Source organism: Frankia sp. R43 (assembly GCF_001306465.1).
GTDB classification, from domain to species: Bacteria; Actinomycetota; Actinomycetes; order Frankiales; family Frankiaceae; genus Parafrankia; species Parafrankia irregularis.
Window position 1 is genome coordinate 865,072 of record NZ_LFCW01000004.1, and the last position, 53,973, is coordinate 919,044.

Genomic DNA, 53,973 nt, shown 5'->3' on the forward strand with positions numbered 1-53,973 from the left:
ACGGGACGAGACAGTGCACCGCGACATGGTTGATCACCGCGCCGCCGGCGGGGACCTGATCGACGACCCGCCGGGCCAGCGCCCGCGACCGGCTGAACACGTACACCGCGAGTGGCTTGTCGCCGCGGTTGACGTACCGCACCGCCTCCTCGACCGAGTCGACGCCGAGGACGGGCAGGATCGGCCCGAAGATCTCCTCCCGCATCAGCGGCTCGTCGGTCCCGGGATCGACGACGACGGTCGGTTCGATCGTCAGCGCCGCCTCGTCGACCCCACCGCCACTCACGATGGTGCCCTTGGTGGACAGCAGATAGCCCGCCAGCCGGTCGAACTGCCGTGCGTTGACGATGCGCAGCCCGCCGGCCGCACCCGCGCGGAACTCCGCGATCGTGGCTGTGATCCGCTCGAGAAGCCGGTCCTTGACCTGCTCGTCGACAAGGATGTAATCCGGCGCGATACAGGTCTGCCCGGAGTTCATCAGCTTCACCCAGACGACCCGGCGTGCGACGACGTCCAGGTCGGCGTCCGGTGCCACGATCACCGGGCTCTTGCCGCCGAGCTCCAGGGTGACCGGGGTGAGGGTGCCCGCCGCCCCGGCCATGATCTTTCGGCCGATCTCCGTTCCGCCGGTGAACAGCGCATGGTCGAAGCCGGCCGCGAGCAGCCCCTGGGTCAGCTGCCCGCCGCCTTCCACGACCTTGACGGCGTCGACGTCGAGGTACTCGGGGATGAGCCGGGCCAGCAGCGCGGACGTCGCCGGGGCCAGCTCGGACGGTTTGACGACGACACAGTTGCCCGCCGCGACCGCGGCGACCAGCGGCGCGAGGCACAGGTAGACGGGGTAGTTCCACGGCCCCACGACGAGCACGACGCCGAGCGGCTCGTACTGGACCCAGCCGGCCCCGGGCCACTGGTGCAGCGGAAGACGCTGGCGGCGCCGGCGCATCCACGACCGCAGGTGCCTGCGGGCGTACACGGCCTCGGCGCGGGAGGACCCGATGTCGGCGAGCCAGGCCTCCATCTCACTGCGGCCCAGATCCTGCTCGAGCGCGCCCGCGAGGTCGCTCTCCCGCTCGTCGAGCAGCCGGATCACGGCATCGAGCTGGGCCAGCCGCCAGGCCACCAGCCTCGTGTGGCCGGTCGCGTGCAGGGCGCGCAGCGAGGTCACGAGCCCGGCGGGGTCCGGGGTCCCGGTGACGTCGTCGCCGAGGTGTCGGGTCGTCATGAAGCACTCCGGGACGAGGACGAGAAGGTCGCGTGGTCGGGCGTCATGCCCTCGACGCCCATCATCCGGCACGGACGTCCAGATGCCTCCGGGTGCGGGCGCACAGGGTGTTGATCAACCATTCCACAAATCGGAATCCGGGCCGTGGGTTCGTCCGACCTGAGGACAGGACCTGACCTCAGCGGAGGCCACGCTGGGTCTCGATCCCACCGAGGCGCACATCCACAGGAGAAACAGCCCATGACCATCCTCGTCACCGGTGCCACCGGCGCCGTCGGCAGCCACCTTGTCAGCGCCCTGCTCGATCAGGGCGAGACCGTGCGCGCACTCAGCCGCGATCCCGGGAAGGTGTCGCTGCCCGCCGCCGTCGATGCCGTCGCCGGTGATCTCGGCGACGCCTCCACCCTCGGCGACGCGGTGTTCGGCGGGGTGCGGCAGGCCTTCGTGTTCCCCGCCGAAAGCGGAGTGGAAGCGTTCATGACCGCGGCGATCGCCGCCGGCGTGGAACGTTTCGTCGTGCTCTCCTCACTCGCCGCGGCGAAGGAGCACGCCCGCGACGCGGGCTCGGCGAGCCAGTTCCACCACACGGCGATCGAGGCGGCCGTGACCTCGCGCACCGATGCCTGGACGATCCTGCGCCCAGGCACCTTCGCCAACAACCTGCTCGCCTGGGCGTGGCCGATCAGGAACGGCTGGCCGATCCGCGCACCGTACCTGCGGTCCGCCCAGGCGCCGATCCACGAGGCGGACATCGCGGACGCGGCCGCGGCGGCACTGCTGCGCGACGACCTGATCGGCCGGGCGATCCCGCTCACCGGCCCACGGTCGCTGACCCGTGCCGAGCAGATCGCCGCCATCGGTGCGGGCATCGGCCGCGCGCTGCGGTCCGTCGAGATCACCCCCGAGGAGTTCCGTGCCGACGTCGGCGAGTTCATGCCGGAGCCGATCGTCGCGATGCTGCTCGCCTACTGGCACGACACCCTCACCGAACCGGACCGCGTGCGGCCGGGCGTCACCGAGCTGACCGGCCGACCCGGCCGCACGCTCGAACAGTGGGCGCACGATCACCGCACCGATTTCGCCCCCGTCACGGAGCGGTGACGTCCTCAGCCAGGCACATACTCGGCCACCGATCGGGGTGGTCACAGGAGCACACGAACGCGCGATGTCAAGGCCCCGACGCGATCTCTGGATCGGCGCTTGATCCTCTGGTGGCCTGGCGTAGCGTCGGACGCCCCCGCGAGCGTGTAGAGTCATCCTCGGTTCGGGCGAGCAGCCCAGAACCACCACTCGTCCGGGTGGCGGAATGGCAGACGCGCTAGCTTGAGGTGCTAGTGCCCTTTAACGGGCGTGGGGGTTCAAGTCCCCCCTCGGACACGTACAGTACGCCCACCGATGATCTCGGTGAGGCCTCGGCGGAGACCATGCTGGTCTCGTGGTCGTAACTGAGCTTTAGCCCCATTTGCCGATAGATCTCCGCTTTGTCGGCGGGATCGGCCCTGCCGAGGACCACGAGGATCCCGCCGAGCGATTCGACGAGATCGTTTATTTCCTTGCGTGTGAGGCGGAGACCGGTCGTCGTCTCTCCTTCGGCGTGTCTAAGTGTGGCCTCGGCGGTGGCGCGTTCGGCCTGTGTCTCGCGGATCCAGGCGGTCACGACCGCTGGATCCGCGCCGGCTTCGAGTGCCATGCGGTGCCGGGCGAGTTTCCGGTCGCAGGCAGCGATCTTCTTCTTGATCGGATCGATGACGGCTCCTCTGGAGTCCGCCTGGCTCGCCTCGAGTGTGTCCAGGGTGGCTGCAAGGCGGTTCGGGTCGAAGGCTGTGGCGAGCCAGGCGTCGAGATCCGGCAGGATGGCGTCCTCGCGCAGGTAGACCGAGAGCGGGTGATCAATGACATTCGCGATGGCGTATTCCTGCGGGTAGCGGCAGCGGTAGTGGGAGTGGCCGTGGTTCCAGGCGCCCTGCCGGCGCCCGCACTGTTGGTGGATCAGCAGGCTGCGTAGTGCGTGGGGGTGCTGGGCACGGACGCGAGGCCGGTCAGAGCTGGGGGTGCGGCGGGCTCGTCGCTCCTGCGCCGCGACGAACGTCGCCTCGTCGATGATCGCCGGGTGGGCGGGGCGATCGGACCAGACCCATTGGTCGCGTTCATTCCATTTGAGCTTGGTCTCGTAACCGAGAGCGACGTCTTCGACATCGAGGAGAGTTTCGGCCTTGCGTTGCTTGTTCCAGACCTGTCGGCCGGTGTAGCGCGGGTTGGCGAGGATAGCTTGGACCGCGCTCTTCGACCAGGCGATGCCGGTGCGGTGCTTGTTGCGGGTTCGGTCGTAGGTCGAGGGAGAGGGAATACCATCGCCGGTCAGGGTCTGGGCGATGAGGAAGATTCCCATCCCGTTCAGATACCACCCGAAGATGCGTTCGACGACGGGTGCGGTGACTGGGTCCTTTTCGAGCGCGTGGAGTCGTCTGCCATCGGCCGCCTTCGCCGGGTTGGGGTGGGGGCCGGCGTCGGCGAGCCGGTAGCCGTAAGGGGGCCGACCGCCGAGATAGCGCCCTTCAACCTTGGCCTGAGCCTGCATCGCCGACCGTACCCGGACCTTGATCCGGTTCCGCTCCCCCTTTGACATGCCCCCGAACACGGACATGATCAAGTCGTGGGCTTCGGAGCTGGGGTCGATGGGTCCACCGATCTCGGGAACCCACATGGCGACCCTGTAGTGCTCGAAGACGGGCATGGTCAGGCCGTACTGGTTGCCGTAGAAGGCCCGATGGGGCTCGCCGATCACCACTGCGTCGAAGCCACGGTCGGGGCGTGCGAGGTCCTGGAGTAGAAGCGCGGCCTGGGGGCGGCGTTTCCAGGGCAGGGAGCGGGACTGGCCGACGTCAAAGTAGTCCGTGGTGATCTGTCCGTGCCCCTCAATGAGGGCACGAGCGCGGGCGAGTTGCCAGCCGCGGGAGGCTTCCGGGTCTTGCTGGTCCTCGGTGGACACGCGGCCGTAGAAGGCGAATCGGATCATGAAAGCTGCCTCTCGGCTATGGTCGATCGCAAACTGATCAGGTCGATGAGCTGCCGGGTGGCATGCCCCGTGACCGGGCGGTCTCCGCAGAGTGTCCGTCCGCCTGCGCTGCATAAATGATGCGAAGCAGGACCCACGCGATGTCTGGTGTGATGACAGGCGGGGTGTCCGGAAGAATCACCCGGACGGGACTTTCTGTCAAGGCGCTCAACGTCGCGGGCGCGGACTGCTTAGTGGTCACAGCGAGCCCTACGCCGTTCCCGGGCTGGGATTTCGTTCGGTCGCATTCTCCGGGTCCCGGCGCGCCAGGACCCGGCGGCGGCGCGGGCGAAGCTTGAGGCCCAATCGCTGTCATAACGGACAGATTCGGAGTCATGACATCACCCCGGCCCTCGCTGCAGCCACCGTGGCAGCCATCAGGGAAACGCCGGCCATCGCACAGAGCATCGCTGTGCTACCGGTTCGCCGGCGATCGACGCTCTCGCCTCCACGAGACGGGAGCTGGCCACGACGTGCCGGTTTCGCCGCCACTCCGACACCCGACCATCACCCCACCAAGGAGACCACAGACGAGGCACCCGACCCGCCGGCCCTCACAACGCACAGCTGCACTCTGCCCGCGCCATCAACGTGAGGCCTGCGGCGAAGCGGTCACCTCACTATAGATCGCGCGGGTCTTGAGACAGCCGCGCAGGCTTCGACAACCCAATTGATGACCCGTCGCGGCATAGTGGCCGGCGTCGTGGGCGCCGCCACCGATCAACTATCGACAGGGTTCAACTGTTTCGGAACTGGCTGCGATTCGACAGAACGGACGAGGGTAAAGCTGTTTCGAAAAGCCAGATGATTCATCACGCCACGTCGCAGGGTAGTGGACTCGAATCCACGACTACCGGATTATGAGTGCCGCCGCTCCCCTGCTGACCCCTGCCGTCACCTGTCGCGAGATGACGTTTGGCCTGGTCTACGGCCATCACCCTGTCAACTTCTGCCAGCTCAGCCCAGTAAATATCACGCAGTCCGGCATCACGACGTCACCACCACGATCGCCTCAATTATCACGCATTGTAGTCGTCACGGGTAGAGTTCGGCTAGGTGGCCGCCGCTCTGGCAGGCGCGCCCCTCGCCACGAGTGGCCTACGGCACCGCGCCGAGCACGGCATGCTCGCGTCTGCCGCGGTGCAGCGTTGCAGTCCTCGCCTTAAGGCGGATCTCCGGCACCGCCTCGATTGGGCTCGACCGCGAGTGGCAAACTGAGACACCGGCGATGTCGAGTCCGCCCTGCCCGCCGCCATCCCCCTACGCCGCCTGGTCCGGCTCGCGAAACTGCGCTGGCGGATCGAGCACGACTACCGCAAGCTCCAAGACGGCCTCGGATTCGACCACTACGACGGGCGTTCCTTCGACGGCCGGCACCGCCACGCCCTTTCGCCTGCCTCGCCCAAGCCATGTGCACCCAGCTCCGCCGTACCCCAAAAGCCCCTGCGCCGGCCTGACCCTCTACGGAGTCCTCCGCACGCTCCAGACCCTGCTCAACGTTTGGACCGGCGCCTGCCACACCTGCCACCGACCCTACGAACCGTTATCGGCCAAACTGGCCAGAGTCTCCTATCAGAGTCCTACTCTGACGATCGCGTCCTTCTCGCGACAATGCTTCCGCGGAGGGTGAGGCTCGCCATGGCCGTGACGAGCAGAAGAGCTGCAGTGGGCAGAAGGCTGAGGCGTAGGCCATGAGAGAAACTGCGCTCACCAGCGATGGTAGCGCCGAACACGGCGACGCCAAGAGAGCCGCCCAACTGCCGGCAGGCGTTGAGCACTCCGCTGGCCGTGCCGGCTCGGTGAGCGGGAATGCTGTCGATGATCAGAGAAGCCCCCGGCGGTACGGTGAAGGAACCGCCAACGCCGACTGGGACCATCAACATGGCCACGGTAAGAACGGGTGTGCCTGCGGGTACAAGGCTTAGCGCGACCAGCCCGACCGCCATCAGGACCAGGCCGCCAACGATGGGCACCACAGGCCCCCACCGCAGCGCGGTGCGCGCCGCGACTGGATTTAGCACGGCCACGAGGGCGGTCATAGGAAGGAAAAGCAGCCCGGTCTGCAACGGAGACAGACCACGCTGCTGCTGGAAGTACAGGCTCTGCAGGAACACGACCCCATAGAAGGCAACCATGCCTACGAAGCCGACGGCCAGCGCGACCGTGACGGGACGCGCGCGGAACAGGTCGAGGGGCACCATCGGGTTCCTGGCGCGCACCTGGTCGACGAAGAAAACAACGGCCGCGGCAAGCGCGACCACGACCGCGATGATGATCCGCGTGCTCCGGTAGCCGTGGTCGCCGCCCTCGATGACCGCGTAGGTCAACGCGCCGAGGCCCAGCACGGCGCACACCTGTCCGAGCCAGTCAAACGGAGCCATGCGCCGCGGCGACGCGCCGACCCGGACGAGCAGGACGAGAGCGAGAACGCCGACCGGGAGATTGAGGACGAAGATCAGCCGCCAGTCGACCTCAGTCAGTGCGCCGCCGAGGACAGGACCGGCAGCTGCCGCCACCGCTCCCCCCAGAGCCCAGTACGAGATCGCGCGAGCACGCCGGGCGGCGTCGTCGTAGGCCGTCCGGATCAATGCCAGCGACGTGGGGGTGACAAGGGCAGCGCCCATCCCCTGGACAACACGTGCGACGACCAGTAGACCGAGACTGTTCGCGAGCCCGCAGGCGATCGACGCCACGACGAAGAGGACCATGCCGAGCCCATAAGCACTTCGAGCTCCGACACGGTCGGACAGTGTGCCCCCGAACAGCAGCAGGGCGGAGAACATGAGTGTGTAACCGGTAACCACCCACTGCGATCCGGACAACCCCCCACCCAGGTCACCACGGATGTCGGACAGCGCGACGTTGACGACTTGGGCGTCCAGCGCGACCACGAAGAAGCCGAGCATGGCCACGGCCAGCGAAAGGCCCGGGCGGGAGGTCCGCTCGCGATCCCTTCCAGGCGCTGGCAGGCTTTCCCCCGCGACGGCGGTGACTGGTCGGGTAGGCATTGCCGGGACACGCTCAGTCATGCGAGCCTGCCTTCCTGAATCGCGGGCCGTGCTTCCTTCCGAAAGCACACCACTCTGTCAGGGGCGACTGGGAGTCCTGGTGGTAAGGAGTACCAGCACTATCCCCCAGCAGATCGGCACCACGGCCGGCCGAAACAGCGGCGGCCTTCCACCCACGAGCAGCCGCTCGTAAGCCTGCTCGCTTGCTCCCGTTTCCCGAATCCGGCCACCAAGGCGATGCGCAACCCGCATGATCCACACGTCTGGTTGCCGCTCAGGGGGTCAGCGGACCTTGTACTCCTTGAGCAGCGCGCGGCTGATGATCCGCTTCTGCACCTCCGAGGTGCCCTCACCGATCAGCATGAACGGCGCCTCCCGGTACAGACGCTCGATCTCGTACTCCTTCGAATAGCCGTACCCGCCATGAATCCGGAACGACTCCGTCGTCACCTCATGGCAGTACTCACTCGCCAGGAACTTCGCCATCCCCGCCTCGACGTCGTTCCGCTGCCCGCTGTCCTTCTTCCGGGCCGCGTTGACCATCATCAGATGACCGGCCTCGACCTTGGTCGCCATCTCCGCGAGCTTGAACGCGATCGCCTGGTGGTCGGCGATCTGATGACCGAACGTCCGCCGCTGCTGGGCGTAGGCGATCCCCAGCTCGAACGCGCGGATCATGATCCCGCAGGCCCGCGCCGCGACGTTGACCCGCCCGACCTCGACCCCGTCCATCATCTGGTAGAAGCCACTGCCGGCCGCCTCGGGCCCGCCCAGGATCGAGCTCGCCGGGGTGCGATGCCCGTCGAGGATCATCTCGGTCGTCTCGACGCCCTTGTACCCGAGCTTGTCGAGCTTCCCGGGGATCGTGATCCCCCCATGCGTCCCGAAACCGGGCTCCTTCTCCAACAGGAACGTCGTCATGTTCCGGTACACCGACTCCGCACCCTCGTCGGTCTTCACCAGCGTCGCGACCAGCCCGGCGCGGGCGCCGTTCGTCAGCCACATCTTCTGACCGTTCACGACGTAGTCGTCGCCGTCGCGGTCGGCGCGGGTGGTGATCGCCGAGACGTCCGAACCACAGCCCGGCTCGCTCATCGAGAAGGCGCCGCGCACCTCACCGGTCGCCATCCTCGGCAGCAGCCGCGCCCGCTGGTCCTCGGTGCCGTGCTGCAACACCAGATACGCCACGATGAAATGGGTGTTGATCACACCGGAAACGCTCATCCAGCCGCGCGCGATCTCCTCGACCACCAGCGCGTAGGTCAGCAGCGACTCGCCGAGGCCGCCGTACTGCTCGGGAATCGTGATCCCGAACAGCCCCATCTCCTTCATCGCCTCGACGATCGCGTCGGGGAACTCGTCCTTGCGCTCCAGCTCGTTCGCGTACGGAAGGATCTCCTTGTCGACGAACGACCGCACCGCGGCGAGGATGTCCGCCTGGACATCCGTCAACCCGTCGGTCTGCGCAACCCTGCCCATCACGGCTCCCGTGTCGTGTGAATTCTCGGCGGAACGGTCCCAGCGGACGGGCGGCGAGCAGTCAGGACGCTGGCGGGGTGAAGGCCGCGGTGCGCGCCATCCCGGCGGCCCGGCCCTTGCCCGCGATGACCTCGGCCATCTTGCGGCTGGCCTCGTCGATCATCTCGTCGCCGAGCATCACCGCTCCGCGCAGACCACCGGCAGCCGACGTGTACCAGGCGTACGCGTCCAGGATCAGCTCGGCGTGGTCGTAGTCCTCCTGCCGCGGGGCGTAGATCTCGTTCGCCGCCTCGATCTGCCCCGGGTGCAGCACCCACTTGCCGTCATAACCCAACGCCGCGGACTTCTTCGCCACCCCGCGGAACGCGTCCACGTCCCGGATCTGCAGGAACGGGCCGTCGATCGCCTGCACGCCCCGCGCCCGCGCCGCCTCGAGAATCTTGAACAGCACGTAGTGGAACGGGTCACCGGGATAGTCCGGCGTGAGGGCACCGACGACGAGCGACGGCATGTTGATCGACGCCATGAAGTCCGCCGGCCCGAAGATGATCGTCTCGATCCGCGGGCTCGCGAACGCGATCTCCTTCACGTTCGACAGACCCAGCGCGTTCTCGATCTGAGCCTCGATCCCGATCCGACCGACCTCGAAACCCATCACCTCCTCGATCTGCGTGAGCAGCAGATCCAGCCACTGCACCTGCGCCGCGGTCTGCACCTTCGGCAACATCACGCAGTCCAGGTTCGCGCCGGCGCCCTCGACCACCGTGACCACGTCGCGGTACGTCCACTTGGTGGTCAGGTCGTTGACCCGCACCACCCGGGTCTTGCCCGCCCAGTCACCCTCGTTCAGAGCGGCCACGACGTTGCCGCGCGCCGACTCCTTCGCGTCCGGAGCGACGGAATCCTCAAGATCGCAGAAGATCTGGTCAGCGGGAAGGCCCTGCGCCTTGCCCAGCATCTTCGGGTTCGAACCAGGAACAGCCAGACAAGACCGGCGAGCACGAGCGGATCGTATTTCGACAGACAAGAATTACCCCCAGTTCGACCGGATGCCAGACGACAGGCGCCAACAACCACATTATTACCTGGGCCAGAGACTGCGTCGTGATGCCGCGGAAAAACTCAGCGCTTCAGGCTTTCGGGCACTATTTTCCAGATTTCCTGGACCGCGTCAGGCCGGAGCCTTGTCCGGACGTTCCGCGAGTCAGCGGAGAGCGCCTCTGCCACGAGTCGACATGTTCGAGAAGAAGCTTCGCCAGTTCCTCCTCCCGCGGCAGAATCTCGGCACTGGGCCCGACGAGCGTGACCTCGGCAACGGGCTCGCCGGACGATCCCGTCACGACGGTGGCGAGCGCGGACCGGGTACCGCCGTGCAGCGTGTTCCAGGCGATCCGTGTCCTTCGAATATCCTCGTACTCCACGAGAAACTGATCCACGGCAGCGGCCTCCTCTGGTCGCCTCCGCCGCAGGAAAGCGTCTCTCTGTATCGCCGGAAGCGCCGCAAGAATAGCTTTTCCGCCTGCGGTTCCCAGCATGGTGCGGCGAATATTGCTACGCGCCGCGAACCCTGCGAGCCGGTCCGCACCGAACTCGGACACATAGATCAGATGGTCACCGGCCTGGACACCGAGGAAGACCGTTACACCAGCCGCACCGTACAGCGTGGCGACATCGGAGTCGGTAACCATTCCGGCTCGGAAGCTTCCGCTGGCGAGCGTCATACCGTAGAGCGCGGGACCAAGGAAAAAGCGGTTCTCTTCCTGATACAGCCACCCCGCAGCAAGGAGACCCTGGATGAAGCCGTGGACGGAACTCTTCGGCGCATCCAGTGCCCGCACCAACTCGACGAACGTCATTCCCGGGTTGTACACGACCTCTTCGAGGATGCGGGTGACCCGGTCGATCGTCCGGTGATTTTGTGGGGCACCGTCAAGCTTTGTGGGCGGGACATCGGTCATGGCGCCATCTAACCTCACTGGCAGGGCCGTTCTACTCAGGCGCCCACGAAGGAGGGCGGCCGCTTGCCGATGGATGCGCTGATCCCCTCCCGGAAGTCGTTGGTCGCGAGCAGGGTGGCCTGGGCGGCTGCCTCCTGGTCAAGCGCAGCGGACACCTGGGCCACAAGATCCCGCCGCAGCGTCGACCTGATCGACAGGAGCGACAGCGGGGCTGACGATGCGATGTCCTGCGCCCAGGTCAGCGCCTCCTCTCTGGGGTCGACCTCGGCGACCCGGTCGCACAGCCCCATGGCAAGAGCTTCGGGGCCGCTCACGGAGCGGCCGCTATAGAGAAGATCGCGGGCCTTCTGTTGCCCCACGGTGAGCGGCAGGGTCACCGAGAGGCCGAAGCCGTGGTGAAATCCCAGTCGGGCGAAGTTCGCGCTGAAACGCGCTCTGGTGGCTGCGATCCGGAAGTCGGCGGCCAGCGCCAGTCCGAGTCCACCGCCAATCGCGGCGCCCTGGACCGCGGCGATGATCGGCTTGCGCGCCGTAAAGATGGCAAACGCCTCGCGGTAGACCCGACGCAACCCGTCGGCGTCGATGTCACGCAGGTCGGCACCGGCGCAGAAGTGCCGCCCCTCAGAGCAGAGCACCACGCACCGTATCTCGGACATGGCATCCACCCGCTGCAGCGCCTGGGCCAGTTCCTGAAGGCTGGCCTCATCGAAGAAGTTGTTGGGCGGACGGCGCATTTCGACCACCGCCACATGCCCACGCAGATCGACGGCGACGAGGCTCATGACAATCCGACCTTTCCGGTTCACATGTGGAAACTGTTGTTCATAACTACGAATCTATTTCACTGGTGTCCGCACGTCAACACGCGCCTTAACAGGAGAACGCGGCCATGGCGATGCCAACCGAGCCTTCACATGGTGCCGTTCGGTCACCAGACGTCATAGAGAAGGGACTCGAGCTCGTGCCGACTCGCCGGTCGTGGGACGTGGGTGATTGCCCAGTCGTCCAGCGCGTGGTCGACGATCTCCGGCACGATCGCATGGTCGATTCCGACATCGCGCAGTCGCACCGGTACACCCGCTTCCCTGAGCACACCCTCGACGGCGGTGATTGCCACTGCGGCCTGGTCACCGGGCTGTCCGTCCCCGAGAATCTCCGCGACCCGGGTGAGGCGCTGCCGGGCCGGCTCCGCGTTGAAACGCATGGTGGACGGCAGGAGCATGGCCTCGACCGTCCCGTTGGCCACGTTGGATCGCGGGCCGACAGCATGGGAGAGCGCCTGGGCCAGACCCGTTCCCGTGTGATCGCTGCCCTGGCCCGCAAGAAGCGCGGCGAGCATGAGGCGCAGGCGCGGCTCGGTGTCCGGAGCGGCATTCAGACGCGGCAGCCACGCTCGCACCAGCCGCAGAGCGTGCGTCAGAAGAGCGTCCGCGAGTGGGTCGTCGCTGTCGGACTGCAGGCCGTCAACGGCCATGGCGAAAGCGTTGAGCGCGGACGACCGCACAAGCTCCACCGGAGCGGTGTTGGCCACCACGGGGTCCATGAACACACCGGTGGCGCGCGTCTTGGGATCGAACAGCGCGATCCGCTCGCCGGTGTCGGGATCACGCACAGCGCTGCCCGCCTTGGCGTAGGCGGTGGTGGGCGTGCTCGCGACGACCCACTGCGGCAGCTTGGGGGCGTTGAGCTTCGGGCTCACCAGTCGACCGTCATTCCCGCGCCGCGTGCAAAGCTCCCGGGCGTCATTGCCCTCTGCCAGCAGGATGCTGGCGGCACGGGCGGTAACGACGGCCGATCCGCCGCCGAGAGCCACCACCGCATCTGCCCTCGCGGCATCGAGGACCTCGACCGCGCACCTGACCGCTGGCAGCGGACTGTGCTCGCACGCCCCGTCGAACCATCCGGCGAGGCGGTCACCGAGCACGGACTCGATCCTCTTGACCACGCTGGTGTGGCGACGCATCGATGCGCCGCTGATTACGACCACGCGTCGGGTAGCGGTCCGGTCGAGCTCGCGCGGCAGGGCGGCCAGCGCGTCCTCCCCGGCGTGGATGCGGACTGCCGGCGTCACGTGTCGGATGGACATCCGGCTCATGGCGTCCTCCCTACTGACGCGGCGTCGCCCGGGGTGACCACCGCGCGGCCGCGGACGCGGCCGTGGTGCAGTGCATCGACGGCGTCATTGATCTGGTCGAGCCGGAAGTGGTCCGTCACCAGGAGTGTGGGGTCGAAACGGCCCTCCTGGGTCCAGGTCACGAAGGTCGCGAAGTCGCGGACCGGATCACAGCCGCCGCCGACGGATCCGGCCAGAGTCTTCTCGCCGTTGAGCAGGTCGAAGCTGTCGATCTTGAAGGGTTCGCGGGGGATGCCGACGAGGACGTCGGTGCCGCCGCGGATACCCGCCCCGCGGATACCGGGGCGGACTGCGGCGAGGCTCACCGGAATGTTGGTCCCGATTCCTGTGCAGTCCAGGCAGTAGTCGGCGCCGGCGGTACCGTCCGCGTGCGGCGTCAACCGACGGATCGCTTCGACCGGGTCGGTCTCGCGGGCGTTGACGCCGTCGGTTGCACCGAACTTCGCGGCCAGGTCGAGCTTGGCGTCGCTCACGTCGACCGCGATGATCCGCCCCGCGCCCAGGATCGCCGCACCGGCGATGGCGCAGAGCCCGACGCCACCCGCGCCCCAGACGGCCACCGACTCGCCGGGCCGCAGGTCGATGCTGTTCATCACGGCTCCGGCACCGGTCATCAGCGCGCAGCCGATGATGCTGCCGAGATCCGGATCGGTGTCGTCAGGCATTCTGACGACGTACTGCTCGTCGATCACGGCATGGGTGCCCCACGTGAAGCAGTTGTGCGAGGTGGCCACCTCGCCGTCGGGGAGGGCCAGCCTCGACGGCCGGGGCGGACGGCCGTCCAGCGGGCTACGGGGGATCCAGGTGATGCACACCTGGTCTCCCGCCCCCACGTAGTTCACCTGGCTACCGACAGCGAGCACGCGCCCGATCGACTCGTGGCCGAGCAGCATGGCGCCGGCCCGTGTGGGGTCGAAGATGCGGTCCAGCTGGCTGTGACATACGCCGAAGGAGGTCTGCTCGACCACGACCTCGTACGGACCGGGCGCGGGAAGGGTCACCTCACGGAGTTCGAGCAGGGAAGTACCGGCAGGGAGGACGGCTATCTGTGCGTTCACCGACATGTCTTTCTCACTCTTCGCTCCGTCGCCACCGAGCCCGGCGTCGCTCCGTGCTCATCCGATCGACTGGTACTCGAGAAACTCCTCGATACCGAAACGACCGTTCTCCCGGCCGATACCGGAGAGCTTGAAGCCGCCGTGCGGTGCACGCGGGTTGACCGCGGAGCCGTTGATCCGGATCCGACCGGTGCGCAGGCGCAGCGCCACCTCACGAGCGCGCTCGGCCGAGGCGGCCCAGACGCCGCCGGCGAGGCCGTAGTCGGAGTCGTTCGCGATCGCGATCGCCTCTTCCTCGGTGTCGTACGGGAGGATCGTCACGACCGGGCCGAAAATCTCCTCGCGGGCGATACGCATGTCGGGCGTGCCGCGTAGAACGGTCGGCTTCACGTAGTAGCCGACGTCGAGACCCTCGGGCTGCTCGGGGCCACCGGTCACCAGCGTGGCGCCCTGGTCGATCCCCGACTGGATCAGTTCGCGGACACGGTCCCGCTGAGCACGGGTGACAACCGGTCCGAGCGTCGTCTCCGCTGCGAACGGATCGCCGAGCAGGTAGGACTCAGCGGCAGTGCGAGCGGCGGCCTCGGCCTCGGCCAGGCGCTCACGGGGCACCAGCACCCGGGTGAGGCCTCCGCACACCTGACCGCTGTTGCGGAACGCGTCGGCGATCCCGGCGGTGACGGCCTTCGCCACGTCGGCGTCCTCGAGGATGACGTTGGCGGACTTGCCCCCGAGCTCGAGCCCGACCCGCTTCACCGCCCGGGAGGCGATCTCCATGACGCGGCTGCCCGCCCGGACCGATCCGGTGATCGAGACCATGTCGACCAGCCGATGACCGGCGATGGCCTCCCCCACCACCGGACCGGTGCCGCTGACCAGGTTGACAACGCCGGCGGGCAGGCCGGCCTTCTGTGTGCCCTCGGCGAAGAAGAAGGAGCTGCGCGGCGCGATCTCGGTGCCTTTGAGAACAACCGTGCAGCCGGCGGCGATGGCAGCGCCGACCTTCATCGCGATCATCAGCAGCGGGACGTTCCACGGAGTGATGGCGCCGACCACCCCTACCGGGGCCCGGTGCACGAGCGTGTCACCGACCCGCACGTCCCAGTCGACCTCGTGCAGCGCCTCGGCGGTGGAGCGCAGGTGACTGATGGTCGACCGGGTCTGGTGGCCTGTGGCGATGCTCAGCGGCTCGCCGATCTCCCGGACGATGGCCTCAGTAATCTCGTCAGCACGCTCCTCCACGAAGCCGGCCAGGTTGCGCAGCACCTCGGCCCGTTCCGTGAGGGTTGACCGAGACCAGCCGTCGAAGGCCCGCGCGGCGGCTGCGACCGCACGGTCGACGTCCTCGGGCGTGCCCTCCGGGATCGTGCCGATGATCTCCTCGGTGACCGGGTTCTCGACCTCGATGACGCCGGTACCGGACGACGGAACCCACGCACCGTCTATCAGGATGAGGTCTTGTCTGATCACATCCACATCTCCCTCCATAGTTCGTTATTACGAACAATGTTTCGTAATCGCAGTCACACTACGATGATCACTTGCGGGTGTCAACGGCTCCCACCGCAGCTGGAGCCCAGCCTCGCCCCCTCGTCATCCCCCAGCCTTGACAGGCCTCGCGACCCACACGTATAAATTTGAGTTCGTATATATAAACTATCGTTCGCATATCAGGCCCCGGTAACGTCCTCCCGTGCACGCGTGACATGCGGGGTGGGCTGTGTGCGGTGGCCACCCCGGAGCCGACGAACCGCGGCGACGATCAGCATCGCCACACCGACCGCGCGGAGAATGGCCCCACCTTCACCTGAAACGGTCCACTTTGCATGACTGGAGGCACAGATGCAGTTCGGGCGCTATTACGAGGAGTTCGAGGTCGGCGCCGTCTACCGACACTGGCCGGGAAAGACGGTCACCGAGTACGACAACCATCTCTTCTGCCAGCTCACAATGAATCATCATCCTCTGCACCTCGACGCCAACTACGCCCAGCGGACAACCCAGTTCAAGCGCAATGTGGTCGTCGGGAACTACGTATACTCCCTACTCCTCGGCATGTCCGTGCCCGATGTCTCGGGCAGGGCCATCGCGAACCTCGAGGTCCAGTCGCTGCGACACCTCGCCCCGGTCTTCCACGGCGACACCATCTACGGCGAGTCGACTCTGTTGGAGAAAAGGGAGTCGAAGAGCCGAGACGACCGCGGAGTGGTGACCGTGGAGACGCGCGGCTACAACCAGCACGGCGCCCTGGTTTGCGTCTATCAGCGCAAGGTCCTGGTGCCCAAGCGGGCCTACGGTGAGGCACGCGGGGGCGACCAGCCCGGCCGGCCGGTACCCCAGAACGCCGACTGACATGGGGGACGCATCCACCAGCCGGGCCCCCGAGACCGACCCGACCAGGACCGAAAAGCACAAGCGGGATCGGCCGTGGATCATCCGGACCTACGCGGGCCATTCGAGCCCGGCCGAGAGCAACGCGCTGTATCGGCGCAATCTCGCGAAGGGGCAGACGGGTCTGTCGGTGGCCTTCGATCTGCCGACCCAGACCGGATACGACCCCGATCATGTGCTGGCGCGGGGTGAGGTCGGGAAGGTCGGCGTCCCGATCGCGCATCTGGGTGACATGAGGGCGCTGTTCGACCAGATCCCGCTCGGCAGGATGAACACGTCCATGACCATCAACGCGACCGCGATGTGGCTGCTCGCGCTCTACCAGGTGGCCGCGGAGGAGCAGGGCGCTGCGCCGGCGGAGCTGACCGGTACGACGCAGAACGACATCATCAAGGAGTACCTGTCGCGCGGGACCTATGTGTTCCCGCCCGGCCCGTCGCTGCGGCTGATCACCGACCTGGTCGCCTACACGGTGACCGAGATCCCGCGCTGGAACCCGATCAACATCTGCAGCTACCACCTGCAGGAGGCCGGCGCGACGCCGGTGCAGGAGCTGGCCTACTCGCTGTGCACCGTCATCGCCGTGCTCGACGCCGTCGTCGCCTCCGGGCAGGTCCCGCAGGAGCGGATGGGTGAGGTGTGCGCCCGGATGTCGTTCTTCGTGAACGCCGGGGTGCGGTTCGTCGAGGAGCTGTGCAAGATGCGCGCGTTCGTCGCGCTGTGGGACGACCTGCTGAAGACCCGCTACGGCGTCACGGACCCGCGGCACCGCCGGTTCCGCTACGGCGTGCAGGTCAACTCGCTGGGGCTGACCGAGGCGCAGCCGGAGAACAACGTGATCCGGATCGTGCTGGAGGCGCTCGGGGTCACCCTGTCGAAGGACGCCCGCTGCCGGGCGTTGCAGCTGCCGGCGTGGAACGAGGCACTGGGCCTGCCGCGGCCGTGGGATCAGCAGTGGTCGCTGCGGATCCAGCAGATCCTGGCGTATGAGACGGACCTGCTGGAGTACCCGGACCTGTTCGAGGGTTCGGTGGTCGTGAACGGCCGGGTGGATGAGCTGGTCGCGGCCGCGACCGAGGAGATCGACCGGGTCCAGGCGATGGGCGGTGCGATCGCGGCGGTGGAGAGCGGCTACATGAAGTCGCAGCTCGTCGCCTCGCAGGCGACCCGGCGGGCGCGCATCGAGTCCGGTGACGACGTCGTCGTCGGGGTGAACCGGTTCACCGAGACCGAGCCGAACCCGCTGCTCGCGGACCTGGACACGGCCGTGCAGGTCATCGACCCGGCTGGTGAGCAGGCCACCCGCGAGCAGGTCGCCGCGTGGCGGGCCGGCCGGGACGCCGGCGTGGTCGACGAGGCGCTGCTGGGGCTGCGGGAGGCGGCGAAAACCGACGTCAACCTGATGCCGGCGACGCTGGCCTGCGCGCGGGCGGGGGTGACGACCGGGGAGTGGGCGGGTGTGCTGCGGGAGGTGTTCGGTGAGTACCGGGCGCCGACCGGCGTTTCGGGGGCGGCGACGTCCGGGGCTGGTGAGGGGCTGGCCGAGGTGCGTGGGCTTGTCACCCGGACCGGTGAGGAGCTGGGGCGGCGGCTGCGGCTGCTGGTCGGCAAGCCGGGGCTGGACGGGCATTCCAACGGTGCGGAGCAGATCGCGGTGCGGGCCCGTGATGTCGGCTTCGAGGTGGTCTACCAGGGGATCCGGCTGACGCCGGCGCAGATCGTGGCCGCGGCGGTGGAGGAGGACGTCCACCTCGTGGGGCTGTCGGTGCTGTCGGGTTCGCACATGAACCTGGTGCCCGAGGTGCTGGACGGGTTGCGGGCCGCGGGGCTCGGGGACGTACCAGTGGTGGTGGGTGGCATCATCCCGCCTGCCGACGCGGACAGGCTGGCCGCGCTCGGTGTCGCGGCGGTGTTCACCCCCAAGGACTACGGCCTGACCGAGATCATGCGAGGGATGGTGAACATCGTGCGCACGGCGAACGGCCTCGCCGGTGCCTGATCGCAGACCGCACCGATCCGCCTGCCCGAAGGACCGCAGGGGTGCACACCAGGTTTAATGATCGACTTTCGGGGCATCACGGAGAACTCCTGAGGGATTCTCATCAGGAGGCGAGAGGGAGATCGGCGCGAGGAGGCGAGTAGGAGATCGGCGCGCCAGGCCCTGACATCTCGAACGCCGGTAGCCCTGGCCATGACAACGCGAGCCGCCAGGGAATCATGGATTGCGTGTTCGCCTCCGGTGGGGAGACCGGCCGCCTGATGATGCGTATGGACTGGTCCGATACCGCGCTCGGTCCGGTCCGCGGCTGGAGCAGATCTCTCTGCGCGGCAGTGAGCATCTGCCTCGAGTCGCGGTTCCCGCTGGAGATCCTCTGGGGGCCGGACCTCATCGAGATCCACAACGACGCGGTGGTACCGATGATCGGCCGGAAGCATCCCGGCTGCATCGGGCGGCCGTTCCGCGAGATCTTTCCCGAGGCCGCCGACCGCCTTCTCCCCATGCTTGAGCAGGTCATGTCCGGTGGCGGCGCGACGTGGGCCAAGAACTGGCCGTCGAAGCTCCATCGCTACGGCTATCTCGAGGATTGTTACTTCACGTTTTCGTACAGTCCAATCCGGCGGCTCCCTGATGGCGATGTGGAGGGCGTACTCGCGACGCTGCAGGAAACCACCGATCAGGTACTGGCTACGCGGCGCCTCGAATGCCTGCACAAGCTGGCCGGCGCCACCTCCGGGCTCTATACCTATACGCGGGAGAAGGTGTTCACGCGGGCCGTCGACGTGCTCAGTCGTTTCACGTCTGACATCCCGTACTGCCTGGTCGTGCTCGGTGCCCCGGGCAGCAGGCCGGCTCTCGGGGTCACGGCGTCGACCGGCGTCGCGGCTCTCCCCGGCACCCCGTGCACACTCGGCTCTGGCGCCGGCCCGCAGACAGAACCGTCGGCGCTGCAGGACTCGATCGCCGCCGTGCGGCCGCAGATCGTTGACGGCCTGCTGCGGTGTCTCGCCCTGACGCAGGTGGGTGACGAGCCTCCGCCATCGACCGCCGCGATGGTCGTGCCGCTGTCGGTGGGAGGCGACCCTGACGCTGCCGGGCTCGTCATCCTGGGCATCAGTGACCGGCTCCCGGTGAACACCGAGTATCGGACATTCCTGAGTCTCGTAGCCAACCAGATCGCCGGTGCGGCACGCTCGGCGCAGGCAGCCGAAAGGGAGCGGATCGAGGCCGCCCACGCGCGTCACCGGGCCCTCCATGACGCGCTCACGGACCTGCCGAACAGGACGGCGCTGTTCGAGCAGCTCGAACACGCGCTCGCAGAGGCCGGGAGCGGGCGGGGTCATGCCGGCTTCCTTTTCGTCGATCTCGACGGCTTCAAGCGGATCAACGACACACTGGGCCATCAGGCTGGCGATGACCTGCTGTGCAAGGTCGCCGAGCGCCTCCGGCGCAGTGTCAGGCCCGGGGACATGGTGGCCCGGCTCTCTGGCGACGAGTTCGGCGTCCTGTGCCGGAACGTGACGTCCAGCGGTGCGGTGGAGGCGATCGCCGACCGCATTGTCAGGAGTCTCGACTTGACGATGGGACGTCGCCGTATCTCGGTCACCGCAAGCGTGGGCATCGCGATGACCGGGGCCGGCATCGCCGACGCCGAGCAGCTAGTCCGCGCCGCGGACACGGCCATGTACACCGCCAAGCGGCAGGGCCGGGGCCGTTGGCAGCACGCCGCGGCCCGGGCATAAGGACCCGCGCCGCTGACACTGCCGGTGTCCCCCCGCGCGGCGTCAGTCGCCGGCCGCCCGGTCAGCGCCGTCAGCCGTCCACCGCTCCGGGCAACCGAGCCGACGGTCAAGGCGGCCCTGCTCCGACAGACGGACCAGGTGGGAGTAGGTCTCGGCGAGAGCAGAGCGGAGCGACCTGGGGGTGAACGAGTCGAACGGCCGTGCCCACCGCACGGAGCGGGATACCTCCCATACGGTCGCGGCCCCGTCGTGCACCACCTGCTCGATCTCGTCCAGCCGCGACCGGTGGTGTGCCTCGAGCACGGCGAGGCGATGGGAGAGGCGGTCGAACGACCACTCGTGTCCGGGCAGCGCCAGCGAGGAATCCGGCAGATCATGAAGGCGCCGCAGCGAAACCAGGAAGTCATGCAACGGATCGTCGGTCGACCCAGGACGTCGACCGACGTTCGGGGTCACCTTGGGCAGCACATGGTCGCCGGTGAACACCAGGCCGCGTTCGCGCTCCTGGAAGCACAGATGCCCGGTGGTGTGTCCGGGGGTGTGGATCGCGACCAGCGCACCGTCGGTGCCTGGCACCGGGGCTCCGTCAACAAGATCCACGTCAGCCTCGACGTCCGGCAGGACGGCCTCGAGCGCAGCCAACTCCGATTCGACTTCCCGCAGCCGCGCGGGTGGAGTGCCACAGTAGGCCAGCCACTCAGTGATCTCCGTAACCCGCCCGCGCCGCTCCGCGTCCCCGACCCGAATCTGCGCCCGTTCACCCGGATGCGCGGCTATCCAGGCCGAGGTGTGCTCACGGATCCGGCGCGCAAGCCCGTAGTGGTCGGGATGTGCATGGGTAACGACCACTCCGATGATCTCGTCAAGACCGTGGCCGGCCCGGGAGAGGCCGGTCTGGAAGGCGCTCCACCCCTCGTCCGAATCCCACCCTAGGTCCACCACGACGACCCCGCCGGCCGTCCGCACCGCGTAGGAGTACGAGTAGGCGAGGGGACTCGGGAACGGGACCGCCGTCGCCCAAACACCGTCCGCTGCGGCGAAGCCCTCGATCCGGCGGGTCGGCGCCTCCTCGACGGCGACGACCCCGCCGGCCGGCTCCAGGCGGGTCCCGGCCGCCGGCGCGGTGAACGAGCCGACCGTGTCCGCCGCGGCGGAAACAGAAGTGTCCACGCATTCTCCTTACGCAGATAGTTGCCCGGCCGAGACGGATGATCGGGATTCGCCGACAGAGCTGTGGGCAGGAGCAGGCAGCGCTGTGGCTTCGAGCAGCAATGCCGTGACCGCCTCGGGATCGGTCACCATCGCGTTATGCGACGTTTCCAGCACCCGGTAGTGGAACCGTGGGTCGGCCGCGCTCCGCTCCCGGGCGCGCGCCAGCGTCTGTGGTGCGAGCGCGGACGGGACGCACTCGACGAACAGGCTCGGGTGATCCCAAGCGCGGTCCGTCGACCCGACCGGATCTCGGTAGGTTTTCAGAGGCTGCGCTGTCATCCGGATCTCGAGCCAGGCCGCGGCCTCGGGATCGGTGACGCCGTAGTAGGCCGCGCCGACAGGGGGGATATACCAGCCCTCGCCGCGGCTGTTCGCCAGGCCGACCAGTTCGGCGGCGCGGGCGGCGCCGATCAGGTCGAGCATCGACTCCCCCGTACGCGGGATATGCGCGTCGAGCAGGACGAGGCAGCGGATGCGGTCGGCCAGATGCTCCATCGCCCCGGCGACGACCATGCCGCCATAGCTGTGCGCGACCAGCACCGCGTTACGCACATCCTCGAACTCGCATGCCGCAACGAGGTCGCGCACATGGGTGTCCAGGCCGATCTCCCGGCTGAGGAGGTGGGCGCGGTCACCGAGCCCGGTCAGTGTCGGCGTGTGCACCTCGTAATGCGCGGCACGCAGCCGCCGCGCCACCGGACTCCAGCACCAGCCGCCGTGTCGCCCTCCGTGTAACAGGACGAACGTCGTCGTGTCCTCGGTCGCCATCGATCTCGCCTCGCTCTCCGCTCAGATGACCCCGGCCTCGCGCAGCTTGGCGATGTCGGCGGGCGACATGCCCAGTTCGTCGGTCAGGACCTCGTCCGTGTCGGCGCCCAGATCGCGCGCCCGCCGCGGCTCCACCATCGGCGAGTCGGACAGGAGCAGCGGGCTGCCCAGCGTCATGAACGATCCGCGCTCGTCGGTCACCCGACGGAGCACACCACGTTCACGCACGTGTGGGTCCTCGAGCAGCTCCGGCAGCGTGACGATGGGCGCGGAGGGAATCCGCGCCTCCACGAGCAGTTGCGCCAGCTCGGCCTTGGAACGGGTCTTCGTCCAGCGCCCGACGATGGCGTCGACGTCGTCGATGTGCGCGCAGCGGCTCGACATGTCCGCGAAGCGCGGGTCATCGGTCGCGGGGTCGTGCATCAGCCCGCACAGCCGCCGCCAGTGCGCCTCGGTCGGGCACAGCACGGCGATCCAGCCGTCCCTGGTCTCGTAGGCGTTGTAGGGGGTCACGGCCATCCCGCCATGCCGGTTACCGGTGCGCTCGTGGCTCTCGGTCGCGCTGCTCAGCAGCCCGGCGATGTTGGAGGTCAACGACGGGATGATGGCGTCCTGCAGGGCGACCTCGACGTGCTGGCCACGGCCGGTGCGGGTGCGCTGGTACAACGCGGCGAGCACGCCCGCGATCATGTGGGTGCCTCCGACGAAGTCCACGACGGACGGACCGGTGCGAACCGGCGCCCCATCGGCGAAACCCGTGGTGCTCATGATCGCGCTGCGGGCCTGGATCGTGAGGTCCATCGCCGGCTGCCCCGCGTACGGTCCAAAGGACCCGAAACCCGTACCTGAGGCCATGATCAACGCGGGGTTCACCGCGCTGAGCTGCTTGTAGCCGAGGCCAAAGCGGTCCATCGCCCCCGGCGACAGGTTCTGGACGAGGACGTCGGCGTTCCGGACGAGGCCCCGGAGCACCTCCTGCCCGGCAGGGTTCCTGAGATCGAGACGGATGTTGCGCTTGCCGGAGTTGAGGAATCGGAACTGGATCGGGTAGCCGTCATCGTCGACGGTGGGCAGTCGCCGGTACGGATCCCCCGTCGGGGCCTCAATCTTGATGACGTCCGCGCCCAGGCGCGCCATCAACATCGTGCAGTAGGGGGCAAAGTAGAACTGCCCGACGCAGATCACCTTCACGCCTTCAAGCGCGGTCATCCAGGGCCTCCGTGATCACTTGGCTGCGACCGTCGCGGATCGCACAGCAGTCCGGACGCGCCGCGGTGAGCCGCTCGGCGCGCTGAGCTCCGACGCCACGCCGTGCTCACATCGCACGCTTCGTTCGTATTTACGAATCTGCGTCCGTATTTACAGCACGATGCTAGAAGTGGCGGAAATGACTGTCAACGGCCGCCAGCGCCTCCCGCCGCCCATCACGCACAGCCACACCACGCCAGGTCCCACCCTCCGGACCTGCCACTCCGGACGACCCGACGGTTGACACCTCCGAGACGCAACCCTACCGTCAGTCCGCAGATACAATCTTTAGTTCGTATATAGAGACATCTTCGTTACGGCGACTTACCTGCTGGAGATGCCTGGGGCGGTCGCACCTGGTGAGGACGCCTCCGCTGTTCGTACTGCGACGAAAGGACATCTGCACATGAGGGTGGGTTTCATCGGGCTCGGCGGGATGGGCTCGGGGATGGCGCTCAATCTGCGCGCGGCACAGTACGACCTGGTCGTCCACGACCTCCACCGGGAGAGCGCGGCGGAGCACGAAGCCGCCGGCGCAACCTGGGCAGACACGGTGAGCGACCTCGCGCGCTCGGTCGACATGGTCTTCACATCCCTGCCCGGGCCTCAGGAGATGCAGGAGGTCGGCCTCGGCCCGGACGGACTGCTGGGTGCCCTGCGGCCAGGCGCGGTCTGGTTCGACCTCACCACCAACTCCCCGACCGTCGTCCGCGAGGTGCATGCCGCCTGCCGCAAGCGAGAGATCGAACTGTTCGACGCGCCGGTCAGCGGCGGTCCCAGGGGTGCCCGGTCGGGAAAACTCGCGATCTACGTCGGCGGCGACAAGGACGCCTTCCAGCGCCACCGCACGGTGCTCGACGCCATCGGCGACCAGGTGCTCCTCGTCGGCGAGATCGGCGCTGGCAACACCGCGAAGCTGGTGCACAACTGTGCCAGCATGATGATCCGTTCGGCGATCGCCGAGGTCTTCACGATGGGGGTGAAGGCTGGCGTCGAGCCGGCGGCTCTCTGGCATGCCATGCGCCAGGGCGCGATCGGCCGGTCCCGCACCTTCGACCGGATCAGCGACCGCTACCTGCAGTCAGCCTTCGACCCGCCCTCCTTCGCCCTGGCACTGGCCAACAAGGACCTCCGGCTGGCGATCGAGCTGGCGGACGAGTTCGACGTCCCGATGCGCAGCGCCCGGCTCGTGCAGGAGGACTTCGCGGAGGCGCTCGAACGCGGATGGGGCGGTCGCGACTCGCAGGTACCGCTGCTGCTGCAGAACGAACGTGCGGGCGTGGAGATCACACTCTCGGCCGACGAGGTACAGGCGGTCCTCGACCTCGGCTGAACGGCGGGCCGCACGAGCTGAAGGAACCAACCGATGCAGGAGGAGAACCGCGTGGACGCCAAGGAGACCGGCCGGCGCATCCTGAGCGAGCTCATGGGGGCCGACTACGTAGCGACAAAGGACAAGAAGCGCAACTCGTTTAACGAGGTGATCCAGGACTATTCCGAAGAGGTCTGCTTCGGTCGGGTCTGGAGCCGCGACGGCATCGACCGCCGGCAGCGCAGCATCATCAACGTCGCGATGCTCACCGCCTTGAACCGGCCGGCACAGCTCGCGCACCACATCGAGGGCGCGATGGCCAACGGCTGCACGGTCGCGGAAATCCAGGAGATCCTCCTGCAGACAGCTGTCTACTGCGGCCTGCCCGCAGCGGGTGAGGCTTTCCGTATCGCGGAGGAGGTCCTTCGCAAAGGCGGACACCTCAGCTGAGACCGCTCCTGGTCGTCGCCCCGGTGACCGGGTGACCGGCCTCCCCTGCCACGCACACCGGAGGAACCCGCCGGTGACCGAGCCAGGCATCCTGTTGCTCCTGCGGCACGGGGAAAGCACCTGGAACGCCACAGACCGCTTCGCCGGCTGGGTCGATGTGCCGCTGTCAGCCCGCGGCCGGATCGAGGCCCGCCGGTGCGGCGAGCTCCTCCGGGAGACCTCGGTGCTCCCCGACGTCGTTCACACGTCGCTGCTGCGTCGCGCCATCGCCACGGCGGACCTCGCGCTCGACGCCGCCGAGCGGCACTGGATCCCCGTACAGCGCAGCTGGCGGCTCAACGAGCGCCACTATGGCGCGCTGCAGGGCCGCAATCGCGAGCAGGTCCGCGCCGAGTACGGCGCGGACCTGCTCGCGCGTTGGCGCCGTTCCCTTCACGGCACACCGCCGCCGATCTCCCCGGGCAGCGTGTACGGGCAGGAGAACGACGCGCGCTACCGAGAACTGGGCGTACCCGTGCCCCGGGCCGAGTCGATCGCTGATGTCCTCGATCGGCTCCGCCCGTACTGGGAGTCGGAGATCACCACAGACCTGCACGCCGGCCGCACCGTCCTGGTCGTGGCGCACGGCAACGTCCTACGTGCCCTGATCGGCCACCTCGACGGCCATGGCGACGACCTGAGTGGCGTGCGTCTGCCCACCGGGATCCCCATGCGCTACGACCGCATCGCCGGGCTGCGGCCCGTTCGGCATGGGGATGTGGGCCCCTCTGCTCACATCTGACGGATTGTGCCTTCGTGACACAGGCTCCGCAGTTCGTCGGTCGAGAAACCCCAGTCGGACAACGCTTCCAGCGTGTGCTCTCCGTGCGCCGGAGGAGAGGTGCGCAGTGTGGGGCGCGTCCGCCCGAACCGGGGTGCGGGAGCAGGCTGGGGAATGCCGTTGAGCTCCACAAAGCCGTCCCGTGCCTGGCTGTGGGGATGGCCCGCGACCTCGCCGACGCCCAGGACCGGCGAGAAGCACCCGTCGACATGGGCGAGGATCTCGGTCCACTCGTCGCGTGTCCGGGTCGCGAACACCGCTTCGAGGCGGCGGCGCAGCTCGGGCCAGTCGGTGCGGTCGAGTGTCGAGACCGGCATGGTGATGCCGGTGAGATCGACGCCCAGAGCGTCGAACAGCGCCCGCTGGAACTTCGGTTCGATCGCGCCGATCGCGACGTGCCGCTGGTCGCTGGTCTCGTACACGTTGTAGAACGGCGCGCCGGAGTCGACGTAGTTCGAACCGCGCGCGTCGTTCCACGTGCCCATCAGTCGGCGTCCGTGCACGAGGGTCATCAGCAGCGACGCCCCGTCCACCATCGCCGCGTCCACCACCTGCCCCCGGCCGGAACCACGGGCCTCCAGCAGGGCACACACGAGGCCGAAGGCCAGCATCATGCCGCCACCCGCGTAGTCACCGAGGAGATTGAGCGGGATCACGGGCGGGCCGCCCGCCGTCCCGATCGGGTCCAGCGCGCCGGCGAGGGCGATGTAGTTGACGTCGTGGCCGGCCTTATGGGCGAGTGGCCCGCTCTGGCCCCAGCCGGTGGCGCGGCCGTAGACGATTCCCGGGTTGCGTCGTAAACATTCGTCCGGCCCGATACCGAGGCGTTCGGCGACCCCGGGTCGGTTCCCCTCGTAGATCACGTCTGCCCGTTCGACGAGACGCAGCACCACCTCCGGCCCACGTTCGTGTTTGAGGTCCACCACCGCAGAGCGCCGCCCGCGGTTGTACAGCTCAAGGCGGTGGTCAGGTGCCTGCGGCCGGGCGGGCGGATCCGGCCGGTCGATCCGCAGGACCTCGGCGCCCATGTCCGCCAGAAGCATGCCCGCGAAGGGGCCGGGACCCCGGCCCGCGATCTCCAGGACGCGGGTCCCGGTCAGCGGGCCGGAGTCAACCGGATCGGTCACGGAGCGCCGGCGTTGGTCAGGTTCCTCGGCTTCCAGCGCAACAGGCGCTTCTCCACCAGCGTGACCAGCGCGTTGATGACGGTGGAAACAACCACCAGCACGGCGATGCCCGCGAAGACACCGGCGGTGAAGAAGTTGCCCGCCGACCGCTGGATCAGGTAGCCGATACCGGTGTTGGCCCCGATGATCTCGGCAGTGACCGCCGCGACCAGCGCGTAGGGCACCGAGACACGGAGACCCTGGATGATCCAGGTCGCGGCCGAGGGGATCCTGACCTTCAGCTGCACCGTCAGCCTGGACGCGTTCATCACCTTGAGCACGTCGATGAGCCGCTGCTCGACATCGCGCACGCCCTCATAAGTGCTGTAGAAGACGAGGAAGAAGACGATGACGCTGACGAGGGCGACCTTCGACCCCAGGCCGAACCCGAACCACAGGATGAACAGTGGCACGAGCGCCAGCCGCGGCACCGCGTTGAGCGCGACGATGAACGGTTGGAAGATCTCACCGAGCATCGGGCTGCTGCCCAGCACGATGCCGACGAGAATGCCGAGTGCCGCACCGACCGCGAATCCGTAGGCCGTCGCGACCATGGTCGCCTGGATGCTCTCCCACAGCACGCCCTCGTCGACCCAGTCGAGCAGCGCCTGCCAGATCTCGGACGGCTTGCTGACGTAGAAGCTGTCGATCAGGACACCCGATTCGGTCGACGGGTCCCCGGCAGCGGTCTCCCAGGCCACCAGCAATGCGACCGGCAGCACGATCCGGCAGATGTGGACGATCAGCTGCCTGGAGCCGATCTGGCGGCGTGAACGTCGGGCCACGCCCGCGGTCGGCGTTCCGGCCGTGGCCATGACGCTGGCGGCGGAGTCGCTCTGCACTCCGGCCGTCGCGGACAACGGCGTCGGGTTCACGATTCCTCCACGGCACGCGACGAGTCGTCCAACAGCTTCCACAGCCGGTCCCAGAGCTCCGCGTACTCCGAGCTGAGCCTGAGCTCGGCGAGGTCCCGGGGCCGCTCCAGCGGCACGTCCTCCACATGGACGACCCGCCCGGGACGGGTTCCGAACACAACGACTCGGTCAGCAAGAAGAATCGCTTCGTCCAGGTCGTGTGTCACGAAGATGATGGTCTTCCGGTCTCGTTCCCAGATACGCAGCAGTTCTTTCTGCATCGTGAACCGCAACTGTGCGTCGAGCGCCCCGAAAGGTTCGTCCATCAGCAGCGTCGAAGGATTGTACACCAGTCCACGTGCAAGCGACGCGCGTTTCTGCATACCGCCCGAAAGTTGCGACGGATACCGCTGGGCGAAACCTTTGAGGCCTACCAGTTCGATGACCTCGGCCACACGCCGGCGGCGCTCCCTGCGGGGCACCCGCTCGATCTCGAGCGCGATCCCGACGTTCTTCTCCAGGGTCCGCCACGGCAGGAGGTTGTCGTGCTGGGTGATGAACCCGACCCCCGTGTTGACCTTCGTCAGCGGCTGGCCGCGGAACAGCACGGTCCCCTCGCTCGGCGGCAGCAGCCCGGCCGACATGTTCAGCAACGTGGTCTTGCCGCACCCGCTCGGCCCGATAAAACAGACGAACGAGCCGCTTTCGATCTCGAGATCGACCGAGTCGAGCGCGACGAACTCACCGTCACCGGAACGGAAGCGGCGGCTGACGTTCCGGAAGGAGAACTCCGGTGCCCGCTCCGCGACCGCGGTCCCCACCGGGGCCACCGGGGCTGCCCGCCCGGTCACCGTTTCCTTCGGCATCATCGCCTCCTCGTCACGGTCGCGCGGCTTCCGCGGCGCTCAGGTCGTAGATGTCGTCGAAACCAAAGGTGATAGGCGAGTCGCGGTTGTAGTTCACGAGCTCGACCTGATGCTCGAACATCTCCTCGGTCGTCAGCGGTGTCGCGCCCTTGTAGGCCCCGACGGCGAGCTCCCATCCCGCGTCGAAGGCGTCTTCGTTCAGCTCCCTGAACTCCGGAAGCGCGCGAACCTCTTCTCGCAGCTCGTCACTGGGGTTCTGCAGGTCGCGCTGGGCAAGCCACAGGGCCTGCATGACCCGCGTCGCCTCCTCACGGTGGCTTTCCAGCCAGGAGCGGGAGGTGTAGTAGTCATGGGCCGCCAGCGGCAGCAGGGAGGGAAGGTCGACCGACCAGTTCAGCCACAGCCCGCCCCAGCCCTCCGCCTCGGGGAAGTTGGCTCGGGGGAACGACTGGGCGACGCCGTCGGCCCGCCCCTGACGAGTGGTCGCGATCTGGGCCGTGCCGTCGTTGTTGGGGATGATCGTCACGTCGCGGTCCGGGTCGAGGCCGTACTCGCTGAGCATGATGCGCAGGTAGGCGTTTCCGGTGGAACCCTGTGGCGACGTGGTGAGGTTGAGTCCCCGCAGTGCCTGGACCCGATCCCGCACCGGCGATCGGGGCGTCACCCCGCGCTCGGCCAGCGTGGTGAGGGTCTTCTGGTTCAGGGCCAGGCCGAACGTGATGCTGGGGTTGCTCGATCCGAGGCTGACGAGCTGGGTCGCGCCCTCCGCGTAGGCGTTGTAGAGCGAGCCCGCCCCTGAGGAGCCGACGTCGGCGTCGCCGGAGATCACGGTCTGGGTGATCAGCGACGCATTGCTGGCACCAAACTCGACATCGGCGTCGAGGCCAACCTTCGCGAAGTAGTCCTGAGCGAGGATCACCACCATGGGCAGGTCCGTGAAGGTCGGCGAGGTCGAGATGATCCGGATCTTCAGCGCTCCGTCCGGGGCGTTGCTCTCGGAGGAGTCCGAACCGGCGCAGCCGGCGCCGACGGATCCGACGGATCCGACGAGGGTGACGGCGAGTAGGGCCAGCCAGGCCCTCGGCGACCTTCGTAAGCGAAATGCCGATAACTCTCGCCTGATGGACATTTCCGGCTCCTTTTCACGCGGGTCACAACGGCCTGACACCCTGGGTGACCATGACTGCACCCAGGGGCGCATCGACTTTCCTCGAAGTCGACGGCCGGTCTCGTGGATCGGGTGGGCGCAAGAACAGGCACTGCAGTCGCGGGGTCCCGCCGCCCAGGGCACGAGCGGCGCCACAGGCGTACGACGGATCCGGCGGTCGACGGGTGCAGAGATCTCCACGCCGTAAGGTCGTATATACGACCTTGAGATCGCACTAACGATTGGCAGAAAGGTAGGTCGACGAGCTAGCCCTGTCAACGGGCACGCAGCCTCCACTTACACGTGCGCCCACCATGCAGCCGTCGACAACGTGGCCTCCGATCGACGGACAGACCTCGCCGAGACCTCCCACAAGCCCCCAGCCGGCTGCCGCACACATTGACCCGGCTATCAGCTGGCGGTACCGTCCCGATTCGCCAATAAGAAATGTAGTTCACATATGCGACCATCGGCCCCGTGACGCTGCGTCCTCGACGGTGCTCGCGCAAGGGAGACAGTCGTGATCGAGCAAGAAACGATCTTCATCGACGGCAAGTGGGTCGACTCCGTAGGCGCCGGGACGCTGACTGTCGTCAACCCGGCAACCGAGGAACCACTCGCCACCGTTCCCCGCGGCCATGTCGACGACGTCGACCGGGCGGCCCAGGCAGCCGCGCGGGCTTTCGAATCCTGGTCCCGGTCAACGGTCGACGACCGCGTCGCCGTGCTCACCCGCATCGCCGATGTCCTCGACGCGAAGGCGGAGGAGGTGGCACGCACCATCGTCAGCGAGGTCGGGACGCCGATCACGATCGCCCGCCGCTCACAGGCCGCCGCCCCCATCAACGACCTGCGCATAGCCGCGGCGAGCCTGCGGGACGTCGAGTGGGAGGAGCGGTTCGGCGACACCATCGTGCGCCGCATCCCCGCAGGTGTGGCGGGCGCGATCACCCCGTGGAACGGGCCCTTGCGGATGATCGCGCTGAAGGCCGGCGCCGCCATCGCCGCGGGCTGCACCATGGTGCTCAAGGGCACCGAGGTCGCTCCGCTGAGCTCGTTCCTGTTCGCCGAGGCCGCCGCCGAGGCGGGCCTGCCCGACGGCGTGTTCAACCTGGTCAGCGGGACGGGGCCGGAGATCGGCGAAGCCCTCGTGACCCATCCGCTCGTCGACATCGTCTCGCTCACCGGCTCGGTGCGCGCCGGTAGCCGGGTCATGGAGCTCGCCTCGCGGTCGGTCAAGCGGGTCGCCCTCGAGCTCGGTGGCAAGTCCGCCAACATCATTCTGGAGGACGCCGATCTGGCGAAGGCCGTCGTCGACGGCCTCGCGGACGCCTTCCGCAACTCCGGCCAGGTCTGCGGCGGGCTCTCGCGCATGCTGGTTCCCCGCAACCGCCTCGCCGAGGCCGAGGAGCTTGCGGCGGCAAAGGCGGGAAGCTACGTGATCGGTGACCCTACGGACGAGGCGACAACGCTCGGCCCGGTGGTCTCCGACGTGCAGAGGGACCGGGTCCGCCGGTACATCCAGATCGGCCTCGACGAAGGACTGCGGCTGGTCGCGGGCGGTCCGGAGGCACCGGAGCACCTCGACCGGGGCTACTACGTGCGGCCGACCGTCTTCACCGGTGACAACCACAGTCGGCTTGCCCGGGAGGAGATCTTTGGCCCGGTCGTCATCCTCATCCCGTTCGACGACACCGACGAGGCCGTCGCCATCGCCAACGACTCCGACTACGGGCTCGCCGGCGCGGTCTGGGCGGCCGACCCGGCGCGGGCGCGCGACGTGGCGCGGCGCATGCGCACCGGACGTGTCCGCATCAACGGCGCTCCCATCGACATGCGTGCCCCGCACGGTGGCCTCAAGCTGTCGGGCATCGGCCGGGAGATGGGCCGGTACGGGATCGAGGAGTACCTCGAGTACCAGTCGCTCATCAGCTGACATCCCGGACCCGGCGAACCTTCGAAAGGTAGCAAGGCGTGATCACCACCAAAGCCCGGGCCATGGCCGGCCCCACGGCTCCGTTCGCCACCGTCACCGTCGAACGCCGCGACGTCGGCCCGCACGACGTGCTGATCGGCATCGTCTACGCCGGTGTCTGCCACACCGACGTCCACCACGCCCGCGCGGAGTTCGGGCACACCCGCTATCCGATCGTGCCCGGTCATGAGATCGCCGGCGTCGTCCGAAAAGTGGGCTCCGAGGTTCGCGGTCTCGCTGTCGGCGAGCGTGTCGGCGTCGGCTGCCTGGTCGACTCGTGCCGCGAATGCCCTGCCTGCCAGGCCGGGCAGGAGTCCTACTGCCGCCGCGGCAAGGTACTGACCTACAACGGGGTGGGCCGCGACGGGGCCACCACGCTGGGCGGCTACAGCGAGCTCGTGGTCGTTGACCAGCGCTTCGTCGCCCGCATCCCAGACGCGCTGCCGCTGGACGCCGCGGCTCCCCTGCTCTGCGCGGGCATCACCATGTACCAGCCACTGCGGCGCTGGGGAGCGGGTCCCGGCAGGCGGGTGGGCATCCTGGGGTTCGGCGGGCTCGGGCACATCGGAGTCCAGATCTCCCACGCGCTCGGCGCACACACCACGGTCCTGGAACTCAACGAGGACCGCCGCGGCGACGCGGAGCGTCTCGGCGCGGACGACTACCGGACCGCCGGTGACCTGGACGCGCTGAAGGACTCCTTCGACCTGATCGTGTCGACCGTTCCCACAAACTACAACCTCTCCGCACATCTCGACCTGCTCGATCTGGACGGCACGCTCGTCAACCTCGGCGTGCCCGACGAGCCGTTGCGCATCGATCCCTACACCCTGCTGACCAACCGTCGCACGTTGGCCGGGTCGATGAGCGGCGGCATGCCGCAGACGCAGGAGATGCTCGACTTCTGCGCGGCGAACGGCATCCAGGCGCAGGTCGAGGTCATCCCGGCGAAGGCGCTCGACGAGGTCTACGACCGGCTCACCGCCGGCGATGTCCGCTACCGCTTCGTCCTCGACGTCGCGACCATCGCCGGAACCTGAGCCACGGCGGGTCCCGCATGGCACGGGTGGGCGGTGGGCACACAGCTCCCACCGCCCACCCCGGCGCGTGCCGCAGCAGGACTCCCGCGCCACGGTCCTTCCCGTGCGGACCAGCAACCGGAGTGTGCCGTGCCCCGGGCACGCCAGACGCCGCACCGGCAACGATCGTGCAGTCCCCCGCCCCCCGCGGATCTCGGGTGGGACTGCCCGGCCGTCGTGGTGCGGCTAGGACGTCGCCGTGCCGGCAGGGCGCCACGTCTCGCCGGGATGGCGTGGGTGGCGGTAAGCGTGGGTCGCCTGGAACGGGGCGGCGTCGTCGGACCAGTCACGGCGCACCACGGCCCAGCGTTGGATGAGATCGTCCTCGTGGGGGTAGTCGAAACGGTCCCCGAGCCGCGACTCCTCCGGTCCGCCGGGCACGGGCTGATTTTCCACCAGCCAGTCGACCGTCGTCCCGAGGGCGTCGGCCGCCGAGGTGGTGTCGGTATAGCCCAGCTCGGCCCGGATGCGGCCGTTGCCGCGCAGGCGATGGTCGGGCCCGTGACGCCAGTAAGGATGGCACGGGGTCGCCAGCGCATACGGCAGATCGACCAGTTCCACCTCCGTCCCGAGGCGGGCGGCGACGAACTCGATGCGCTGGCGCATCGAGAACACGTTGTCGTCGGTGACGACGAACTTCCGCCCCGACGCGGCCGCCGGGCGATCCACCGCCAGCAGCACGGCATGCACCGCGTGCGCGGTGTGCAGACGGCTCTCCAGGCGAACACCGCCATCCGCGATGATGATGCGCCGCCTGCCCTCGAGGATCCGCCGCACAATGCACCATTCATGGGGCGCAACCTGCCGCGGGCCGTAGACAACCGGATAGGCCAGCAGGGTCGCCGCGAACGCGCCCGCATCGTGGCCGTCGAACAGGGCCTGCTCAGCGGCGGCCATACGCACCGCGAGCGTACCCCGCGCCGGGTCCCGTTCCAGGTGCTCGACGTCCTCAGAAGGCAGCGCGGGTATGCCCAGCGGCCCCCAGCGCGGGTCGGCGGCGTACGCGAGGGACCCGTGTGCTCCCCCGATGGCAATGAGCTGGCTCGTTCGGCGGGCCAGCACCTCGGTGGTGACCGCGAGCCGGCCGTACTGGGCCACCACGAGGTCGAACTCGGCCCGGCCCAGACCGGCGGAGAGAGTCTCCATCCAGTGCGGATCGCAGTGGATGTGCCGAACCTCCGCGGGCAGGGGCACCTCGTGCTGACCACCGTGCAGGATGGTGACGTCGAATCCGCGTTCCAGCAGCCCCTGCACCACCCCCGGTCCGGTCGGGCCGGTGCCACCGATCACGAGCGCTGAACGCGGCATTCCGTCTTCTCACTCCCGGTAGTGCCGCGCGTCACCGCGCAGCACGGCGTGTGGCGTGGCGTCCTCGGCGGGACCGCCGCCTGCCGAGGACCGCGTCTTTCGGTTTCGTCCCGCCTACCGGGCGGCCGAGATCCGTGCGGCGGTCTGCGCCGAGAGCTGCGTCGAGAGCGCTTTCTTGTCGATCTTCTCCGAACCGAGCACTGGCAGCTCCTCGGTTTGGAAGCGCCACTGGCTCGGGATCGCGAACGAGGCCAGCTCCGCGCGCAGGATCGAGATGATGTACTCCTCGAGGTCCGGCCGGAGGGCCGTGGCCTCATCGACCACCACAACGGCGGCGACTTCCTCCCCCAGGTCAGGGTGTGCCACTCCGACCACCGCCGCGTCAAGAACGCCAGGGACGCCCACGAGGGCGCGCTCAACCGACAGCGGCGCGATGTTCTCGCCGCCGCGCAGGATCAGATCCTTGCTGCGGCCGGTGACCCAGAGATAGCCGTCCTCGTCGAGGTGGCCCAGATCGCCGGTGTGCAGCCATCCATCGGCGTCGATGGGGCTGGACTGCTCTCCGTAGTAGCCAAGCATCTGTGATGCAGCGCGCAGCAGCACCTCGCCCGTCCCGTCCGCGGACGGGTTGCCGAAGGCGATCTCGACGGTGGGCAGTGGCAGGCCGCAGCAGCCCGGCCGGTCTCGGGTGTCACGCCCGCTGGCCGCGGTGGCCTGCCCGCCGTTCTCAGTAAGGCCGTAGCCGGTGGCGACCCGCGCCTGGACGGACGGCAGTTCGTCGCGGATCCGCTGGTACAGGCTGGGATGCGCGGGCGCGCCGCCCAGTGTCAGCGACCGGAGACTGCTCAGATCCACCGGGCGCTGTGCCTGGGCGTCAAGCAGCCGGCTGACCATGGTGGGCACGGCGCTCCAACGGGTGACGCGGTGCTCCTCGATAAGCGCCATCGCCTGGAACGGGTCGTACTTGCCCTCCGGGAACACCAGGGTCTCGCCGACCACGACGCCACGCACGAGAGTCTGCACGCCGCCGATGTGGAACAACGGCCCGGTGTGCAGGGCGACGCTGGACGGGGCACCCTCCAGCTCCTGCGGCAGCCTTCTGGTGATGCGCAGCAGACCGTGCAGTCCGGAGATGATCGAGCGGTGAGAGAGGACGACCGCCTTGGGGAAGCCGGTGCTGCCGGAGGTGAAGAGGATAAGAGCTGGCTCGTTCTCGTCGTCGCTCTCGACCCGCGCGGGCAGCGGCCCCTCTGCTACATCGGCAGTCGGCCACGGCGCCACGGGGCTACCCGCGGGCACCTTTCCGGCCAAGCGGCGGTCGACGAGCACGGCGGCGGGTGTGAGCAACTCGAAGGCGTGCTCCATCTCCCGGGTGCTCCACCAGGCGTTGACCAGGACCGGGACAGCCCCGAGCCACCAGCTGGCCCAGAGGTTGACCACCCAGTCCGCGCTGTTCCAGCCCAGTAGCGCGACCCGGTCTCCCCGGCCGACTCCGTGCTGCGCGAGCTGCGCAGCCTTGAGTCGCGCCGCCTTCCCGAGATCGCCGTGGTCGAGCCGCGCATCGCCCTGGATGATGTGCGCCCTGCCGGTCCAGCGCTCGGCCTGTTCCAGCAGGGAGTCCAAGCGTCGTGCTCGCGGCTCGTACATACGGTACGAAAAACCGCCCACCTGCTCGTCCGCGACATCGCGCCCCCATGACGGGATCACGTTGCTCATCGACGCACCCTCTCTCCACCCTGCCGCGGGCCATGCGATCGGCATGCCGGCGGTAGTCGTCCTGATGTCCCTGCGGATTCATGTCTCTGCGGGCCGTTCGGCATCAGCGGCCGGGTACCGTCAGGTGATCTTCACAACGCACTCCGAGTACACGGTGGGCATGGCGTGCGAGCCGCTGAGCCCATCGGCGATCAGAGGCTTGCGGGTCGCGGTCAGCTGAAGACCCTCCGCTCGACCACGAGCGGGTCGTGACTCGGGATCACCTCGCAGCCCAGGTTCTCGATTCGCCGTAGGCTCTCCTCGTAGGCGACGAGGTCGGTGAAAAAGCCGGACGGAATGCGGTCGGCCTCGGCGTCGCCTTCCCAGTTCTCGTACAGATCGACGCAGTCACCCGCGAGGAGGTATCGGCGCGATCCGGCTTCGACCAGGACCCCCTGCGAGCCAGGCGTGTGCCCGGGCAGGGAGACCACCGACACTCCTGGAGCCACCTCGGCGTCCCCATCGAGCGCGTCAATCCGGTCCTCGGCCCGCAACCACGCCGCGGTCAGGTCCGGCAGGTCCTCGAACTGGCGGCGGTGCCACGCCACGGGCCTGCGGGCGAAGTCGATCTCGCGCTTCTGCAGGACGATCCGGGCGTTCGGAAACAGGTCGTTGTTCGAACAGTGATCCCAGTGCAGGTGAGTGTTGACGACAAGCCCCACCTCCCGCGGGTCGACACCCAGCGCGCGCAGCGCGGCTTCCGGTTGTTCCTCGGGGGTCTGCTCCATCCTGATGCGGTGGTGTTCCCAGGCGCGGCTGAGGTCGGCGCCGGTGTCGACGACCACGGGGAAGCGGCCGCCCTCGATCACGAACATGATCAACGGGATGTCGAGGGTCTCGCCCCACCCCCGCAGGTAGGTGAACGAGGGCTTGTGCAGCCCGAAAACGCGACCGACAGAGACCGCAGTGATCTTCAGCGTCACGATGTCACCTCCGTCGGCCCGGGAGTCTCGGCAAGGTCACGATCGGAGGTCTCCCGCACCATCACTGTGCAGATGAGACCCACCAGGCAGTAGCCGGCCAAGAGCATTCCGAACACGAATCCGCCAGCGGAGTCGATGATGCTCGCAGCGACCAGGGGTGGGATGGCTCCGCCGAGGACGCCCGCCAGGCTGTAGGCGAGCCCCGCCGCGGTGTAGCGGTAGCTGGTGTGGAACAGCTCGGCCAGGAACGCACCGGCGACACCGAAACCGTGGCCTGCGATCAGGAAGGTCACGGCCATGCTGATCCAGAATGCGGTGAGCGTGCCCGTGTCCAGTACGGGGAACAGTGCGAGCGCCCACGGGATTCCCAGGGTGTTGGCCACGAGCAGGACCCGCCGGCGTCCGAACCGGTCAGACAGGATCCCACCCGAGATGATCGCCAGGCCGTTGACGCAGTTGCCGACGATTCCGGCCAGGAGCACCTCGCGCCGGGTCAGATCCAGCGTCCCGGTCCCGTAGTTGGCGAGGTACGCGATCCCGATGTAGCCCAGGGAGAACGCCATCACCAGCGAGCCGGCACCGAGCAGGAGCTCCTTCCACTGGTTGACGACCGCCTCCCTGAACGGCAGCCTCCCGGGACCACGGCCGCGGTTCGTCTCGCTTGCGAAGACAGGGGTCTCCTCGATCCGCAACCGCACGTAGACGCCCACGCCGATCAGCAGGATGCTCAGCAGGAACGGGATGCGCCATCCCCAGTCGACGAAGGTCTCGTCGCTCATAAAGACAGCCGCGGCGAGGAACGTTGTCAGCGCGAGGATGTTGGCGATCGCACCGCCCAGGTTCGTGAACATGGCCCAGAAACCGCGGCGGTCCGGCGGTGAGTGCTCAGAGGTGAACAGCGCCGCACCCGCCCATTCACCGCCCGCGGCGAATCCCTGCGCGATGCGGAGCACCACGAGCGCGATGGGGGCCACCACGCCGATACTCGCCGCGGTGGGCAGCAGGCCGATCAGTACGGTCGCCACCCCCATCACCGACATCGTGGTGAGCAGAATCCGCTTCCGCCCGAGCCGGTCACCGAAGTGACCGAAGAAGATCGAGCCCAGGGGGCGGAACGCGAACGCGACACCGAGGGTCGCGAAGGACACGACAGTCCCGGAATGGTCACCGAGCACCGGGAAGAACGCGTCGGCGAACACCAGCGCGGCTGCGGTCGCGTAGATGCCGAAGTCATAGAACTCGATCACGGTGCCGATCAGGCTGGCTAAGGCGACCTTGCGCATCTTTCCGGGGTCGGAGTCGCCTTTCCCCGCGGTGACCGCACTGCCGTCTTCCGCGCCGGCCTCGGGACGAGGCCCGACGCCCGCCGGAGCCGGCACCGAAGGGTCCAGTCCGGATACATGATCTTTCCCACGGGTCGTCGGACGGCCCGGATGAACCCGAGCCAGCTGATTGGTCGTCGGCGCCTCTGTCGCCGCCGCTCGCACCGGACCGCCTAACTCGTGCATGAAGTCTCCTTGGGAGCTCGTCGTCGCGCGGCGGACGATCCGTCCGTCGTCGTTAACAGCCGACGTCGCCGGGGACCTGAGCGACGAACGGTGAAGGACCGTCCCCGGCGTGAACCGGGCGATCGTCAACCGGTCCGCGATCGTCAACCGGTCCGCGACCGGCTGACGGCAAGCGGCGAAGACTGTCACCGGCCTCCGCCGGGCTGCCTGGCGGGGCCGTCGGCGCCGCCTCCACATGCCATCGTCGTTCGTATATAAGAACTTGTATCTGCAATCGGGAACTGGTCGGCAAAATTAGCTCCGCCACCCACCAGCCGTCAATACCGACCCGGCACCCCTCCTGGGCGACAGCACCCACCCCTGGCCACGTTGACACCCCATCCACGTGGTGCAAGTATCCGCAATAGCGATCTATGGTTCATATTTAGGAACCAACTAGTGAGGGGCTGACGATGTCGATCGTCCAGGCCGGTGTCCACCCGCTCCCGCCGCGGCGCGCGGCAACCCGACCGTCCACTCCGATACCGGGATCACCTCTCTCGGGCCGAGCCGAGATGTCTCGCGCCGTCCCCCGACGGCGGCGCGCGGCGCCATGGCCCGACGGTCGTGCGCCGGGCCGCGCCCGATAAGCACTCACACGCGGCGATCAGGGCAGCACCGGGAGTCCACAGACATCGCGCCGAACACCCTGGAGCCCGGCCCCCGCAGCATCACGCCCGCACCCACGCTCCACACAGACATAGAGGGGATGCAGATGACGACGGCACATGAGGAGCAAACCGACGGCATCACGAGAGAACTGGCGCTCGGCAAGTTCACCGACGAGTTGCTGGAAGAGATGCGTGCGCTCATCGGCACACAGCTGCGCACCGAGGCCTGCGTCAACAACGAGTACGCGACCCGGCTGGCGATCCTGCGCTTCGCCGAAGGAATCGGCGACGACAACCCACTGTGGACGGATGCCGACTACGCGGCGCGCACCAGCCACGGCGGCATCATCGCGCCTCCCAGCTTCATCTTCGCCTGCCTCGGTTCCGTCCAGGTGGGGTGGCGCGGCCTGGGCGGGTTCCATGCCGAGACGACCATGACCTTCAACCGGCCGATCCGGCTGGACGACAAGATCGCGGCGACGGTCGTGTTCGACGGATTCGACGGGCCGACCGAGAGCAACTTCGGGGGCCGCCGGATCAAGGACTATCTGCGCCAGGAATACCGCAACCAGAACGGAGAGTTGGTTGCAACGTTCATCTGTTCCCGGATGCGTTTCGAACGCAGCGAGATGCAGAAGCGGCGCGAGTCCCGCAAGATCGAGCTACCTCACCCGTGGACCGACAACGAGCTCGCCGTGATCGAGGAGAACGTTCTTGCCGAGCGACCCAGGGGCGCGGTTCCGCGCTACTGGGATGACGTCGCCGTCGGCGAGGAGATCGACGTCATCACGAAGGGTCCGATCGGCCTGACCGACTTCATCGCTTACATTGCCGCGGGTGCCGCCCCGATCCCCCGCGTCTCCGCCCACGGGGTGGCATTGCGGCGGTATCACAGGCATCCGAAGTGGGCCTTCCGCGACCCGAACACGCATGCGCTGGAGCCAGTCTATTCAGTACATTACAACGACTATGCGGCCCGCCTGCAGGGCGCCCAAATCGCATACGACGTCGGCATCCAGCGCACCTGCTGGCAGATCCACTCCCTGACCAACTGGATGGGCGACGACGGGGCCCTGAAGGCACTGCACGGGCAGTACCGCAGCCACGTGTACCTGTCGGACGTCGTGCGGCTCGGCGGACGCGTGGCGGCCAAGGAGGTCGACGCCGACGGCGACCACGTCGTACGGGTGGAGACGTGGGCGATCAACCAGCGCGATAAGAACGTCATGCCCGGATCCGCCGTCGTGGCGCTCCCCAGGCGGTTGGAGGCCCGGGCCGAACGCTGACACGCGGCCAGCATCGCGCCTACCGCGTCCCGCCGACGGCCGGCATCGCCCCACCACCGGCGGCGGGACCCGGCGACGGCTGGTGATCTTCACGACAACCTGGGCGATATTTCCGATGACGTTCCCGGACGAAAGGACACAGAACCGTGCGCAGTCCGGCGCCTGTCAACCCGTGTGCCACCAGCGCCAAACCGGGTGCGACTGACCTGGGCATCGTGATGGCCAGGATCTTTCCTTTATCCGCGCCGGCCCGCCCTGCAGGAAGAACCCCGACCGCCGCGATCAGCAGCGTGAAGTAGTGCCGAAACCGTGAAAAGGGAGATCACAAGAGGTTTATCCGGAACGGCCTTCCTCGTCATAGCCACGATACTCATGCACCTGGCGCACGCACCGTCCCCCTATCTTCTCGGTGGCCTGGTCGGTGGCGCGGCATTCTCACTCACCTTCCGCGCGCCGTGGACGTTTCCTGACCAGGCGCGATATCTGGGCATTGCACTGATCGGCGTCAGTGCGGGCGCCCTGATCGACTCCGACGTGATCAGGCGGATCGCCAGTCAGCCCTTCGAGGTGATTGGCGGGGTGGCCATCACGATCATCTTCACCATGATCACCGGTCTCGTGCTCGCGTTGTCACCGATGGTGAACCTCCCGACCGCGGTCTTCTCGTCGCTAGCCGGCGCCGCCTCCAGTGTCTCGGTCATCGCCAGGGAGCTGGATGCGGACGAAGCCATCGTCTCGGCCATCCAGTACGCCCGCGTGGTTCTGGTCGTGGTCTCACTGTCGATCGTCGCACCGGTTCTCGACCGCGCAGGCGGAAGGACTCCGACCGAATCCCTCTCCACCACCGGAGATCCCGGTCTATGGCAGAGCCTGGTGTTCACGGCGATCTGCGCGGGTGGAGGGCTGCTCCTCGCGCAGGTACTCGCCTTCAGCGGGTCACGGCTGGTGATCCCGATGCTGTTCGCGATGGCCGCCACGCTCGTGGTATCTGTCCCACTCGCGGTTCCCGGCCCGCTACTCGACTTCGGTTACAGCATCACCGGCCTCGCCGTCGGGTTCTCCTTCACACCGGCAACGGTTCGACTGTTGGTACGCCTGTTCCCGTTGGCGCTGCTGCAGCTCTTCACCAGCATCGGAGGATGCGCCCTGATCGGGATTGTGTTCGCCCGGGCGACGGACATCCCGGATCTCGCGGGCTACCTGGCGATGACGCCGGGCGGTCTGCCGGCGGTCGCCGCCGTCGCCGTCCAGTCCGGTGCCGAGGTCGGCCTGGTCATCACCATGCAACTGGTGCGGGTGTTCGCCGCGATCCTGAGCTCGTCGCTTATCGGCACCGTTCTCAAGCGCCGCGCGGGCTGACAGCAGCCGACGGCCGCCGGCCTAGACAAGGCCGGCGCGGACGAGCCAGGATGAGACCTGCTGGTCGGCGCCGGCGACAGTCTCGCCGAGCACGGCCAAGCCATCGCGGATGGTGGCGCCACGACAGGCACGGCCATAGTCCTCGGCCGCAGTGCCCAGGCCGCTGACGGCGTAGGTGACAACCGGATGAACGATCTTGCCGGTGAAGTCCAGCGCCTCGACGAACGTCCGCATGATCATCGGCGGACGTACGTTCCAGATGGGGCTGGCCAGCAGCACCACGTCATATGGGGCGAGCGATGGCAGCGCACCGGCGATCATCGGGCGGGCATCGGCGTCCTGCTCACGAACGTTGCGCGCGACCGTGGCTTCGTAGTCATACGGGTATGGGTCGACGGCCTCGATGCGGTGGACGTCGTAGCGGGTGCGAGCTGCGATGATGCGGGCCAGCACCTCGGTGTTACCGACGGCCAGGTCCCGGCGCCCACCGTAGTAGTAGTTCTCGCCGGCACGGGAGAAGTACGCCAGCAGCACCCTTCCCGCCCGTGCGGACGCGGCCGCCGCTGTCGTGCTCCCTGTCGCGGTGGCACCGGAGTCCGCGCGAGGCTCCAGATCGGACGCGGACATACACCCGCCGAGCGCCACGCCAGTGGAAGTCGCCAGCGCCGCGCTCAGCAGCGTCCTGCGGGTCGAGATCGCGTTGGTCGTCACGCCGGTCGCGGGCTGCCCGTCAGGCATCGGGAATGTCGCGGCCGAACGCCTCGATGGTGACGTCCTCGGGCGCTGGGCCGCCGCGCGCACCGGTGTTCAGAGCGTCGAGCGTGTCGAGCTGGCCCGGGGTGAGGTCGAAGTCGAACACGTCGAGGTTCTCGGCGATACGGGTGGGCCTGGTCGACTTCGGGATCACCGACCGGCCCTGCTGCAGGCCCCAGCGCAGCATGACCTGCGCGGGGGTCCTGCCATGCTCGGCGGCGATCGCGGCGATGGTCGGATCATCGAACGTGCTGTGCGCCCCCGTCCTGCCGCGGTAGGAGGTGATGCCGCCGATCGGTGACCACGCCTGGGTCAGAATGCCGTGCTTTGCATCGGCGGCCTGTACGTCGGGCTGGGTGAAATACGGGTGGATCTCGACCTGGTTGACCGCCGGCACGACCTCGGTCGCCCCCAGCAGTCGCGCGAGATGGTCGGGCATGAAGTTGCTGACGCCAATGGCGCGGACCTTGCCATCCGCCAACAGCTTCTCCAGCGCCTGGTAGGCGGCGATGGTCCGGTCAAACGCTGACGGCAGCGCCTGGTGGAGGATCAACAGGTCGATGACGTCGACACCGAGCTTGCCGGCGCTCTTGTCGAACGCGTGCAGCGTCTGTTCGTAGCCATAGTCAGAAATCCAGACCTTCGTCTCGACGAACACCTGGGACCGGTCAAGGCCGGACCCGGCGATGGCCTGCCCAACCTCGCGTTCGTTGCCGTATGAGGCCGCGGTGTCGATGTGCCGGTACCCGGTCTCCAGCGCTGCCCGGACCGCGGCGATGGTCTCCTGCGGAGGGGTCTGGAACACACCCAGACCGATGGCGGGCATCTCAACGCCGTTGTTGAGGGTAAACGTCGCGATGTTCATTAAGAGCCTCATTCTGCGGGTATGGCGCACGCCCATCCACGGGCAATGGGACGGCCGGGTTGGCCGTCCCATTGCCCGCCGCGGCGGCGCACATTTGTTCAGGGTTTCGCGGTGCGCGATCCCTCGTCTGCCTGGTCGACCTCAAGAGGCAGGGTGTTCCCGCCGGATGGGAGGTGGCCATCAGCCCAGCTAGCCAGGAACCGTAGCGCCTCTTGTGCCGGGGAGTCCGGCTCGGCCGTGTACACGTTCAGGTTCATGCCGACATCGCCGGGCAGCACCAGTACCTGGTAGGCAAGCTCGATCTCACCGACAATCGGATGGTGCATCTTCTTGGTGCCTGCCGTGTGGTGCCGCACGTTGTGCGATGCCCATCGAGTGCGGAACTCGTCGCTGCGGGTGGACAGCTCTCCGACGAGGTCCGACAGCGGCTTGTCGTAGGGATGGCGGCCAGCTTCGATCCGTAGGCTCGCGACGATGTCGTTGGCGGCTGTGTGCCAGTCCACAAAGAAGTCCCGTGCTCTCGGATTGAGAAACGTGAACCGTGCGACATTCGGCGGCCTGATCGTCTCTGCGTGGATTTCACTGTACAGTGCGCGGGCGAGTCTGTTGGAAGCGAGAATGTCGCGGCGCCCGTTGCGCACATCCGCCGGCGCGTCGGTGATCGCGTCGAGAACCTGCTGGATGCCGGCCGGCACACGCGTCCGTGCAGTGCCCGCCCGCGATCGCGTGGACGCAGTGACATTGGCCGCCCGCGCCAGGTCGGACAGGTGGTCGCGTTCAGCGTCGTCGAGATGCAGCGCGCCGGCAATGGCATTCAGCACGGACTCCGAAACCCCGACGAGGTTCCCCCGCTCCAGGCGGGTGTAGTAGGCGATGCTCACGCCAGCGAGGGCAGCGACCTCCTCCCGACGCAGGCCGGGCACGCGCCGGTTGTCTCCGAACGCGGCCAAGCCCGCCTGCTGCGGGGAGAGCCGAGCGCGGCGCGAGGTCAGGAACTCGCGCACCTCGCCTCGGCGGTCACCGGTGTTGGCTGCCATGGCTCCCACGGTAGGCCTGCGCTCGACGACATAGGAGTCACCGTTGGTACCCCTCACAGCCGTGTCTCCCACCCGCGCCGCGCGACCGGTTGTCTCATGACCTACGGCACCGTTGCCGCCACATCGCACCGCAGGAGCACCGATGCGCCCCACCACATCCGGTATCTGACTAGTCGTCCCTGAACATGCCGAAAGTCCGACCCACCGCCGTGAGCGGAGGGCACCGCCGGACCCGCAGCACCGGCGACGGACACGAAGCGCACTATCTCGCTCCTCCGGTCACCCGACATCGCCAACGCCAGCGAAAGGAAATTTATGAAGTACGCCAACCTCGGAGCCTCCGGGCTGCGGGTTAGTCGTGTCGCGCTCGGCTGCATGAGTTTCGGCAGGCCAGGTACGGGCCGCGATTGGGCATTGGATGCCGACGCCGCCAAGGCGGTGTTTCAACAGGCCGTCGAGCTCGGCATCACACTGTGGGACACCGCCAATATCTACAGTCAGGGGACCTCCGAGGAGATCACCGGTGAGGCCGTGAAGAAATACACCCGCCGCGACCAGGTCGTGATTGCGACGAAGCTGTTCGCGCCGATGGGTTCCGGGCCCGGCGGCCGCGGCCTTTCGCGTCGCGCCATCTTCGAACAGCTCGACGCGTCGCTGCGACGACTCGGGACCGATTGGATCGATCTGTACCAAATCCACCGGTTTGATCCCCACACCCCTGTCGAGGAAACCATGGAGGCCCTTCACGACGCCGTAAAGTCGGGCAAAGTGCGCTATCTTGGCGCCTCCTCGATGTGGGCCTGGCAGTTCTCGAAGCTGCAATACACCGCGCAACTGCACGGATGGACGAAGTTCATTTCCATGCAGGACCAGTACAACCTGGTCGCCCGCGAGGAAGAGCGCGAGATGTTCCCCCTATTGGCGGACCAAGGCGTCGGCAGCCTACCGTGGTCGCCACTCGCCGCCGGCCTGGTAACCCGACCCTGGGGCGACCTGAGCACGAACCGCGCAACGCTGAACCCAACGGCTGACGCGTCCGGCACCCCCTTGTTCCTCGACAGTGACCACGCCACGGTCGCCGCCGTTCAGCGCATCGCCGAGATACGAGAACTCTCGATGGCCCAGGTGGCGATGGCGTGGGTGCTGCGCAACCCCGTCGTGACCGCCCCGATAGTCGGAGCGACCCAACCCCACCATCTCGCCGACGCTGCCGCAGCGCTTGACGTCAATCTGGCAGACCACGAGATCGTCGCCTTGGAGGAAAACTACACGCCGCGCAGACCAACCTACTACGGCTCCGAATCAGGCTACTGAGCCGGTGATCGGAACCTTACGTAGGACGGCGCCGCCAACCGTCGGGTAGCCGGGGGGATCCCGCCCCCGGCTCCCACAGATCCCGGCGGCACGATCTCTCATCATCGGACTCTTGTCATCCTGTCCCGGTAGGTGTCAAGTCAACTGAGACAGTTGATCGTTGGTCGGTTGGCTCGGAACTGGCTGGTTGATCCACACGGTTTCCGGTAGCCGGGGCGGTCGTGGCCTGCGAGCGAACCGCTCCGGATGCGCCGCGCGGGCACGGTCGAGGGTGGCCTGACGGTGGGCCTGGACCTGCTCGGCGGTGCCGAAGTGGACCGAGGCAGGGGTGTGGAACCCGATCCCGGAGTGACGGTGGTCGTGGTTGTAGGCGGTGAAGAACCCCTCACAGAAGGCCCGGGCATCGGCCAGCGACCCGAACCGGTCCGGGAAATCGTAGCTGTACTTGAGAGTCTTGAACTGCGCCTCGGAATAGGGATTATCGTTCGAGGTCCCTGGCCGGGAATGCGACCGGTGCACTCCCAGATCGACGAGGAGTTCGGATACCTGTTTGGAGACCATCGCCCCACCACGGTCGGCGTGAATCGTCCGGGGTGCGGCCCCGTTCCGAGCGATGGCACCGGCAAGGAAATCCTTCGCGACCACCGCGTCCTCGGCGGCGGCGACAAGCCAGCCGGTCACATACCGGGAGTAGATGTCGAGGATGACATACAGCTTGTACCAGACGCCTTTGGTCGGTCCTTTCAACGCGGTGATGTCCCACGTCCAGATCTCTTCCGGCCCGGTCGCGGCCAGCTCCGGACGGACCCGGGGCGGATGGGTCGCCTGCGCCCGGCGTTCCCGGGTCTGCCCGGCGGCGCGGGCGATCCGGTACATCGTCGACAGCGAGCACCAGTACCGGCCGGCGTCCAGCTCCCGGGCCCAGACCTGCGGGATCGCCAGATCCTGGTACTCCGCCTGGGCCAGCACCGCCAGCACCTGGGCGCGTTCGGTGTCGCTCAGCGCCGCTGGCGGGGGCTTCCTCGCCGGCCACGGGCCGTGCAGCCGGCCACCGGGAGCGGCATGACGGTAATGCGTCGCCCTCGACCGGCCTGTATACGCACACGCCCGTTTCACCGGCACTCTCGCGGCGCGCAGCTCATCGAAAGCACCGTTCAGAACCTGGTCTACGACCGCTCGGTGTCCGCGCTCTCGGAGATCTGTTCCAAGAGCACGCGCGCTTTTCCCATGATATCCAGCGCGGTCTCGGTCGTCGCGAGTCGCACTTTCAGCCGCTCGTTCTCCCGGCGTAGCTTCTCCAACTCGATCTGCTCCGCCGACTTCCCCGGCTTCTTCTCCGGAGCACGAGCCACAGCACCCGATCCACCCAACGCTCCCGCTTCCCGGGCCCGGGTCCACTCCACGACATGCGAGGAGAACAAACCCTCCCGACGCAGGATCGCACCTTTCTCTCCGTGCGGTGCGTTCTCGTATTCGGCGATGATCCGCAGCTTGTACGCCGTGCTGAACACCCGCCGCGACGGACGCGGTGCCGGATCACGCCGCGACGGCGAGGACCCGCCCGGACGCACCTGTGACTCTGATTCCACGAACACGAGGATCTCCGATCACGCCCCCTGTAGCCAACCCGCACCCAGCGGGTGTCTCACCCGAGACTGACACAGAGGGCTTCGGCCTGATCCTTGGGAAGACCCCCGCGTACGCGGGGACGACACGGACCCGGGGGTGGGCTACCCCGTCGGCTGGGGAAGACCCCCGCATGCGCGGGGACGACCGCAGATCGAGCGTCGAGAGGTCCCAGTCCGGGGGAATACCCCCGCGTGGCTTTGTAAGTGGCAACGGGATCTGGCGCAGATCTTGTGGGCTCCCAGCTCCATTGCTGATCATGTGGGCCGGCGGCGTGCTTGCGCAGCAGGTCGACGCCGACACTGCCGCACATCTGTCTTTTGATCATTTTGGCGTTTCTATGGGATCCGGGCTGTCAAGTGCCGCTGAGGGCCCGGCTGCTCGAATATGTGTTGGCCCGTCGGGTCGCAGGCCGGGACACTCAGCTGCTGTGGACCTGGGGATCTCTGGCTTCGAGCCGTCCTTCCTGGTCGGCATCGAGGCGGTTCGGCGGGCGCATGGTTCACGTCTGGCGATGCTCACTGGCCGGCCGTTGACGGGGTTTGCCGTGGTGCGTTTCGTCGAGGACGGAGAGTGGTTCGCCGACTGTCCGGTGGTGCCTCGACGACGCTATCGTCCGCTATCGGGCCCGGTTGTGGTGTCGCGGCGAAAACGGGGCCATCGGCCACCGACAAACTGGTTTCCGCCGGCGGCGGGTCGGCGAGCGCCGCCGCGAACCGCACACGGACGTCCTCACCGGCGATCCCGAGGTCCCGGTCGAGGATCTCCTGGGTCTCATCCCGCAGCCGGATCAGTTCACCGCGCCGCTCCCAGTTGGAGACGGAGGCAACGGCGACACCCAGGTGAGCTGCAAAGGAACGCACGCTCATCCGCCGCGCCTCGCGCAGAGCGCGTGTCTGCCGGCCCGACCACCTCGCCACCGCCACCACTCCAGGCGCCTCCTTCAGAGGACCGTCACGGCCGTCACCTCCCCCACCACATCACGTCCCGGGGCACATCGCAAAATCCGTATCCGCGCCGGGACTACCGAGCTGGCATCGATTTCGCCCGGGAGGTCTGACGGGTCGCTGGTCCGTCGGAACAGGCAATCCGCATCCGGTGCCGGATGGAATGTCACCCTGTATCTCCTACGGGCGTGTCGCGGCAAATGCCGCGACACGCTAGGCGAAACGGCCAGGATGCGCGAGTAGCGGACATGGCCCTCGAGGTAGCCGGCCGGTCCCGTCGATGTGGAGCCGCTGCCTCATCCGCCTCGATCTAGCCACCGCGCTGCGACCTCCGCACCCGCACCCACCACCAACGACGCCTCACCGAAGACAAAACTCCACGCGAGATCGTCCGTTGTCTCAAGCGCCACGTCGCCCGCGAGATCTACAATGCCATACCGGGTACCAGCCCAAGGGACGCTACGGCTGATCGACAACGCAGGGGCACCAACGCGGCACTAAGTAACGATCAAGAAAATCCAGGAACCGAGCCCTGCTTTATAGATCCATTGGCCGCGTCAACTATGATCTTTCTCTCCTGTAGATCCGATGAAGTGCCAAGGCAATGTATTTCGTCGTCGAAAATTTCAACGACGCGAAGATTGTCGAGTACTAGGCGACCCGAATTCCACAGTGGCCCCCATTTCCCTATTGCAACTATATCGGTGTAGTTCACCAGAAAAAGCAAACTGGCATCCGGACTCGGAAGCACCTGTATCACCTGATCCGAAGGGCTGACGGCTCCGACTTCGGGCTGCGTCGACTTGACAAGGTACGGGCAGCCACCGGCGATCACGCAGATCAAGTCTGATGCAGGGCATGCATAAATACCCGAAATCCCAGAATATCCGGAAGCGAACTTCCCGATCCAAGCACCACCGTCTGCGGATTCTACTCTGACGACGAGAGGGGCCGCTTCCGCGGAGGGTGAACTTTGTATCGCCACACGTGGATCATTGAATACGTGAACCGTTTCCGCCCATTCTCCCGTTCCGGGAAATTCAGGACTGATCTCCACTTCGTAATCATACCGAAATTCAAAAGAAAGAAATGAAGCGCGGTCACCACCGGCCACATACCCGTCAGCAGATATACACACAGGGCCTCCTCGTGGTATGCGAGAATCGCAGCCAGCCTCGCATCGATCGTGTGATACACGCTAGCGCAGCTTGGCTATCCTCGAGCCAGGTTTTCACATGTCGCACCAGGCGCTAGAAGGTGAGTCCCGGCTCGCCTACTAGGAACCTCCCTCACCCCCGGATTCCGATGCCGTGGTGCCACCTTCCGTGTTCATTACCTTGGGCATTGCTCGCGGCACGACGTTGGACGGCTGCAGCGTTGCCAACTAAAGACCTTACCGGTCTTTACTCGGCTCATCTCATCTGGCAGCTGCGACACAAAATCTACCGGGTCGGGCGCACCTTGTACATTAAGAAGCCTGCCTCGCGGGTGTGGCGACGACCTACCTCATGCCCACGAAACAGGCCTGGTTTCCAGGGAAACCAACCAATCGCCGGGACAGCTTGTAGTGCGTTAGCAGCACGCCGACCGCGCTGAGATCAGCCCCGGAGAGCGAGAGGCGCTGGGCTGGACAACACTGTCCAGCCCAGCATGAGAGTTAGATCAGGTCACCGACACAGCCCGGTTGGCGCAATGAATCTTCGGTCACTTGAAGAGGAAATGATAAATTTGCCTAGTCCGCACATTTGCTACTAGCTCATAGGTTCCCCGTCTATTATTGTGCGTTCCAGACATTTTCCACATAACCGACCCCGGGGACCCCTGAGGATCTCTCATAGGAGTCCCGCTAACTATCTGACGAAGAAGTTGAGCGGAATGCATATAGGGGCGAGTGTACCGGTGCCCCCAAGCGGTTTTAGTATATGTGTAACCGGTGATTCCACTGCGGATGGATCGCACATCCGCCGCAAAGGCCACCGCACTATAGGCACCTCTAACCGCAGAGACCCCACCTTTGGCGGCCGCGTAACCGCCGCGTGCAGCGGCCGGGACCGCCCGCACCGCCTTTGGTACGAAACTAGCTACTCGAGCCAAAGCCGCCCAACGGCCGTCAAGGTCCAGCATGTTATACGGATCTTGGTAGGCGTAGTCATACGGATTGGCGGAGCCGCCAAGAACCGGATCGACCGACGTGAACCGGCCCGTGTAGGGATTGTAGAGCCGGAGACCCATCAGGAGGAATCCCGAGACCGTGTCACGAGACCGATGCGGTCCGCCGAGCCAACCATAGGACGAGTACGCGGTAGAGGGATCGTAGGGTTGACCGAACTCCCACGTCTCCCGAAACGTGGTAGGTGCCGTCGCGGCGACGTCGTTATCGGCTTTCGCCACGACATCGCCGTGCAGGTTGGTGAGTTGCAGGGTCACCGTTCCACTGCTTTGCTGTATCGCTACCAGGTCATCCCCGACTCCGGTAATGTTGCGTGTCCAGGCTCCGCCGCTCTGCTCAACCCATGCAGGACTGTCACCACCGATGCCGGAATAGTGATTAGTCGACGTGCTAGCGCTCTGAGTCCAATTCCGGATGCGGCCTGCGGGGTCGAGGGTATAGGTGCGGGTGGTAGTGCCTTGTGCTTCGGAGGCGACCATGTCGTTGGCGTGGTAGCCGATGGTGAGAGCAGTTCCGCCGGCGTGGGCGGCAGGAACGGCGATGGTCCGGCCGAAAAGGTCGTAGGTGTACCCGGTGTCCGTGATGCGGTCAGCCTGGTCGTAGCTGTGACCGAGGCTGTAGGTGGGGGTGGTGGAGGTGCTACAGGCGGGGCCGGTGGGATTGGTGCCGGCATCAGGGTATGAGATGTGCTGGGTGCGGTTGTAGTCGGCGTCGTAGACGTAGCGGCGGGACGTGCACAGCAGGCTGCCGCTGTCGTTGCGGATGTCGCGGACGACTCCGAGTCGGCCGGCGGCGTCATAAAGGTGCTGGCGGGATCCACTAGGGGATTCAATGACGCGACCCTGGCCATTGATGTTGTCGATCTGGGTGAAGGTCAGCCAGGTGGACGCACCCTTAGTATAGGTGAGGGTGGTAGGGCTGCCTGTGTTGTTGTAGCGGGTGGTGGCGACGATGCCATTTGGATAGATCTGGGAGGTCAGCGCGCCGTCGCCGTTGTAGGTGGCGGTGAAAGTGGATGGGGCTGTGCCGGCGCCGATACCGAGGCTGGTTACGAGGCCGCGATGTTCAGTGGCGGTGTCATAGACGTAGGTGTAGCTGCCCTTGCCGTCGTTGGTCGAGACGACCTGGCCGTCGATATCGTAGGTACTGCTGGTGGTGTTGCTATCGGCATCGCTCTGGGAGGTGATCTGGCCCCAGGTGTCATAGCCGGTGGTCAGGGTGATGCTGTTGGCGGTGATGGTGATCGGCAAGCCGGTGCTAGTACTGTAGCCATAGGTGGTGGTAGAGACGGGGGTACCGCCGTTTACCTCTGGGCTGACGGCAATCGCCTCGGAGACCGATCGGCCGGCGGTGTCGTAGGTGTAGGTGGTGGTGCGGCTGGTCGTTCCGCCGGAGGTGACCGTCTCGGTCTTGGTGAGCGGTTCGTTGAGATTGTTATAGGTGAAAGTGGTGACTGGAAGTGCGGTTCCGGTGGTGGGTTGTGCCGCTGGTCCGATGGAGCAGGTCAGGCCGGCCCAGGAGGCGTTGACGCAGCCGCCAGTGCCAGTCGGGGTGAAGTAGGAGAAGACGGTGGTGAAGGCGTCGGTGCCACTGCTATTGGCCTTCGGTTGACGGACATCGAGTGGTTGACCGGCAGTGTTGTAGTAGGTGGTGCGGACGATATCAGGAGTGGCCCCACTGCCCATCCAGGTCGTAACCGTTGTCGGTTTGCGCAGAGCCCAGCCAGAGGTGGCGGCGTCAGCTCCTGTTTTGGCGGCATAGCCGTTGAATATTTTTCGGGCGTCGGCTTCGGCGCTGCCGGTGTATGCAGTGGTCGTGATTGTCGTCGGAAGCCGGTACGGCTCTGCGGAGGGCGGGGCGCCTTGGTCGTAGTCGGTGTGGACGTGCTGGCGGACCGAGGATCGGACACCGTCGTTGTTGATGTAGCGGTGTTTCGGTCCGTAGACGTCGATAGGAACGACGCCGTCCGCGGAGTAGGTGGTGTCCGTGTCCAACAGTTGGGCCCGGGCGGCGGAGTCGGTGAGCGCGGCGACAGTGGTGTCGGTGTCGGCAGTGGGAGTGAGGGCCTGGTTGCGGTTCTCCGCGGTCAGTTCACGGATGACGTTCCCGAATGTGTCGTGTTCGGTGGTGGTGACTTGCCAGGCACCGGCACCGTAGGTGGCGGCGTTGACCTGCTGGCCGTCGGTGTTCAGGTAGGTGATCCGTGCGTATGGCCAGTCGGCAGCCGAGGGTGGGCTTGAGGGAACACGGCTGGCCGGAAAGACGGCCGTGGCCCAAGCAGGCTGGTCATACTGTGCCCAGTCGTCGACGCGGCCCGGGGACATGTCGACCGGTGCTGAAGCGCCCGACAGCGGTACATCGTAGACGATCTTGATCGTGGCGGTGCCGGCGCCTGCGGGGCGGGGACGGGTGATTGTGGTGAGTCGGCCGTAGCCGTCGTAGTCGAAGCTCCAGGTTTCCTGGCCGGTGGGGACGAATCCTTGGATGCGGCCTTGGGCGTTGTACCAGTAGAGGGTGGCGAGGTGGTTGCCGCCGGGGGTGTCGAGGCGGGGGTCCCATGCTGCGCGGAGGTGGCCGGTGTTGTCGTAGCTGTAGCGGGAGACCTCGATGGGGGTGGCGCCGTTGAGTGCCATGGAGATTGTGGAGAGTTGGCCGGTGTAGCTGCCCCAGTCGGTGGAGCTGCCGCCTGCTCCGGTGGCTGTGGTAGTGGTGGCGTAGGTGAGGGTGAGGGCGCGGCAGCCGGCGCCGAGGGTGCCGGAGCAGTCGACGCCTTCGGGGACGGGCGCGAGGATGCGGGTGACGCGGCCCTGGGCGTCGGTGGTGAACGTGGAGGTGGTCGAGGAGCCGGGTTCCTCGACGCGGTCGACGACCCAGATGGTGGAGCCGGCGACGGTTTTGGCGTACCAGATGGTCTTGGTGCCGTCGGCGTCAGTCAGGGTGAACTTGGTGGCGGAGTCCTTGATGAGGGTGGAGCCGTCCGCGGCGGTTTCGGCGACGCCGGTGTAGTGGTAGGGATAGCCGCCGGTGCCGGAGCGGGTGTAGACGGCGGGGGAGCCTTCGGGTGAGGTGAGGCTGACGTAGCCCTCGGTGGCAGTGTTGTCGGTGAGGGTGCGGTCTGCCGCGCCGGTGTCGGGGCCGGGGATGTTCGAGGCCCAGCCCGGTCCGAAGATGCCGCTGGGGGCGGTGGTGGCCGCAGACGGGGTGAGGGTAGTCAGGGTGCGCCCGATGGTGAGGCTGCCGGTGTAGGTCGGCATGGAGACGTCGGTGGCGGACAGGGAGTAGTCGCCTGTGAGGAGAGCGACGGAGCCCGGGCCCACTTCGCTGGTCGCGTTGGTGTCACTGAACGCGTTGCGGGTGAACTGAATGGTGGTCGCGTCCGTGCAGGTGACGACCGCGGCGGTGGTGCGGAAGCAGGCCTCGATCTGGATGGGTCCGTCGGATCCGCCGCCGAGGGTGCCAGGGATGTTCCAGATCTGGTTGTCGAACGTGCCGGCGCCGTTGCGGGGTGCGGGCCAGGTCGGGTGGC

At 67.2% G+C, this 53,973-nt stretch carries 41 protein-coding genes, 1 tRNA gene and 1 pseudogene (1 of these 43 only partly in view); 14 read left to right on the plus strand and 29 right to left on the minus strand.

The features are described 5' to 3' along the window. Positions 1-1,225, minus strand: the 5' portion of a protein-coding gene (locus ACG83_RS20820) for an aldehyde dehydrogenase family protein (RefSeq protein WP_054567830.1). It extends 176 nt beyond the left edge of the window; only the first 1,225 of its 1,401 coding nucleotides appear in the window; its start codon is at positions 1,223-1,225; the stop codon falls past the left edge of the window. Positions 1,226-1,465: 240 nt separating this feature from the next. Between ACG83_RS20820 and ACG83_RS20825 the strand changes: the two genes are divergently transcribed. The 3 genes from ACG83_RS20825 (at position 1,466) to ACG83_RS46805 (ending at position 3,230) form a co-directional block, all read left to right on the plus strand. After that, a complete protein-coding gene (locus ACG83_RS20825) occupies positions 1,466-2,326 on the plus strand; it encodes an SDR family oxidoreductase (RefSeq protein ID WP_054567831.1) in 861 nt (286 codons plus the stop codon). Between the two features lie 191 nt (positions 2,327-2,517). Beyond that, positions 2,518-2,602, plus strand: a tRNA-Leu gene (locus ACG83_RS20830). Positions 2,603-2,687: 85 nt separating this feature from the next. Beyond that, the gene (locus tag ACG83_RS46805) at positions 2,688-3,230 is read left to right on the plus strand and encodes a hypothetical protein (RefSeq protein ID WP_054567832.1); all 543 of its coding nucleotides are present in this window, start codon (positions 2,688-2,690) and stop codon (positions 3,228-3,230) included. Positions 3,231-3,338: 108 nt separating this feature from the next. On the opposite strand, the pseudogene ACG83_RS46810 reads toward ACG83_RS46805, so the two are convergent. From ACG83_RS46810 to ACG83_RS20875, 9 genes and pseudogenes are all read right to left on the minus strand, one after another. Next, a pseudogene (locus ACG83_RS46810) lies at positions 3,339-4,355 on the minus strand (recombinase family protein); the annotation flags it as partial. Positions 4,356-5,860: 1,505 nt separating this feature from the next. After that, entirely contained in the window at positions 5,861-7,309 is a 1,449-nt protein-coding gene (locus ACG83_RS20840; RefSeq protein WP_235498054.1) for an MFS transporter, read from the minus strand. 261 nt (positions 7,310-7,570) lie between these two features. Further along, positions 7,571-8,767, minus strand: coding sequence for an acyl-CoA dehydrogenase family protein (locus tag ACG83_RS20845; RefSeq protein ID WP_054567833.1), 1,197 nt, complete (start codon positions 8,765-8,767; stop codon positions 7,571-7,573). 61 nt (positions 8,768-8,828) lie between these two features. Beyond that, entirely contained in the window at positions 8,829-9,782 is a 954-nt protein-coding gene (locus ACG83_RS20850; protein ID WP_255354762.1) for a CoA ester lyase, read from the minus strand. Positions 9,783-9,912: 130 nt separating this feature from the next. After that, a complete protein-coding gene (locus ACG83_RS20855; RefSeq protein WP_054567835.1) occupies positions 9,913-10,725 on the minus strand; it encodes an IclR family transcriptional regulator in 813 nt (270 codons plus the stop codon). Between the two features lie 35 nt (positions 10,726-10,760). Further along, positions 10,761-11,507 carry an enoyl-CoA hydratase/isomerase family protein gene (locus ACG83_RS20860; RefSeq protein ID WP_054567836.1) on the minus strand — a complete coding sequence of 249 codons (747 nt, stop codon included), beginning with the start codon at positions 11,505-11,507 and terminating at the stop codon, positions 10,761-10,763. Positions 11,508-11,653: 146 nt separating this feature from the next. Next, positions 11,654-12,820 carry an iron-containing alcohol dehydrogenase family protein gene (locus ACG83_RS20865; protein WP_054567837.1) on the minus strand — a complete coding sequence of 389 codons (1,167 nt, stop codon included), beginning with the start codon at positions 12,818-12,820 and terminating at the stop codon, positions 11,654-11,656. Further along, entirely contained in the window at positions 12,817-13,923 is a 1,107-nt protein-coding gene (locus tag ACG83_RS20870; RefSeq protein WP_054567838.1) for a zinc-binding dehydrogenase, read from the minus strand. The genes ACG83_RS20865 and ACG83_RS20870 overlap by 4 nt, the downstream gene beginning before the upstream one ends. 51 nt (positions 13,924-13,974) lie before the next feature. Next, positions 13,975-15,387, minus strand: coding sequence for an aldehyde dehydrogenase family protein (locus ACG83_RS20875; RefSeq protein ID WP_054567983.1), 1,413 nt, complete (start codon positions 15,385-15,387; stop codon positions 13,975-13,977). A gap of 372 nt (positions 15,388-15,759) precedes the next feature. Here ACG83_RS20875 and ACG83_RS20880 point away from each other — a divergent pair, with 372 nt between their 5' ends. From ACG83_RS20880 to ACG83_RS20890, 3 genes are all read left to right on the plus strand, one after another. Beyond that, positions 15,760-16,269, plus strand: a complete 510-nt coding sequence (locus ACG83_RS20880; RefSeq protein ID WP_054567839.1) for a MaoC family dehydratase — start codon at positions 15,760-15,762, stop codon at positions 16,267-16,269. A 1-nt stretch (position 16,270) separates the two neighbouring features. Next, complete coding sequence (locus ACG83_RS20885) at positions 16,271-18,307, plus strand: protein meaA (RefSeq protein ID WP_054567840.1); 2,037 nt, start codon at positions 16,271-16,273, stop codon at positions 18,305-18,307. 269 nt (positions 18,308-18,576) lie between these two features. Beyond that, entirely contained in the window at positions 18,577-20,049 is a 1,473-nt protein-coding gene (locus ACG83_RS20890) for a sensor domain-containing diguanylate cyclase (protein WP_235498055.1), read from the plus strand. Positions 20,050-20,091: 42 nt separating this feature from the next. On the opposite strand, the gene ACG83_RS20895 is transcribed toward ACG83_RS20890, so the two are convergent. The 3 genes from ACG83_RS20895 to ACG83_RS20905 are packed head-to-tail and all read right to left on the minus strand — an operon-like array spanning position 20,092 to position 23,238. Next, complete coding sequence (locus tag ACG83_RS20895; protein WP_235498056.1) at positions 20,092-21,219, minus strand: MBL fold metallo-hydrolase; 1,128 nt, start codon at positions 21,217-21,219, stop codon at positions 20,092-20,094. Between the two features lie 9 nt (positions 21,220-21,228). Then, a complete protein-coding gene (locus ACG83_RS20900; protein ID WP_063793140.1) occupies positions 21,229-22,029 on the minus strand; it encodes an alpha/beta fold hydrolase in 801 nt (266 codons plus the stop codon). Positions 22,030-22,050: 21 nt separating this feature from the next. After that, positions 22,051-23,238, minus strand: coding sequence for a CaiB/BaiF CoA-transferase family protein (locus tag ACG83_RS20905; RefSeq protein WP_054567842.1), 1,188 nt, complete (start codon positions 23,236-23,238; stop codon positions 22,051-22,053). Positions 23,239-23,683: 445 nt separating this feature from the next. Here ACG83_RS20905 and ACG83_RS20910 point away from each other — a divergent pair, with 445 nt between their 5' ends. The 3 genes from ACG83_RS20910 (at position 23,684) to ACG83_RS20920 (ending at position 25,820) form a co-directional block, all read left to right on the plus strand. Continuing rightward, positions 23,684-24,610, plus strand: a complete 927-nt coding sequence (locus ACG83_RS20910; RefSeq protein ID WP_054567843.1) for an NAD(P)-dependent oxidoreductase — start codon at positions 23,684-23,686, stop codon at positions 24,608-24,610. 33 nt (positions 24,611-24,643) lie between these two features. Further along, positions 24,644-25,039 carry a carboxymuconolactone decarboxylase family protein gene (locus ACG83_RS20915; RefSeq protein ID WP_054567844.1) on the plus strand — a complete coding sequence of 132 codons (396 nt, stop codon included), beginning with the start codon at positions 24,644-24,646 and terminating at the stop codon, positions 25,037-25,039. A gap of 73 nt (positions 25,040-25,112) precedes the next feature. Further along, complete coding sequence (locus ACG83_RS20920; RefSeq protein ID WP_054567845.1) at positions 25,113-25,820, plus strand: 2,3-bisphosphoglycerate-dependent phosphoglycerate mutase; 708 nt, start codon at positions 25,113-25,115, stop codon at positions 25,818-25,820. Here the strand turns inward: ACG83_RS20920 and ACG83_RS20925 are convergent. From ACG83_RS20925 to ACG83_RS20940, 4 genes are read right to left on the minus strand one after another with little or no spacing between them, the layout of a single operon-like run. Then, entirely contained in the window at positions 25,811-26,986 is a 1,176-nt protein-coding gene (locus tag ACG83_RS20925; RefSeq protein WP_054567846.1) for a CaiB/BaiF CoA-transferase family protein, read from the minus strand. The genes ACG83_RS20920 and ACG83_RS20925 overlap by 10 nt on opposite strands. Further along, on the minus strand, positions 26,983-27,900 hold the full coding sequence (locus ACG83_RS20930; protein WP_083473412.1) for an ABC transporter permease: 918 nt from the start codon (positions 27,898-27,900) through the stop codon (positions 26,983-26,985). Before ACG83_RS20930 ends, ACG83_RS20925 begins: the two co-directional genes overlap by 4 nt. Beyond that, entirely contained in the window at positions 27,897-28,745 is an 849-nt protein-coding gene (locus tag ACG83_RS20935; protein ID WP_054567986.1) for an ABC transporter ATP-binding protein, read from the minus strand. Before ACG83_RS20935 ends, ACG83_RS20930 begins: the two co-directional genes overlap by 4 nt. Before the next feature lie 13 nt (positions 28,746-28,758). After that, positions 28,759-29,874, minus strand: coding sequence for an ABC transporter substrate-binding protein (locus ACG83_RS20940; protein ID WP_054567847.1), 1,116 nt, complete (start codon positions 29,872-29,874; stop codon positions 28,759-28,761). A 538-nt stretch (positions 29,875-30,412) separates the two neighbouring features. Between ACG83_RS20940 and ACG83_RS20945 the strand changes: the two genes are divergently transcribed. Next, positions 30,413-31,828, plus strand: coding sequence for an aldehyde dehydrogenase family protein (locus tag ACG83_RS20945; RefSeq protein ID WP_054567848.1), 1,416 nt, complete (start codon positions 30,413-30,415; stop codon positions 31,826-31,828). Between the two features lie 38 nt (positions 31,829-31,866). Next, the gene (locus ACG83_RS20950; RefSeq protein WP_054567849.1) at positions 31,867-32,907 is read left to right on the plus strand and encodes an NAD(P)-dependent alcohol dehydrogenase; all 1,041 of its coding nucleotides are present in this window, start codon (positions 31,867-31,869) and stop codon (positions 32,905-32,907) included. Positions 32,908-33,132: 225 nt separating this feature from the next. Here the strand turns inward: ACG83_RS20950 and ACG83_RS20955 are convergent, their stop codons facing one another. The 4 genes from ACG83_RS20955 to ACG83_RS20970 form a co-directional block, all read right to left on the minus strand. Continuing rightward, complete coding sequence (locus ACG83_RS20955) at positions 33,133-34,254, minus strand: hypothetical protein (protein ID WP_054567850.1); 1,122 nt, start codon at positions 34,252-34,254, stop codon at positions 33,133-33,135. Between the two features lie 114 nt (positions 34,255-34,368). After that, positions 34,369-35,970, minus strand: coding sequence for a class I adenylate-forming enzyme family protein (locus ACG83_RS20960; RefSeq protein WP_054567851.1), 1,602 nt, complete (start codon positions 35,968-35,970; stop codon positions 34,369-34,371). Between the two features lie 212 nt (positions 35,971-36,182). After that, on the minus strand, positions 36,183-36,932 hold the full coding sequence (locus ACG83_RS20965) for an N-acyl homoserine lactonase family protein (protein WP_054567852.1): 750 nt from the start codon (positions 36,930-36,932) through the stop codon (positions 36,183-36,185). Next, complete coding sequence (locus ACG83_RS20970) at positions 36,929-38,311, minus strand: MFS transporter (protein WP_235498057.1); 1,383 nt, start codon at positions 38,309-38,311, stop codon at positions 36,929-36,931. The genes ACG83_RS20965 and ACG83_RS20970 overlap by 4 nt, the downstream gene beginning before the upstream one ends. 883 nt (positions 38,312-39,194) lie before the next feature. Here ACG83_RS20970 and ACG83_RS20975 point away from each other — a divergent pair. Both ACG83_RS20975 and ACG83_RS20980 read left to right on the plus strand, forming a co-directional pair. Next, on the plus strand, positions 39,195-40,376 hold the full coding sequence (locus tag ACG83_RS20975) for a MaoC family dehydratase N-terminal domain-containing protein (protein ID WP_054567988.1): 1,182 nt from the start codon (positions 39,195-39,197) through the stop codon (positions 40,374-40,376). Positions 40,377-40,685: 309 nt separating this feature from the next. Next, positions 40,686-41,735 carry an AbrB family transcriptional regulator gene (locus ACG83_RS20980; RefSeq protein WP_054567853.1) on the plus strand — a complete coding sequence of 350 codons (1,050 nt, stop codon included), beginning with the start codon at positions 40,686-40,688 and terminating at the stop codon, positions 41,733-41,735. Positions 41,736-41,756: 21 nt separating this feature from the next. Here ACG83_RS20980 and ACG83_RS20985 read toward each other — a convergent pair whose 3' ends face one another. The 3 genes from ACG83_RS20985 to ACG83_RS20995 form a co-directional block, all read right to left on the minus strand. Continuing rightward, positions 41,757-42,473 carry a flavodoxin gene (locus tag ACG83_RS20985; RefSeq protein ID WP_200931348.1) on the minus strand — a complete coding sequence of 239 codons (717 nt, stop codon included), beginning with the start codon at positions 42,471-42,473 and terminating at the stop codon, positions 41,757-41,759. After that, positions 42,466-43,353, minus strand: coding sequence for an aldo/keto reductase (locus tag ACG83_RS20990; protein WP_054567854.1), 888 nt, complete (start codon positions 43,351-43,353; stop codon positions 42,466-42,468). The genes ACG83_RS20985 and ACG83_RS20990 overlap by 8 nt, the downstream gene beginning before the upstream one ends. A gap of 98 nt (positions 43,354-43,451) precedes the next feature. After that, entirely contained in the window at positions 43,452-44,390 is a 939-nt protein-coding gene (locus tag ACG83_RS20995) for a helix-turn-helix transcriptional regulator (RefSeq protein WP_083473414.1), read from the minus strand. Positions 44,391-44,705: 315 nt separating this feature from the next. Between ACG83_RS20995 and ACG83_RS21000 the strand changes: the two genes are divergently transcribed. Further along, complete coding sequence (locus tag ACG83_RS21000) at positions 44,706-45,704, plus strand: aldo/keto reductase (RefSeq protein ID WP_054567855.1); 999 nt, start codon at positions 44,706-44,708, stop codon at positions 45,702-45,704. Positions 45,705-45,839: 135 nt separating this feature from the next. Here the strand turns inward: ACG83_RS21000 and ACG83_RS21005 are convergent, their stop codons facing one another. From ACG83_RS21005 to ACG83_RS21020, 5 genes are all read right to left on the minus strand, one after another. Beyond that, positions 45,840-46,826, minus strand: coding sequence for an IS3 family transposase (locus tag ACG83_RS21005; RefSeq protein WP_235498058.1), 987 nt, complete (start codon positions 46,824-46,826; stop codon positions 45,840-45,842). Between the two features lie 44 nt (positions 46,827-46,870). Further along, positions 46,871-47,299: a transposase gene (locus ACG83_RS45815; protein ID WP_162604158.1), complete on the minus strand. Its 429-nt coding sequence runs from the start codon at positions 47,297-47,299 to the stop codon at positions 46,871-46,873. 549 nt (positions 47,300-47,848) lie between these two features. Further along, entirely contained in the window at positions 47,849-48,199 is a 351-nt protein-coding gene (locus ACG83_RS45460; RefSeq protein WP_161934780.1) for a hypothetical protein, read from the minus strand. A gap of 586 nt (positions 48,200-48,785) precedes the next feature. After that, positions 48,786-49,391, minus strand: a complete 606-nt coding sequence (locus ACG83_RS44345; protein ID WP_152991460.1) for a hypothetical protein — start codon at positions 49,389-49,391, stop codon at positions 48,786-48,788. 590 nt (positions 49,392-49,981) lie between these two features. Then, on the minus strand, positions 49,982-53,701 hold the full coding sequence (locus tag ACG83_RS21020) for an RHS repeat protein (RefSeq protein ID WP_304438438.1): 3,720 nt from the start codon (positions 53,699-53,701) through the stop codon (positions 49,982-49,984). Positions 53,702-53,973: the final 272 nt, after the last annotated feature.

Coding starts and splice junctions, on each gene's coding strand:
- ACG83_RS20825 (WP_054567831.1), top strand. CDS start 1,466: ATGACCATCCTCGTCACCGGTGCCACCGGCGCCGTCGGCAGCCACCTT.
- ACG83_RS20840 (WP_235498054.1), bottom strand. CDS start 7,309: ATGACTGAGCGTGTCCCGGCAATGCCTACCCGACCAGTCACCGCCGTC.
- ACG83_RS20845 (WP_054567833.1), bottom strand. CDS start 8,767: ATGGGCAGGGTTGCGCAGACCGACGGGTTGACGGATGTCCAGGCGGAC.
- ACG83_RS20855 (WP_054567835.1), bottom strand. CDS start 10,725: ATGACCGATGTCCCGCCCACAAAGCTTGACGGTGCCCCACAAAATCAC.
- ACG83_RS20860 (WP_054567836.1), bottom strand. CDS start 11,507: ATGAGCCTCGTCGCCGTCGATCTGCGTGGGCATGTGGCGGTGGTCGAA.
- ACG83_RS20865 (WP_054567837.1), bottom strand. CDS start 12,820: ATGAGCCGGATGTCCATCCGACACGTGACGCCGGCAGTCCGCATCCAC.
- ACG83_RS20870 (WP_054567838.1), bottom strand. CDS start 13,923: ATGTCGGTGAACGCACAGATAGCCGTCCTCCCTGCCGGTACTTCCCTG.
- ACG83_RS20880 (WP_054567839.1), top strand. CDS start 15,760: ATGCAGTTCGGGCGCTATTACGAGGAGTTCGAGGTCGGCGCCGTCTAC.
- ACG83_RS20885 (WP_054567840.1), top strand. CDS start 16,271: ATGGGGGACGCATCCACCAGCCGGGCCCCCGAGACCGACCCGACCAGG.
- ACG83_RS20890 (WP_235498055.1), top strand. CDS start 18,577: ATGGACTGGTCCGATACCGCGCTCGGTCCGGTCCGCGGCTGGAGCAGA.
- ACG83_RS20900 (WP_063793140.1), bottom strand. CDS start 22,029: ATGGCGACCGAGGACACGACGACGTTCGTCCTGTTACACGGAGGGCGA.
- ACG83_RS20905 (WP_054567842.1), bottom strand. CDS start 23,238: ATGACCGCGCTTGAAGGCGTGAAGGTGATCTGCGTCGGGCAGTTCTAC.
- ACG83_RS20910 (WP_054567843.1), top strand. CDS start 23,684: ATGAGGGTGGGTTTCATCGGGCTCGGCGGGATGGGCTCGGGGATGGCG.
- ACG83_RS20915 (WP_054567844.1), top strand. CDS start 24,644: ATGCAGGAGGAGAACCGCGTGGACGCCAAGGAGACCGGCCGGCGCATC.
- ACG83_RS20935 (WP_054567986.1), bottom strand. CDS start 28,745: ATGCCGAAGGAAACGGTGACCGGGCGGGCAGCCCCGGTGGCCCCGGTG.
- ACG83_RS20940 (WP_054567847.1), bottom strand. CDS start 29,874: ATGTCCATCAGGCGAGAGTTATCGGCATTTCGCTTACGAAGGTCGCCG.
- ACG83_RS20955 (WP_054567850.1), bottom strand. CDS start 34,254: ATGCCGCGTTCAGCGCTCGTGATCGGTGGCACCGGCCCGACCGGACCG.
- ACG83_RS20960 (WP_054567851.1), bottom strand. CDS start 35,970: ATGAGCAACGTGATCCCGTCATGGGGGCGCGATGTCGCGGACGAGCAG.
- ACG83_RS20975 (WP_054567988.1), top strand. CDS start 39,195: ATGACGACGGCACATGAGGAGCAAACCGACGGCATCACGAGAGAACTG.
- ACG83_RS20985 (WP_200931348.1), bottom strand. CDS start 42,473: ATGCCTGACGGGCAGCCCGCGACCGGCGTGACGACCAACGCGATCTCG.
- ACG83_RS20990 (WP_054567854.1), bottom strand. CDS start 43,353: ATGAACATCGCGACGTTTACCCTCAACAACGGCGTTGAGATGCCCGCC.
- ACG83_RS20995 (WP_083473414.1), bottom strand. CDS start 44,390: ATGGCAGCCAACACCGGTGACCGCCGAGGCGAGGTGCGCGAGTTCCTG.
- ACG83_RS21000 (WP_054567855.1), top strand. CDS start 44,706: ATGAAGTACGCCAACCTCGGAGCCTCCGGGCTGCGGGTTAGTCGTGTC.
- ACG83_RS45460 (WP_161934780.1), bottom strand. CDS start 48,199: ATGAGCGTGCGTTCCTTTGCAGCTCACCTGGGTGTCGCCGTTGCCTCC.
- ACG83_RS21020 (WP_304438438.1), bottom strand. CDS start 53,701: ATGCCGACCTACACCGGCAGCCTCACCATCGGGCGCACCCTGACTACC.